Source organism: Hyphomicrobiales bacterium (genome assembly GCA_039973685.1).
Lineage (GTDB): Bacteria > Pseudomonadota > Alphaproteobacteria > Rhizobiales > JACESI01 > JACESI01.
This window is the reverse complement of record JBDWKL010000012.1, coordinates 1-56,976: the sequence shown is the minus strand read 5'-3', so window position 1 is coordinate 56,976 and position 56,976 is coordinate 1. Positions and strand designations below refer to the sequence as shown.

Here is a 56,976-nt window from a genome sequence, read left to right as displayed (position 1 = left end):
GTGTTCGGCAAATCCCAAAACTAACCCGTCGCAATTTCGGTGCCGACGCGGTGAATAATGCTGTGGCGTTTTGCAAGCCGATCAATATCATTGAGATAACCGCCACCTAATACGCAGGCAACAGGAATGTTACGCTTTCGGCAGTGTGACAGGACGAAATGATCCCGTTGCCACAGACCTTCTTCTGACATCGCTAAACGACCAAGCTTGTCTCCTTCATGCGGATCAACCCCTGCGTTATAAAACACAAGGTCTGGCTTCCCGCGATCAAGCAAACGCGGCAAGACCTCATCTAGTTTTTGCAGATATGCTTCATCGCCCATTGCATCTGATAAAGCGATATCAAGGTCTGAAATCGCCTTTTCATGCGGGTAGTTTTTACGACCATGAAAGGACAGGGTGAAGACAGACGGATCACCTGCAAATATTTGTGCCGTGCCGTCACCTTGGTGCACATCAAGATCAACGATCAATATGCGCGAGGCCAGTCCCTCTTGCTGCATAACCTTGACTGCGACGGCTACATCATTGAACACGCAAAATCCTGCGCCTTGCTCAAACCTTGCGTGATGACTGCCGCCTGCTGTGTTGGCCGCCAGCCCATATTCAAGCGCCAAACGTGCCGTGAGCACCGATCCCCCGGTTGCACATTGCCCGCGCAAAGCGACGGATGCGTTCATCGGAAACCCAATTTCGCGCGCAACTTTATCTGAGACCGTTTCACTCAGTACTGCATCAACATAGTCGCTACTGTGGGCAAGTGTTAGCCATTCGCGGGGAGCTGGTTCAGGCTTGAAAGTGTTTTTCTCGGTCGCAATCCCATCTTCTTGCAAGACCTCCTGCAACCGCTGAAACTTATTCATGGGGAAGCGGTGCTTTGTTGGAATTGTCGCGTGATACGCGGGATGATGGATAATGGGCAACATCAGATGATCAATCCGCAGGTGTGCCGTTTCGCTCCAACACTTCGCCGACAAGATAAAGCGAGCCGCCGATTAAAATGCGAGGCGGGCGTTCATATTGCCAGTTTTCAGACAATTGCTCTAAGGCTGCTTCAACACTATCACTTGATTGGGCTGATACACCAGCCTCAATGGCAAAAGCGGCGAGGGCTTCTGGATCAATGGCGTTCTCGGTGTTGGCAAGTGGTACAGTAAAGCAATGGCGAACAAGGTCAGCAAACGGTTTGAAATAACCAACTGGTTCCTTGGTGTTGAGCATACCGGTGATCATGAATAAAGGACGTTCAACCCGCTCTTCTAAGTCAGCAAGCGCAGATGCCACCACTGATCCAGCCGCAGGGTTATGCCCGCCGTCAAGCCAGATTTCACTGCCCTCTAACGCGCGATCCACAACAGCGCCATCGCTCAATTTTTGAAGGCGACCTGCCCATTTAACATTCGCAAGGCCTGCTTCAATTTCTTTATCCGCAAGCGCAAACCCTGCCGCTTTAAGCGCTGTGATTGCCGTGCCCGCATTGATGATTTGGTGCTGTCCCATAAGGCGCGGCAGCGCGAGGTCCATCAGGCCTTCGTCATCTTGTAGAACAAGTCGACCGTTTTCTTCCCATACCATCCAGTCTTGGCCAGCCTGCTTCATGGTTGTGTGGGCGCGAGCTGCATGGAATTCTAAAACATCCGTAACAAGGTCATCAGACTGCGGGCCAACAACGGCGGGCGATCCTTTTTTGATAATGCCTGCTTTCGCCGCAGCGATCTTTTCGATTGTTCCGCCTAAAAAACCTTGATGATCAAGCGCAATCGGCGTGATCACACTCGCAAGGGGTGGATCAATAACATTGGTTGCGTCGAGTTCCCCGCCAAGCCCAACTTCCAGCAAGGTCACATCAGCTGGGTTGCTCGCAAACAGCACGAAAGTAACGGCGGTTAAAAGTTCAAAGACAGTAATATGTTCGCCATCATTAATCCGCTCAACCCGCAAAAGGGCCTGCGCGAAACGGTCATCATCCACAGTGGCGCTTTCACCCGGCGCTGTTGCCAAACGGAAGCGCTCGTTAAAGCGGATGAGATGGGGTGATGTGTGCGTATGAACGCGTTTGCCCGCGGCCTCTAGCATGGCCCGCATGAAGGCAATGGTCGAGCCTTTGCCATTGGTGCCTGCTACGTGGATGACGGGTGGAATATCAAGTTGCGGATTGCCAAGCCTATCAAGCAGCTTGCGCACCCGATCCAAGGCTAAATCATAGCCCGGTGGGAACGACATGGAGAGCCGCGCAATTATGTCTTCAGGAGCTTCATAAGGCATCGGCACACTTCCAAAAAGCGCGGTGAGGCTAACCGCTAGGTTGCGGCCTCTTCCTCACTTGCAATTTCTGGCTCTTCGCTTTCGTCAGCGCTTTCTTCTACTTCCTCAACAGCGACTTCTTCAAGAATTGGCCAAGGAAGGTGTGTAAGTGTTGCGCAAAGCTTTGCAATTGTTTCTGGCAAATCGTGGCGATGAACCACCATGTCCACCATGCCGTGCTCTTTTAGATATTCTGAGCGCTGGAAACCTTCAGGCAGCTTCTCGCGGATTGTTTGTTCAATCACGCGCGGACCTGCAAAACAAATTAATGCGTTTGGCTCTGCAATATGCACATCACCAAGCATAGCATAAGACGCGGTTACACCGCCCGTTGTTGGGTTGGTTAGCACCACAATATAAGGACAACCAGCATCACGAAGCGCTTGGACTGCAACGGTTGTGCGAGGCATTTGCATCAAGGATAAAATGCCCTCTTGCATACGAGCGCCACCAGATGCTGTGAAAATCACAAAAGAGACTTTGCGTTTTACCGCTTCCATCATCGCAATGATAATCGCTTCACCAGCGGCCATGCCAAGCGAGCCAAGCATGAAACCTGAATCTTGAACGGCTGCAACCATCGGCACGCCTTTAACAAGGCCGTGGCCGATCAAAATCGCGTCTTTGAGACCTGTCTTAGATTTTGCTTCTTTCAAACGGTCTGTATAGCGCTTGCTATCACGGAACTTGAGAGGATCAACGGCTACATCCGGCGTATCAATTTGTTCCCATTCGCCGTTATCAAAGAAGAAATCGAGCCGCTTGCGGCCTTCAATTTTCATGTGATAGCCAGAGCTTGGCACGACAAACTGGTTCTGCTCTAAATCGCGATGGAAAACCAATTCCCCGCTCTCAGGGTCTTTGATCCAAAGATTTTCAGGCGTTTCACGCTTGTTGAAAAAGCCCATGCCTGGGCGGACGACGTTTGTGATCCAGTTCAACGGTTTATCCTTTTAGTTACTCTGCTGCCTCAGCGCGGGCTGAGTGACAGCCTTTCGCAAGATCACTCACCAAATCTGTAACAGCCTTTACTGTCATGTCGGTGCCCTTGCCGTTTTCGTCAAGGCTTTCTTTTACAGCATTTACTAGCGCAGATCCAACAACTACGCCATCGGCATCTTGTCCTATGGTTGAGGCTTGCTCTGCCGTCTTAACGCCAAAGCCAACGGCAACTGGCAAATCTGTATGGCTTTTGATCCGGTTCACGGCGTCTGCAACACGACCTGTGTTTTGTAGTTCTGCGCCTGTGATACCTGTCATGGAGACGTAATACACGAAACCAGACGTGTTATTTAAAACGGTCGGCAAGCGCTTATCATCTGTTGTGGGCGTTGCAAGGCGGATGAAACTAACGCCTGCTTCCATAGCGGGAAGACAAAGTTCGTCATCAGCTTCTGGTGGCAAATCAACGATGATCAACCCATCAACACCTGCTTCTTTCGCTTCCTTGGCAAAAGCTGCAGAGCCACGGAAATAGATCGGGTTATAATAGCCCATCAAAACGATTGGCGTTTCGTTGTCGCCTTTACGGAAGGAGCGCACCATGTCCAGCACGTCATTCATGGTCATGCCAGATTTAAGGGCGCGCTGTGTCGCAAGCTGAATTGGAATGCCTTCTGCCATCGGGTCAGAAAACGGCATGCCAAGCTCGATCACATCAGCACCAGCCGCTGGCAGGGCATCAAGAATGGCTTGTCCGGTTGCTTTGTCGGGATCGCCGCCGGTAATAAAAGTCACGAGTGCAGGACGATTTTCCGCCGCACATTTTGCAAATCGTGCATCAATTCGGGTGACTGGGCGCTTGTTACTCATATTCAACCTATAGGGTTCGGCTTAGCCGTCTTTTTTCTGGGATCAACCGATATCTTTATTCGGCAAAATGTCCAGCACTTTCTCTTTTGGGCGGCATAAATCCGCGCCAATTGGTGTGATCACGATAGGTCGGTTCATGAGAATTGGATGTTCAATCATGAAGTCAATCAACTCATCATCGCTCCATTTATCATTGCCAAGATCGAGTTCTTCAAAAGGCGTGCCGTTTTTGCGTAAAACATCACGCACAGGCAAACCCGTCGCTTTGATGATTTCAACAAGCTCTCCGCGCGATGGCGGTGTTTTCAGATATTCAATCACTTCTGGCTCTTCACCCGTTTGGCGAATAATCTCAAGCGTGTTGCGAGATGTGCCACATTTTGGGTTGTGATAGATTTTGATGGTCATCAATAAAACTCCAAACGAACATTTAGCGTCGTGGTGGTGGCTGCATTGCCTCAATTGGGGTGCCACCATCTGATACTTCGCTGACGCTATCCATGAATTTCTTCATCTGTGTCAGCTCTAAGCGCATTTCTCTAATTTGCGGTGCGTGTTCATGAGTCATAAGGCGCAATTCATTCTCAACAGAATCCATGCGCGCTTCCAACTGGCCAATGTCATATTGCAACACGTCGAGGCGCTCTAAGATGGCATCAAGCTTGTCGTCGCTCACAATTAAAGCTCCACGCCGAGTGCTTTGCCAACGGTAAAGACATCTTTGTCACCACGGCCACAAAGGTTCATGACCAAGATTTGGTCTTTGTCCATTTTCGGGGCGCGTTTGATGACCTCAGCCAAAGCGTGGCTTGGTTCGAGTGCTGGGATAATGCCTTCTAAGCGCGTGCAAAGCTGGAATGCTTCCAAGGCTTCTGTATCTGTAATTGGCACATAGTTCACGCGGCCCGTATCACGCAAGAAAGAGTGTTCAGGACCAATACCTGGGTAATCGAGGCCCGCAGAAATCGAATGGCCTTCTTTAATCTGACCATCATCATCTTGCAGCAAATAAGTGCGGTTGCCGTGAAGCACACCCGGTTTGCCACCTGTAAGAGAGGCGCAGTGTTCTTCGGTATCAAGACCGTGGCCACCCGCTTCAACACCAATAATTTCGATGTTTTCATCATCGAGGAATGGATGGAACAAACCAATGGCGTTTGACCCGCCACCAATACATGCAATCAAAGTATCTGGCAGACGGCCTTCCGCTTCCATCATCTGTTCGCGAAGCTCATTGCCAATAACCGATTGGAAATCCCGCACAAGGGTCGGGTAAGGGTGTGGACCAGCGGCCGTGCCGATAATGTAGAAGGTGTCTTCGACGTTGGTCACCCAATCACGAAGCGCTTCATTCATGGCATCTTTCAAGGTGCCAGCACCAGCGGTTACCGGATTAACTTCAGCGCCCAAAAGCTTCATGCGGAATACATTGGGAGCCTGACGCTCAACGTCAGTCGCACCCATATAAACGTGGCAAGGATAGCCGAAGCGCGCGCAAACTGTGGCAGAGGCAACACCATGCTGACCCGCGCCTGTTTCTGCAATAATGCGGCTTTTACCCATGCGTTTTGCAAGCAGGATTTGGCCCAAACAATTGTTGATCTTGTGGCTGCCCGTATGGTTCAGCTCATCGCGCTTAAAGTAGATTTTAGCGCCACCCAAATGCTCCGTCATACGCTCCGCAAAATAAAGTGGGCTTGGACGGCCTGTATAATGCGTATTGAGATTTTTAAGCTCAGCAATAAAGGCTGGATCTTCTTTGGCTTCATCATAAGCTTTTTCAAGATCAAGGATCAGCGGCATCAGCGTTTCGGCGACAAACCGCCCGCCATAAATACCAAAATGGCCGCGCTCATCGGGGCCGGTACGGTATGAATTTGGTTTTTGCACATTCATGGGCGTGTACTCTTAAATAGTAGTGTTTCTTTTCACCTACATTGAATCTGGAGCGGGGTCCAGTTTTGTCACGCGGTGTGATGTCGCAGATAGATAAAAATCGACGTTTAGGCAGCCCGTGCATTCTCAATAAAGCGTTTAATCAACGCCACATCTTTAATGCCTGCGGCACTTTCGACACCTGATGAGACATCCATGCCAAAAGCACGGGTGGAACGCACAGCGTCTGCAACCGTCTCAACGCTTAATCCACCAGATAGCATAAACTCCAAATCGGCAGGCAGATGGTCCAAGATCGTCCAATCAAAAGCTGCTCCATTGCCACCGGGCAAAACCGCACCCTTCGGTGGCTTCGCATCAAGCAGCAAATAGTCAGCCACACCGTGATAAGGCGTGATCTTTTTAAGGTCTTCAATTGTTGAAACGCCGATAGCCTTCATAACTGGCCGCCCGTAACGGGTTTTCACCTCTGCAACACGCTCAGCGGGTTCCTTCCCGTGGAACTGCCAAATATCAGGGTTTACCTGCGCCATAATATCATCAAGCAATTGATCATCCGCATTGACTGACAAGGAGACGATTTTCGTTTTGCCTCGGGCTAAGTCAGCCAATGGCTTAGCATCCATCGGCCCCACATGGCGGGGGCTTGGCGGGAAAGTGACAAGACCAACCCAATCGGCACCTGCATCCATGGCAGCGTTTAGGGTCTCAACCGTTGAGAGACCGCAAATTTTGATGATGGTTTCGCTCATGTCTTCTTTGTGTCATCAATAATATTCATTGAAGCTTGGCCACTATTGCCAAGTTCAACGGAAGCAAACGGCCCGCCGTGGCACATGTGACCGACGTCTTGTGGGTCCATTTGTGGTTCTTCTGCCAGAACTTTTTCTGCAAATTTCTCTGCATTGTCTTTTGGTTGGTACCCAAGGAAATGTGCCTTGTGATTGTCCACTGGCGCGCGGTCATTATTCGACACACCATAGACCACGGAAAAGCCTGTGACCGGCGTATCAATTGAGCGCTGAACCAGTTGGATCAAATCGTCATAAGAAAGCCACGAGCCAAGCGCGCGGGCATTATTGACTTGCGCACAAGACAAAATACGCATGTGAACGCTTTCTAGGCCCCGTTTATCCCAGTACATGCTGCCGAGATCTTCAGCAAAGCATTTCGCTAGCCCGTAAAACGTATCAGGACGGTGCGCAACTTCTGTATCAATGCGCTGGTTTTTAGGGTGCATGCCAACAGCGTGGATGGAGCTTGCATAAACAACACGCCTTAGACCATGCCGGAAGGCTGCTTCCCAAATATTGTAAGCACCAATGAAATTTGGCCCTAGCAATTCTTCAAACGGCGCCTCATCCGCAATGGCGCCAAAATGCACCACCATATCAGCGCCCTCAAGCACTTTCATCATATCATCAAGTGATGAGAGGTCCCCTTGAATATAGGTTTCACCATCATAAAGCTTACCAATGTCATCAACCATATCGGTCGAGATCAGTTCATCTGCCATTTTGCTCAATGGTTCACGAAGATAAGAACCTAAGCGCCCTGCAGCACCGGTAAGAACTAGTTTTTTAAGTGCCATGATATTACTCCAAGTGCGGGCAGATCGCCGATGCATGAGACTGTTTCACTATTTCTCATAAACACCCAAAACAAAGAGCGCAACAAGGCCTTGCCATTAACGCTTACATCGTTTGCTTGCTATCCATATGGTTGATCTCGCGCCTACATTCGAGTATATCGCCGACACCGGTCGCAGCCTACCCGGTTTACAAAACAAGGACACTGGATAATGAAAACGAACGTCGTATGTTCCGGCGGGCTGGATTCCGTCTCGCTTGCCCACATGATTGCTGCACAGGGAAACCTGTCACGCTTGACCTCATTTAATTATGGGCAAAGGCATCAAAAAGAATTGGACTATGCTCAAGCTTGCGCAAAGCGCTTGGGTGTTCCTCATCACGTTATTGATATTGGCCCAGTCGGCGCATCCCTTTCTGGGTCCGCTTTAACAGACGATGTTGATGTGCCTGATGGGCACTATGCAGAAGACAGTATGAAGGTGACAGTGGTTCCAAACCGCAACGCCATTATGCTCACAATCGCGTATGGCATTTCAGCAGCAAATCAAGATGACGCCGTTGCAGCAGCCGTCCATGGTGGTGACCACTTCATCTACCCAGACTGTCGCCCAGCCTTCACAGAAGCTTTCGATGCCATGCAACGCCTTGCCCTAGACGGCTATGCCAACGTCGCGCTTCACACGCCTTTCGTGCACCGCTCTAAGGCAGACATTGTTGTTGAAGGGGCGAAAGTGAACACGCCATTTGAAGAGACGTGGTCTTGCTACAAAGGCGGCGCGCTTCATTGTGGACGTTGTGGCACTTGCGTTGAACGGCGTGAAGCCTTTCACCTTGCCAATGTCGAAGACCCAACGCGCTATGAAGATCCTGATTTTTGGCGTGAAGCCACCGACCGCAAGGAGGCTTGATGATGTTTCGCATCAAGAAAGAATTCCATTTCTCCGCTTCCCATCAGCTTTCTCACTTGGCAGCTGATCACCAGTGCGCGCGTATTCATGGTCATAACTATATTGTCGTCGTGGAGCTTTCAGCGGCTAACCTTGATGATGATGGCTTCGTGCGGGACTATCAAGAACTTAAGCCGCTTAAAAATTATCTCGACGAGGAATTCGACCACCGACATTTGAATGATGTGCTTGATGTTTACACAACAGCTGAAAACATCGCCAAGCACCTTTATGATTGGTGCAAGGCTAGGTGGCCTGAGACATCCTCAGTTGCCGTATCAGAAACGCCCAAGACGTGGGCTGAATACAAGCCGGTGGACTGATTATGGCTTTGCGCATTGCCGAAATATTTGGACCGACCATACAAGGCGAAGGCTCGCTAATTGGTGAGCCAACCGTTTTTGTGCGGGCAGGCGGGTGCGATTATCGGTGTAGCTGGTGCGATAGCTTGCATGCCGTGGATAGTGCGTTCCGTGCTGAGTGGACACCCATGACAAGCGAAGACGTATGGGCAGAGGTGAAACATCTTTCTGGTGACACACCGCTGGTTATTTCACTTTCTGGTGGCAATCCGGCCATTCAAGATTTTTCCGGCCTGATTGCCCTTGGAAAAGCTGAAGGTTATCGTTTCGCCTGCGAAACGCAAGGATCGGTTGCACGCGAATGGTTTGGCGATTTGGATACTTTGGTGCTTAGTCCAAAACCACCTTCTAGCGGCGAAACTGTTGATTGGGCTTTGTTTGAAGATTGCATATCGGCCGCAGCAAACGGTCCGAATATCGTCATGAAAATCGTAATTTTTGATGATGTTGATTATGCATGGGCAAAAGAGGCCGCGGACAAGTTTCCAGATCTGCCGCTCTATCTGCAACCGGGTAATTCACAGGTTGATCCAGAGATTCCAGTCGCATTGGAAGATGTGACAGAGCGTTTATTGTGGCTTGTTGAAAAAGCAACTGCGGATAAATGGTATCGTCCCCGTATGCTACCGCAATTACATGTGCTTTTATGGGGTAACAAACGCGGCGTATAGAGCTTTGCAAATCAGCCCACATGGCTGGCAGGAGAATATCATGGAACTTCAAGAAGAAATCTTTATCAACGCACCCCGCGATGTTGTTTATGCCGCACTCAATGATCCTGATATTTTGAAGCAATGCATCCCTGGTTGTCAGGAGCTCACCAAGCAGAGTGATACCGAGCTTGCGGCAAAAGTGACGTTGAAGGTTGGTCCGGTGAAAGCCAATTTTGCTGGTGATGTTACTCTCGACCCAAGCAATGCACCGGCTCATTTTTCCCTTAGCGGCGAAGGTAATGGCGGCGTGGCAGGCTTTGCAAAAGGCGGCGCGGATGTGGAGCTGATCGAACAAGACGGCGGTACCTTGCTCAAATATACAGCCAAGGCCGATGTCGGCGGCAAGCTTGCGCAATTGGGTAGCCGTTTGATTGTCAGCACATCCAAAAAGCTTGCTAAAAATTTCTTCGAAGAATTTAACGTGGTTTTGGTCGGTGAAGACGAGGAAGGCGACGGTGAAGTATCGGAAGAAAAGAAGGGCTTTTGGACGTCACTCGTTGGTCGCTAAAGCTAACGCGCTTTAGTCATCATTGTTGCGTTAATGAAAATGCCTTGCGCAGCCATTTTCAGCATAATCGTTGTTTTTAATATGAATGAAATTCGTTAATTCATCGCACGCTATCGCGCAGTTCATTCTTGCGCACTTTACCCGTTGTTGTTTTTGGCAACTCACCGAAGACAATTTTCTTAGGACGCTGAAAACTCGCCAAACCGTTGCGTGCATGGGCGAGCAACTCTTCTTCACTTGCCTCAGCCCCACTTGCCAGTTCCACAAAGGCGCACGGCACCTCGCCCCATTTTTCATCGGGCATGGCAACCACAGCAACAAGGCTGACGGCGGGGTGTGAATAGAGCGCTTTTTCAACTTCGATGGAGGATATATTTTCGCCGCCCGAAATGATGATGTCTTTGGCGCGGTCACGAATTTCAACGTAGCCATCTGGGTGCTGCACAGCAATGTCCCCAGACCAAAACCAGCCGTCTTTAAACGCCTTTTCGGTTTCTTCCGGTTGCTTCAAATAGCCCTTCATGACGATGTTTCCACGAAAGACGATTTCACCCAGGGTTTCACCGTCCCAAGGAACAGGCTTTCCCGTTTCGCGGTCTAGCACAAGCACATCTTCTTCAAGTTCATAAGCAACGCCTTGGCGAGCTTTTAATTGAGCCTGCTCTTCAAGCGAAAGGTCTGCCCAAGCTGGCTTTTCAGCGCATACAACAGCGGGACCATAAACTTCTGTTAGGCCATAAACATGGGTGACCGAGATACCCATTGCTTCCATGTCTTTAATGACAGAAGCAGGCGGTGGGGCCGCTGCCGTCATCATTTTGATCTTCTGCGTAAAGGCTCGCTTCTCTTCAGTAGGCGCGCCCGAAATCATCGACATGATGATCGGTGCCCCACATAGATGCGTAACGCCGTGATCTGCAAAGGCATTATAAATTGCATCAGCACGGGGCGCACGAAGAAACACATGCGTTCCTGCAAGCAGAGTTATCGTCCATGGAAAGCACCAGCCATTGCAATGAAACAAAGGCAGCGTCCATAAGTAGACTGGATGATGCGCCAACTCCCATGTCACCACATTGTTGACGGCATTGGTCCATGCGCCGCGATGGGAATAAACAACACCTTTCGGGCGACCTGTCGTGCCTGATGTATAGTTAAGCGCCAACGCGTCCCACTCATCATCTGGCAGTTTATAGCCCCAGTTAGGGTCGCCTTCACTAAGCAGCTCATCATAAGTGAGCGACCCAATGCGCGAGCCACCTGGCCCTTCGCTGTCTTCAATATCGACGATTAGAAGATCGCGGCCAGATTGCTCAACCGCTTCCTTGGCCATGGCTGAAAACTCCGTATCAACCAATACAACCTTTGCTTCACCGTGATCCAAAATATAAGCAATGGTGCTTGCATCAAGGCGGACATTGTTGGCGTTTAGCACGGCCCCAATCATTGGCAGCGCCAACGCACATTCAAGCGCTTCTGGGATATTAGGCGCGACTAAGGCCACTGTGTCGCCCTTGCCCACACCACGCTTGACGAGAGCCGATGCGAGCCTTTTACAGCGCTCAGCAACCTCGCCCCAGTTGCGGCGAATGGTACCATGTATTTGTGCGGGCAGTTCTGGGTGAACCCGTTCTACACGTTTGAGAATAGAGACTGGCGATAAGGCCGCGTGATTGGCTGTATTCTTTTCAAGCTCTGAGCCTTCGTACATGCTTGGCATTTCTAATTCGTCCATTATTCGCCGGTCCATTCTGGCATTGGTTCTTTGCGGGTGAAGGCACCAATTCCGGCCACTGTATCACGCGCCATCATGTTTTCGGCCATCACACGGCCTGCAAAATTATAAGCCTCCTCAAGCGACATTTCTGCCTGCTCATAAAAGGCGCGTTTCCCGATCTTAATGGCTGCGGGAGATTTATCCGCAATGATGCGGGCAATTTCCATAGAGGTGGCCTCCAGTTCATCAAGTGGGACGACACGATTGATCAATCCCATTTCAGCCACGCGGGCGGCGGGCAAGAAATCACCCATTAGTAACATTTCCATGGCCAGTTTTCGCGGAACATTTCGGCTGAGGGCAACCATTGGTGTCGAACAAAAAAGGCCGATGTTGACCCCCGATGTTGCAAATTTTGCCTCCTGTGATGCAACCGCCAAATCGCAGGACCCAACCAGCTGACAACCTGCCGCGGTAGCAATGCCCTTAACCTCCGCAATAACGGGTTGAGGCAAGCGAACAATCCGCAACATCATGGCCGAACAAGTGGCAAAGAGGTCTTGGAAATATTGAAACCCACCATCTTCATCTTCGCGGCGCGCCGACATTTCTTTGAGATTGTGACCGGCGCAGAAATGATTGCCAGTGGTACGCAAGATGACCGCTTTAACCGATCGATCTTCTGCAATTTTATCGAAGCTATCGGACAAGGCATGAAGCATGGCTTCAGACAAAGCGTTGATCGACTTGGGAGCATTCAACGATAAAATCGCAACCCCATCTTGATCATCGCGGATTAAAAGATCTTCGTTTTGCATCTGCCCCTCACAAGCCGTTGATCGGCACTTTTAGCATAGGTACACCATTTTCGTCGCTAGGGATTTCACCAGCGCGCATATTTACCTGAAGTGACGGTATAATCAATTTTGGCATCGCCAGTTGAGCATCGCGTTCCGTGCGAAATTTAATGAACTCATCGCGGGATTTATCACCACCCACATGAATGTTTTTTGCCCGTTGTTCGCGAATGGTTGTCTCCCACGCAATTGCCCTCCCGTTGGGGCCATAATCATGGCAGATAAATAGGCGGACTTCTTCGGGAAGTGATAACACCTTTTGAATTGAATCGTAGAGTTGCCCCGCATCACCACCTGGAAAGTCTGCCCGCGCAGAACCGCCATCCGGCATAAATAGCGTATCGCCCGCAAAAGCGGCATTGCCCAAAACGTGAACCGTGCAAGCAGGGGTGTGGCCCGGTGTTGCAATAACAAACCCCGTTATCTCGCCCACAGTGTAAGTATCACCTTCTTCAAACAGCGCATCAAACTGAGACCCATCACGTTGAAACTCTGTTCCTTCGTTGAAAATTTTGCCAAAGGTATCTTGTACTTCCTTAATGCCCGCCCCAACGCCAATTTTGCCACCTAGTTTTTCTTGAATATAGGGTGCAGCAGACAAATGATCTGCGTGGACATGAGTCTCGATAATCCATTCAAGGGTAAAGCCGCGTTCCTCAATGGCTGCGATTAAACGATCAGCGCTATCATAAGCGATCCGACCCGCTGCATAATCCATATCCAACACGCTATCAATAATCGCGCAGGCCTGTGTCGCAGGGTCTATGAGGATATAGGAAATCGTGTTGCTCGCGGGATCGAAAAAACCTTCAATTTCAGGTTCAACAGAGACATTCAACGTTGGAAATTCCATGCTATCTTCCTCAATAGTTCTTGAGTTTGTTGCCCCCTATTGGTGCAATCAAGTTAGATTGCTAAATCTAATCTAGGTTTCCAGAACGGGCGAAACAATTCAATTTTCGGACATCGGTCCATGACAACTTTTAAACCAGCCGCTTCAGCAAGCTTTGCAGCCTTGTCATCATAGACCCCAATTTGGCCCCAAAGCACCTTGGCGCCAATCTCGATTGCTTGCTCCGCAATCGTATGAAACTCTTCTTTAGGTCTGAAAACGTCGACCATATCTACAGGACGATCAATTTCTTGAAGGGAGTGGTAGACCTTTAGGCCGCGTATCTCAGTCAATTTCGGATTTGGATTGACGGGCAAAATTTCATAACCCGTTTCATGTAAAACGCGCAGGACGCCATAGCTGAATTTGGTCTTGTCACCGCTGGCACCCACCATGGCAATAGTTTTAACCGAACGCAAAATTTCCGCCAAATACTCTGACGAATAATCATAACGATGATCAATATCGGCTTGTGGCATTTAAGCCTCCTTGGGCGTTGCAATATCCGCTTTCAGCTCATGCGCTTCAAGGGGATCAAGAAAGGGGTTGCGGTAAAGTTTGTCATGACTTTCAACGCCAATTTCAAGCGTGCAATCAGACACGGGACGCGCGACGCACAACACCACGTAGCCGTTGTTTATCTGTCGGTTGTTAAGGGCTACTTGTCGGCGTTGATCGACCTCACCAACGGTCAATTTGGCAGCACAGGTAATGCAGCCGCCATATTTGCAGCCGTAGGGGAGATCGACGCCTTCGTCTCGCAGACTATCAAGCAAGGGACGGCGGGCATCGACCCTGTGGGTCGCATTTTCGCGGTTGGCGATTGTGATGGTGTAGGTCTCGCTCATAACCAGATATCACTCGTGCAATCACCACCTGGGTAACGGGTTTCATGGCAGCGGCTTGGGCCGTTTGGTTCTTTGCCAAAGTCCACAATGAAATCTTCGTTGATCTTCATGCCGCCATTTTCAACATCGCAATCAATCATCAACATAACCCCGCCTTGAGTGCGAATTTCGGGATAGAATTGATTGTCCCATGTGGAGAACAAAGAGGTCGTCACATAAAGCCGCTTTCCATCAAGGGAGAGCTGATACATTTGCGGGCCGCCTGCGACCTTTGCCCCGTTCACCTCAGGCGCCTTACCAAGCAAACCGCCCATCCAGACTTGGCCTGTTAAAACAGGATTATGCGGGTCACTAATATCATACTGGCGCATGTCGCCGTGCAGCCAGTTGTTGAGATAGAGGTATTTATCATCCATCGACACCAAAATGGCAGACATCACACCGGGCACTGGAATTGGCCATTCAGGATGCGGTTCGTTTTCAACGTCGATGATTTTTTCCCATTCCCACTTGCCCGCGTCTGATTTCCAAAAATGGATCACATTTGCGCTCAATGCAGCGCCACAAAAACCGTGGGTGCTGTCTGGGTCATGGAGAAATTTCACTTCCAGCGGAATAAGGCCGTCTTCGCCAAGATACAGGGTCTCAACAGGTTTGCGTGCTTCAAAGTCCCAAATGTGGAGACGGCGGCCATATTTAAGGTGCCCCACTTCTTCAAGATCAAAGCCTGGCATGAACGTATTGGGGGCTGCCCATTCAGAACTCACCATCACATTGTGGCGCGGTTGATACCAAAAATCGTAGCTGAACGGGATGTCGCCCATGGTTTCTTCCCAGCGGCCAACAATCTCAAAATCTTTGTTGAGATGCAGATAACCACCGGGCGCTTCGCCCATGGCATCGCCAAGGAAGGAGATGATGATTTCTGACCCCAGACAATGCACCGTGTGCGGCCCAGATAGATTAGCCTTCGCTTTGATCTCAGCACCATCAATCACCTTATGCAATCTCGGCGCGTAAGGATCGGTTGCCGTATCCACCACATGGATATTGTTGGAGCGAACACCGGGGACGAGCAAATATTTGCGTGCCATCGAACTATCATCATGACACGAAGAACAAGCATTCCAGCCCATATGATGCAGTTCATCGCCAATGCCTGGCATTTCTAGCCGATGGATGACTTTTGAATAGGTTGGACTATCAGGATCAGCGTCTACGGTTGCAAGATAATCAGGTTTTTGAATGCCCGTGCCTGTGTATATGGCAATTGTATAAAGGAGCTTCTCACGAGGTGCCGCCATCGCTTCTGCTGGATTGGCATAACCTGGTCCACAACATGCTTCGGCCATTTCAAAGTTCCTCCCTTGAATATCTGCAGTATTCTTATATTATAAAAACTAAAATCTCACAATATGAGAAATCATGCACTTAGAACGCTTAATCTTTATTCTCGAATTTGTTGGCCAGAAGGGTGATGTGACCGTCGCTGATATCTGCGCCAATTCTGATTTGCCCAAACCGTCGGCCTACCGATTGGTGCAAGACCTTGTCGGCACTGGATTGTTAGACCCTGTTGGCAAAGGACGCTTTGCGCTTGGAACTCGTTTGAAATTGATCACGGATGCTGGCCAGTCGGACCAACTTCTCCTCGATGTCATTGCGCCTGTTTTAAAACAAGCTGCCAATGACCATGGCGCGGCGTTTTTCTTGTCACGCCTACGGGGACAGTCCGTGGAAATCATTCATGTGGAGACGCCTGAGACAGGTGCTTCCTATTTGCACCCCGGCTTAGGCAAACGTCCATTGCATGCGTGCTCTTGCTCAAAAGCGGTTGCGGCCTTTTCGCCGACACTGCTTTCAGAAATGAAACTTGATGGACGGTTGAAAGCTTACACGGAATATACGCTCACCGAACCAGAAGCCTTAGATTTGGAATTTGAAACAATTAGAAATCGTGGCTATGCACAATGCGTTGAGGAAATAGAACGGGGCATGTGCTCCGTTGCAGCCCCTCTCAGTAAAACGGGATCTGGTGCCAATATGTCAATCGGTGCAACGGGGTCGGTGCGCGTATTTAAGCCAGAATTTCGCGAGATGATTGGTCGCGAACTTATTCAATTGGCATCGGGCTTATCAAAGCGCCTTACTTGGAATGATCAAGCGGTTGCATGAGCAACATCCCTCGCTTTGGTCCATTTGCTTTGATCTGTTTTTGTAGGATTTGCCCTTAGGACCACTGGCTTTGCTGAGGCTGGTTTTTATTTCGGTGATTATGGGGCCGAGGTGTAAATTTATGTGCTTTTGATGCTGAGAATATTGCAATCAACCAAGCCAGTAAAATACCGAAAGTGAGACCCAAAAATAGCCCGCCTGCTACGAATAGTTTCTTGTTAGGGAAGGCTGCGAAAATTGGTGGTATCGCTTGTGAAATAACACGAGTGCTATCGTTTGAGAGGGTTTCTTGTTCGCCTGATTGCTTTGCTCTTAATTGTAAAGCTTGGAATACTTCGCGCTGTGAAGCTGCTTCACGCTCCAGTTCACGCAATTGCACCAATGCTTTGCTATCGCTCAATGATGACCGTGTAAGTTGCGCGAGCAAGCCTTCGAGGGACTGGAGGTTTTTGCGCGCAACATCGCGGCGTGATTTTGCGGCATTAAAAAAGCGGCCGATTTCATTTTTGATAGAGCGTTGAATGCTTGCAACTTCTGTCCGCAAAGCGCCAAGGCGAGGATGGCGCGACCCGAGGCTTCCTTCTGCATTTGCAAGAGCACTACTTGCAATAGCAAGTTGGCTGCGCAAATTGCCAAGAACTGGTGAGGCGAGCGCTTCCGCAGTTGCGCCAGCCAGACTATTTGTTGCGGATGCACGTCGCAGTGCTTCGTAGTTTGCTTCTGCCTCCAGCATATCGGCTTTAGCATCAACCAGCCGCGTGTTGAGGTTGCGCAATTGTTCATCATTGAGCAGACGGTCAGATGCACCTGCGATGTCTGTTCCAGTGCTCGTGCCCGTACCCGCGATTTCGATAAGGTTGTTTTCAGCGCGATAGGCTTCAACACGCGCTTCTGCTTGTCGTACACCGTTGCGAAGGTTCTCAACGCGGGCTTCTAATGCGGAGGTGGTTTCCCGCGTTACATCTGTACGGTTATCGGATTGTTGAGCAATGTAAGTTGAAACAATACTGTTTGCGATTCGCGCGGCACCAGTAGGACTTGGGTCACGCACAGTGATGCCAACAACATAAGAATTACCAGATCGCCCAACTTTCAAGGATTTGCGCAAACTGTCGACCATGAGAAAATCTGGTTTGCCATCAGCGCCTGCATCCAAGCGACCGGCATCAATTTCTTTTTGCAATGTTTCGCGTAAAACCCGATCAGATTGAATGATCGCAATTTGTGAATCCAACAACAGCAAGTCACCGCCAATACTCGAGCGCCCGAGGCCTGTCGGCACAATTTCTTCTTCGATGAGCGCTTTGCTGCGTGGATCAATGAAGATTTGGTTTGTTGCTTCAAATGATTGGGGCAACAAAAATGCAACCAATGTAGCAAGCACGGTAAAGCATAGGGTGGTTATGATGACATAAGACTTGTTTTGCCAGATCGCCGAGCTTGTACCTGCAATATCACTTGCTAAGGCATTTGCTGGCAAATCGTAGGCAGGCGCTTGATGAGGGGTGTGTTCAGGTTTTGGTTCAAGGCGCTTTTCTCGTGGCGCAGAGTTATTCCGACGAGCATAGGAGTCGGCTGATCTTAGCAATCGCCTCCACTCTTCAATCGGTTCTTTTTCTTTTCTGCGAAACACGGTTTAGCTCACTATCCTAATTGATCTTTATAGTTAATATAAAATTATCAACATTTACTTACCGCGAATTCTCTTTGTGAAGGCCAAGAGACGCGGGTATTTGCGTACAAGCTGTTTCAGCTTCCGTAATTGATAGCTGGCCTGTCCGCGCCAAGTAATTGGGTAGTGGATTTCGCTTAACATGCGCTTCTCCACTTGGAAGTGAAATTTGTAGCTTTCATCACCCAGAGTGAAGTCGAAGTATTCAAAGCCTGCTTCGCGACAATGTTTGATATCTTCGAGCGACAGTAAAATGGCTGGTGAAAATTTATAAAATTGATCGGCGTTAATAGCGCTGGCAAGGCCGTAAAAACTGTTTTCTGCCAAGATGCCAAAAGCAATGCTTGCGATATCGTCACCAACTTTGAAAATGGTAAGTCTCGCGACAGCCTGCGCGGTTTTGCCTAAAGCGACGTCTTCATAAAATTGCAAAATCTTTTCATTGGCAAATGCATCATCCCGACCAAGTTTTGCAAACCGTGCACGCCGCCAATCGAAGAACAAATGCAAATTTTCTGGCGAGATTTCTCCAGCCTCTTGCCTAAGAACACTAACAGGCGCCATCTTGTTGAGTTTTTTTAATTTACGACGGTGATTGCTAAAAAAGTGCGTGCTGGCAATCTCCGTTGGTTCAAGGCTAAGTGGCATTCTATAGGCGTGAACATGATAGGGAAAGCAAAACGGGCTGGCGTTTAGTTGAGTGAATGCTTCTGCTTCTCCACCAATCCATTTGTCGAAGTGAATTAAATCAGCTTGCGGTGCGGCTTGGCGAAGCGCGTCCAATATCAACGAAGCTGGGATGTTTTTTGCGATATTGCTGGCAACAATAGGAACACAGTAATCGCTCAAACGGCGATCGGCAAAGCGAAGGCTTAACGTCGAAAGAAAACCGAAGACCGAACGCTTTTCTAAAGCAAGCGGCCAAAGCATTTCTAAGGCGCCACTTTGTGTGTTTGTAAAACAAACAATGAGCGGTTTTGCTTCTTCGTCTTGATAAAGATTTTTATAAAGCGGAGCGACCCAATCAAAGCGTTGAAAGCCAGAGATAAACCCACCCGCTTCTTCTTCAAGGGCACGCCATTCGGTTTCAAGGGAATGAGCATCTTGGGTTGTGGTTATCGTCCATGGGCCATACTCAAAGCGCGTCATTTTTTTGTTCTTTGTAATTCGACCAAAGCGCGGGCATCCGCTTCATAAAACGCAATATGAAATTGCGGGTCAAACCGTTGGTATATTTCTGCACTTTGGGTTTTCATAGCGTGTCGAAAACTTGCGTGATTATGCCACAATGTGTGCAACGCTTTTGAAATTTCTAAGCGATTATTTGGATCAACGCCCACGCCAGAATTCAGTCCATCGAGATAACCATCAATGCCGCTGTTTTTACTGTAAAGGATGGGCACTCCGGCAAACATAGCTTCCGTATAGACCATGCCAAATGTCTCATTGTGACTTGGTAAAACCATGGCGCGGTAAGTTGGTATACGTTCAATTAGTTCGGTGTGGTTTAGCTTGCCGACTATGGTTACTTTGTCTGAAAGGCCGTGTTCTTCAACTAGTTTTTCTATCTTTTTTACGTCTTGAGGGCTGCCTTGTCCAATAAGATCAAGCGTCATTTCTGGATAACGATTTGCTGCTTTTGCAAAGGCGGGAAGAAGTCTTAAAAGGCCCTTCTTCCGGTAGATCGAAAAATTGAAGATGGAAACGAAACCGCGTGTTGCTCTTTGGGGTTCAATTTCAGGTTTGGCATTCGTTACGATGTTTGGAAAAGGGCGCCCTTTTGCCTTATCAACATCAGTAAAACGTTCAATGGCTGAGCGATAGAAAGCTGAGACATAATAAATGGCGCCTGAATTCTGCGCAATCCTTCGCATCAACCAACGGTAATGTGGTTTGAAACGGAAAACTTTGCTCTCAACTTCTGCGCGCACAGAAAGTACATAGGGAACACCCCACCACTTTGAGAGAAAATAAGCGGCAATGCCATCGAAGGTCATGCGATGGGCATGGATCAAATCGGGTTTGTACCCTTGCTCATTCATTTTTCGATAAATGTAAGTAGCCGTGAGGAAGAAAGATAAAAACAGGCCTAAGCCAAATTTCAGCCCCCATTGGCCGTAGGCAAAAACACGTGCATTTTCAATTTTACCGCAATCAACCCAATAGCATTTCAAAGGGTTGGATCTTCGGTCCATGGAAATAACCGTATGGTCGAATTGCTTTAAATGCGCGATCGTTTGCTTTATCGCCTGGGTTGTTGGTTTCCGCATGGGGTCGGGGTAGTCACCCGATAAATGAAGAATTTTAAGTGGTGCAGCCATGATCAAACTATTTGCGGGTTAACGACTGTTTTTCGAAGGAAGCCATTTCACCATCAAATCGTTGGCGAAAAGCTTCAATAAGGTTGGGCCGGCGGATGCGTAACGATGCCACAATCGACCCGGTTCGCTCATAAGACGATAGGTCCATTCAATGCCAAAGGTTTGGAATATGCGTGGTGCACGCCTTTTTAGTCCAACCAAGAATTCAAGTGCTGCACCTGAGCAGATCGCCGTGCCGGTTGTGCCTTTGATCTGATATGCTGCATGGCAAATTTCTTCAGATTTCGGTGCGCCAATACAAACGAAGGAAAAGCGGGCGGGTGTTTCAATCAGAAATTTCACGCACGCGTCAAACGCTGGTGTGCCAACTTCAGTATTGGCGGGCGGTATATGAATATGCCAATGAAGGTTTGGGTATTTTTTGCGCAATAAGGTTGCGAGTTCTTCGGAGGCACAGATTGTACTGATTATATCGCCGTCTTGAATGACATTATCAAAAAGAGAAACGGTTAGATCAGCACCGGTTACGAGTGGTGGCACATCATTTAATAAATAGGCCAGAGCACGCACAGGCTGGCTATCGCAAAGACACAAAAGAGCATCCTCGTAAATGGCGATAGGTGTCACCTCACGGTGCATATCAACTACATGCTGTACGTTGGGCGTGACTATGTAACCGAATTGGGTGCTGGAAGACCGCGCGTTTAAAAATGCCAAAGTTTCATATTTATCGATTGCGTCAAAACGCATACCAAAAATAATCTGGCTTTCTGATTGGATTGCTGATTGCAAAACCGTATTTACATGCCCGTTCATTTGAAGGGTTCAAACCTTGTATGCGCGCGAATTTTGTTATTGTTTTTAGTAGGCTCAAGCATAACGCAGAAAACATAATGTATTCTTAAGAAGGGTGCACTATTGATAAGATGAAGGTGAGTTGTTCGTGATTCCTTATCTTATGTTCCTTTGATTATTCATTTTAGTTGAACCCCTACAAGATGAAGAGGTTTTGGATAGTAACTGATATGGCCGTTGCTGAACACGACGAAAGGCAAATTGATATCCAATCGCTTGCGGGGCATTTGCTCGCGGCTATTCCCTTTTTGGTGCTTGCCTATACGTTTTTGATCTGGCCACTTTTGTATGGGCGCAGTGTTGAAGGCAATTTAATTGAGAACATTATAGCCTCCTCTCCCGATGCATCCAGCAATGCGCTTTTGAACCGTGTCTATTTGCCTCTCGTTTTTATTTTAAGTCTTGGCCTCACTTTTCTGCAAGGAAAGCGCATATCTATTCCTTTTCGAGATCCCGCAATATTGGGCCTATTAGCGGTCCTCATTGTATTTGCAATTTCGCTTTTATGGTCTGACTACGCAGGCGTGGGTTTGCGCCGTTTGGTTGTTCAATGCTTTATTGTCGGGTCAATAATGTTGGCTTGTTTTGGTGCGCCGAAACCGATGCGAATATTCGATATTTTGTTTTTATTTGCAGGGTTTTTGGTTGTGCTCAATCTCGCCGCCGTCGTGATTAAACCAGCTGGCCCGCTTGGGCATGAAGGTATTTATCCGCAAAAAAACTATCTCGGTCTTGTTGCGGTTACATCCTCCTTGTTGGCGCTTTATAAGATCACCTTTGGGCGTGGTTTGTGGCGTTTTGCCGGGGGCTTTGTTTGGTTGGCTACGTTGGTCTTGCTCGTTGCAAGTCAATCCAAAACATCACTTGGCCTTGCATTTTTAGCCCCTGCGGCGGCTTTGGGTGTTGCTATTTTTGCCCATCAAATGCGGCTCTGGTCGGGTCTGATCGTTTTTGTAACGATTGGATTTTTATTGTTTGCGTTCTTTTTTGGTGAAGCCGCTTTTATCTGGACTTTTAGTTCGCTTGCGCAAGCGATATTTGGCGACCCGACGCTTACCAGCCGCACAGAAATTTGGGCATTTTCCAGTGATATGATCAATCAACGGCCATTGTTGGGCTTTGGTTTTGGATCGTTCTGGTCAACAGGAGATACGGGTCCTGTGGCACGCCTTGCCCCTGGGTTCGTTGCCCGTCTCAATCATTCTCACAACGGATACTACGACATGATCATTCAGGTAGGCTTGGTTGGTTTTGTGTTGTTTCTCGTGTTCTTATTCTGTCTGTTGAATACGGCAGGTGCTGCCGTGCGTCGACGTTTCAAACTGTCTTGGCTGTTTCTAACCTTGGTGATTTATGTGATGTCATCAAACCTTATGGAAACCAGCTATTTTTATGGTTTTGGCAGTTCAATGACTTTGTTACTGGTCGCCTTGTCGCTGGCCGCGCGTGAAAAATGGGAGGCGGCAGAGTAGTAGTTTGATTATCATCGCAATCTCAAGCATTGGTCGTCCTGATCTGTTAAAAACATTAGCCTCTCTTGATGTTCAAGATTTGGATAAAGCACGTAAGCTGCACGTCATCATCGGGGATGATAGCCGTGATGGAGCTGTGCCCAGATTATTGGAAAATTATGCGCTAAAACGGATTACAGTCGAGACGATTGATGTGAACCGTCAAAATATCTCCCACTGCCGCAATGCTACGCTTAATGCAGCTTTGGCGCATGATGAATGCACCCATGTTGGGTATATTGATGACGATGAGGTTGCGGAACCAAACTGGCTTTCTACGTTGCTCCGCACACTTGAAGCCAATCAAGCAGACGCGGCATTTGGTTTGGTTCTTTCCCGTTTTGATGACGATGTTCCCATGTGGTTGCAGCAGCTTGATCCATTGACGCGGTCTCGTCGGGAAAAAGATGGCGAGACGTCTGTGGGACGTACTGGGAATGCCTTGTTGCGCGCTGACAAATTACGGATCGCTAATTTATCGTTTGATCCTGACCTAGGACGAACAGGCGGCGAAGACACCGCTTTTTTTACAGCCTTTAAAGCGCTTGGAAATAGACTGTGGTTTAACGCCAATGCGCGCGCCCATGAATTCGTACCTGCATCGCGGATGGTCCCAAGCTTTTTGCTCAAACGCTCCATGAGAAGCGGGCAGGTTTATGGTTCTCTTATGGTGAGCAATAAAGAGGGCGTGTTTGGCCGCGGGTTGTTTTATGTCGACGCCTTTATCAAAATGTTTGTTGGATATGGAGCAGCAATTCTTCTGCGCCCATTCAGCCGTGGGCAGTCATTCTTGTTCAAGCTACGCGCCGCCGCAAATCTTGGGAAGTTGCGTTCGGCCTTTGGTATGGGATTGCCAGAGCTTTATTAAACCGCTTGCTCTCCGCCAGCATGTTTTCTACGCAACAATACCCAAATAGCGATTGCCATTAATATGAGGGCAGCGCCAAGGCTGATTAGGCTGGCTGCAAGAACACCTATGAGGCCGAAATGCATTGTAAGTGTAACCAGCAGCACGATGCTCAGCAGGTTAATGCCTAAAGATATCCAGTTGACGGTCCAAGCTAAATCCGCGCCGCGCAGTGCATCAATCAACAAAAATTGGAGGCCCCAGAATATCAATAATGGGGAAAGTATGCGCACAACATCAGAGGCTTGACGGTATTCCTCACCAAGGATCACGGGAATGAAATCGGCGCCAAAATAAGTGCATGCGGCGCAGAAAACAGCAATTGCCATCATGATGCCGCCAACTTGTTTGCCATAGCGAACGCTTGCTGAAAGCCCATTTTTACCAGCGTCGTAAAATCCGCTATAGGTTGTGCGGGCGTAAGCTTGTACGGGGATCAACGCCATTTGAACGAAGCGAAATCCAGCCGCATAAACGCCACCAACCTCTGGCCCTGCAAACAGGGTGACGATGTATTTGTCTGCATGGTTTTGAATGCCACGTTGCAGGTTGGACAATGCTGTTGGCGCGCCGAACCGGAACCAATCCAAAGTGCCAAGCTCAGTATCAGGTGCTTCGACTTGGCGATAGATGATGCGTCTCAACACCACATACATTACCACTGCAGCACAAAGGGTCGCGGAAATTTGAGCGACGACCATGGCAGGGATTTGGTCGTGTCCAAGAGCAAAAATAACAAAGAGAAAGGCCATGCAGCGGAAAAGGGGCACAATCGCACGCGCGAAGGCCGCGAGACGGAAATCGTTTAATGCAAGCGACACATGTTCAAAATAGAGCGTGCATCTAATGATAACAGCTTCGTTCGCGATTAAGGCGGCTATGAACCAGAAAGCGTCAGATGGCGCAATGAAATAGGCTGCAAGCGGTGCAAGGGGCAGGGCAAGTAATAGACCTGTGCCAGCAATCATCCGCAGCCCATTGCCAAACAGCGGCCGCATCCGGTTTTTGTCGCGAGCAACGAGGCGAATAAAGTTTTCACCACAGCCAATGCCAACAAGTTCAGACAGGGCTAACCCAATTGCAACAGAGGAGACAAAAACACCAAAGGACGTTACGCCCAATGTTCTTGTAAGTAAGATGAAGCTGACGACCTGAAAGAAAACAGCAACCAGCATCCCGCCCATTGATTCAGCGAGTGACGAAAGTCTTTTGAGGTCGAATGCGCCCATTTTCTTCATGATGCACGACTGACGTTATATTTTATGTTCTGGGCAAAATTCGCTAGCGATGTATTCACTCTGTTGTTGCCTGTCATATGGGAGGCGATGAAGTCTTTTGGCGTCATATTAGATTGCACGGAATAGCGTGGCACGAGATTTGTTGTTGTGAAGCTAGAGCGGGGTGAGCTGGTATAGAGTTTTGTGTAGCCAGCTCTTCGAGCCGCACGGTAAACATGCGGGCTTATCGCGCCAAAAGGGGCTGCGGCACAGTTGATTGGCGTTTTTAGTTGCTGCTGCAATGTTTCGCGCGACTGCTGCAATTCATTCAACAATTGGTCGGGCTCACATTCTGTCCAAGCAACATGATCAAGACCATGACTGCCAATTTGCATACCTGCATTCATGAGGGAGCGAATGTCATCCCATGACATGTAGTCTTGCTTGCCTATCTGATTAATGATGGGAAAGAATTTAGCTGCGATATTATGCTTTTTTAAAATCGGTAAAGCGATTTCGATGTCTGATTTATTGCCATCATCGAATGCAATAATGCATTGAGGTAGATAGCGAGAAACCACAGCCATCCATTCTGCAAACAGATCAGCGCTTACATTATAGCGCATTTCATCGTCTTCGGTTTGCCGCTCAAGCGGACCGATTGAATGAAACGTCAATATCGTCTGGATCAAGGCCACGGGAGGTTTCGATTTTCCAATGTTTATTAATGCCGCTCAATTGCGACAAGAATATACACTTCCAAGCGTTGGTCTATAAAATCCTCGATTCAATACTAACAGGAGGCTTCATGCTTTGTGATGCCGCTCGTTATTTCGTCAAAATCAACTTGCCATTAGATGTGATCCGCAAGCGGTATTCTTCACTTTTGTGTTCAATGGTAATTTCTGTTTCACCGCCAAACAGGTCGTTTGTGTTTAACTTTCGGTTTGAGTGTTTTGTTGCGGCCATTTTTTCATTTTCTACAGACATTCTAACTTGCCCTCATTGCCGAAGCATCAAACGATGCCATGTGATTGTCAAAAATTAAGCGGTGTTCTGCTTGGTGTTTGCCAAGGTGTAAGCTGCCGATATAACCTTGGTCAGTACTTGCAACGAAGCCTTGATGAGCGGCTGTAAGGCCGCAAACGCCGGTCAGTTGATCGTCCCTCAATATGGCTCCGTCTTTAAGGGAGACAATCGCAAAGGCATTGCTGCGCGGTGCCGATATGGCGGCTGCAACGCCGTCTGAACTGATGGCTACCGAACCAATGTAGTTTTCTGCTTGGCAGGCGCTTTGTTGAAGGCTTTCCCAGCACCCAATACCCTCGCCACGTTCAGACCAACCAATAAGTGGCGGCGCGTCCGATTTTGCGCCCTCATACTGGCCACCAAACACAACCCGCCCCTGAGGGCTTACCGCGATGTGGCGAATGGACAGTTGATGCAGTGAACTTGGTAAAGTGTGCTTTTCAAGCAAGTCGCCCGTTGCAAGGTCAATATAGGCAAGGTTGGGTTCCATAGTTGCAAGGTTCAACTTGGCGTGGCCATAGTCTGGATGTGTCTCAATCCCTCCATTGGCAACAATCAAACTCTTGCCGTCTGGTGATAATAATAGGTCATGGGGGCCGATGCCAAAACTCGAAAATTCGCCAAGCCGTTTGAAGCCGTCAGTCGCGTCATAAATGCCTATTTTACCATCAACGTTTTCAAAGGCATTTTCTGTGGCAAAGAGCAATTTTCCATCAGGTGAAAAGACCCCATGGCCATAAAAATGACGGCCTTCGGGGGCGAGGATCGTTGTTGGCTCTACCCATCCAGCACGCTCAAATGCGACGGCAAAATTTCCGGGGCGGCGGGCAAAGACGACGCTTGCCCCCGTAGTCGGATTAAAGGTCACATCATGCCCACGCTCTGGCAGATCGATTTGGCGAATGACGTTCATATGCTCGTCGAGGAGAACCGCTGCGAAGTTACCACTCGGTGTTTTGCAGGTCGCAGCAAAGAGCATGTCTGTGCTGTAAAATGCGTCGGCTGCGCGCGGCGTGAGTGACGCCATAAACAAAGCGCCACTGCCTGCAATAAATCGTCTGCGATCAAAAGAGATAGGTGCCATTAGTCGCCATCCAATGCATTAAAGCCAGTTTGCAAGCCGAGGCTTGGTGCAACGTCTTCGCTGTAGAGAGCCGTCAGGCCGCTCAAGACATTGAGGGTGTAAATTAGTTTTCCTCGCGCGTTACCAGAAGCCACGGCTTCGAGGATTGGCAGGTTGATTTCTTGAAGTCTTTTACCCACGGTTTCATATTCAAATTTCGTGGAACCGATGACCCAAGTTTTTTCTTTGGGTAGGCGGTTTAGCAGCCCGCTTGCTGTTTGGAAGGCGAAAACAGAGGCGATATTAGCGTTCAGCATCGCGATGGATAAACCACTCCGCCATAACGGCGCTCGTTTTGGTTTTGCCTTTTCGACTGTTTTGCGGAGTACAGCGCCAAGCTTTAAGTGAGCAATAGCCTCATTGCTATTCTTTAAAACATTGAGCACTTCCGCCCCAACTTCGCGTGCAGAACGATAAGCTGGGTTTGTTTCGCTTGGGTTTAAAAACTGCTGACTAAAGCCGTTCTCATCAAACCACGCATCCGCCACTTCTTTAGACGTATCTGCAAGGCTTCCAGCGATTGCGACAGCAAATTGACAGCGGAAGGGATCCTGAGAAACTGTCGTTGATCCGGTCCCATAAAGGAGAAATTCCAACCCACCTAAACCTTGAAGCGCGATACTCTTAGATTTTAAGTTTTCAGTTTTTATAACGCTCTCGTCTTGCTCAGCTAACGCACGTTGAATGCGCTTTAGACCAAGGCCGCGGCGATCTGGCCAGAAATAGAGGCGCTCTAAGCGGTTCTTTTCAACGAGGGGGCCAAAACGCATAATCTCAACGCGGGCGAAAGTTAAGGCGAAATTTTTGAAAGCATCTTTTGTATCATTAAACTGCTCTTCGTTTGGTGCCTTGCAAAAGGCCTCAAGCTCATCGCGCAGTTCTTGGCCGTGCGTTTTGAGAGCTTTGAAAGAAGGGCGAATATAGCCCACCAAAACCCGCTCGGCGCTATTTACAAAATGCGCATTCAAGTCGGTTGATTGGGCAGAAACTGGGCTTATGCAGAATGCGGCGAGTGAGAGGGAGAGGAGTAATCGGGTCATAGGCTCTCCAAGAATTTGATCAACGCGTCGCGATCGGTCTTTTGCATTTTGACGAATTTATTGCGGGCGGTTTTCGCTTCGCCGCCATGCCATAAAATGGCTTCTTTGTAATTGCGCGCACGGCCATCATGCAGGAAGAAGGTGTGGCCATTGACGGTCTTTGTAAGGCCAAGCCCCCACAAGGGTGCTGTGCGCCATTCTCGGCCTGTTGCAACGCCAACTTGTTGGTTGTCAGCAAGTCCTTCGCCCATGTCGTGCAACAAAAAATCAGAGTAAGGCCAGATCAGTTGAAAGCGGTGTTCTTTGCGCTCGGCTTTGCGGCTCGTCACATATTTTGGCGTGTGGCAGGCAACGCAGCCCGCACCATAAAACATCTCTTTACCACGCAGCACTTGAGCATTGGTCACATCGCGTCTGGCAGGAACGGCAAGGTTCGCCGTGTAAAAATCAACGAGGCCCATAACAGGGTCCGGTGCTTCGCTATCCCCAAGGCGCGGTTGAACGCCTGTTGCCCGTTTGACGCAATCAACTTGTGCCGTGGTGCAATCGCCGTGCGGTGATGGGTTTAATTCTGAAGAGATACCAATATCGCCATTAAAGGCTGCCGCATTTTGTTGGCCTAAAGTAGCTTGGCTGGCCTTCCAGCCAAAACGACCAAGCATCGGCTTGCCATCTAAATCAAGCGCTAGCCCGAGCTTGCCTGAAATGCCGTCTGCGTTTTGATCTTTAGGGTCAGCCTTTTTCGCAAGGTCAAACGGATGAATTGCTTCAATCAAACCCAGACCAATCATCGGCTGTGCGATACGGGGTGAAAGAGTTGTCTTCGGGTGAAGGTCACCATAAGCGAGCTTCGTCATCTGATATGTTGGCTTGCGAAGTGAAACCACTTCACCGCCTTCAAGCGTGATCTGATTTTCTTCATAGGTGACGGATGGCTTTGCTTCAGCCTTTAGGCCGACAATGGCGAAATCTTGTATTTGTCCACCATAGACGGGATCAGGAATATTAAGGGCTGCATAGGTGCGTAGAGCTTCTAATTCTTTATCTGTCTCAGCGGGGCGTGCGAGCCGGAAGAGCATGGAAGTGAAATCTGTCTCACCACTTGCAGGCGGATGACCGCGACCATCTTTCAGGTGGCAACTTTGGCATGCCCGCGCATTATAAAGCGGACCCAAGCCATCTGATGCATGATTGGAAGATGGCGAGGATACCCAGAATTTTCGAAAGAGCGCGTTGCCTAATTTGAAGGTTAGTTCGTCTTCAAAGGTGAGGTTCGCGCTGGTATGGGAGAAGGCATTACGATTGGCAGTCTTGCGTGATGTGCCAGCCCCTCCTTGAGAGGCTTCAAACTTTTCTGCCTTTGAAAAGTCGACCGTTTGACGTGTGATTTGCTCAACACGTTTGATGTCTTTGGGCGCAAGGTCATCGCGGCTTTGAGCAATCGACAGCACAGCGTTACCATCGGCGAGCGCCGTTGACGTTGAGATGAAGAGTAGTGCAAAGGATGCAACGCGGAACATTGTTTTTCTTTCAAAGTGGGGTGGGGAATAAACCTCCACCCCAAAATTAAAGCCCTATTGGAAGACTGAGTTTGGATTGTCCAAGCTGTCTGATCCTTCAAACTCAATTGTATTAAGTTCGAGAGCAGATACGGCGCGCTCAATAGATTTTGTCTGGTCAACAAGCGCATCAATCGCAGCTTGAACAACAGCATTACCTTCTGCGTTGCCTTCACCAATCATCTGGTCATAAGCTTCAACAGTTTCGGCACGTTTCGCCATGGTGTTCATTGCTGTAATTGTTGACGCCAATTTGCCAGTAAGCTCTGCATTAACGCCGCTATCTTTGTGGCTAACCAGCTCAGAGATTGACGGGCCTTTAAGCACTGATCCATCAACGCGCGTATAAGAACCAAGGTAGACGTTTTGGATGCCAACAGCATCGTTCAAGTGGCTGTTGTGCGTGTTGTCAGCGAAACAATCATGCTCTTCTTCTGGGTCGTTCAACAACAGACCAAGCTTCATGCGCTCGCCTGCAACTTCACCGTAAGAAAGCGAACCCATGCCGGTTAGAATTGTTGAAAGACCAGCATTCGTGTCTTTCATCAACTCACCACGTGCAGCACCGGAAGTTGTCCAGTTGCCAACCATCTCTTTAAGGTCAGCGATGAGAAGCTTGGACGCTGCTTTCAAGTAGGCGCGGCGGCGATCGCAATTGCTGTTTGAACAATCGCTCAAGCTGAAATCAGTGGCAGCACGGTTGCCAGCACCTTTTGATGTGCCGTTCAAGTCTTGACCCCAAAGCAAAAATTCAATTGCGTGGTAGCCGCTGGTGACATTCGCTTCGATTTCGCCAGCTTCATTCAAGCCTTGGATCAAGTCTGGTGTGATGTTTGTCGCATCAACCTTTTCGCCATTCACAGTGAAAGAAGCGTTGGCGATCATGTTGGCTGTGTAAAGCGCGTTTTCATCGCTTTCAGTGCCGTAGCTTGCATCAACATAATCGATCAAACCTTCATCCAATGGCCATGCATTCACGCGGCCTTCCCAGTCATCAACAATGGCGTTGCCGAAGCGGTAGACTTCTGATTGCTGATAAGGAACACGAGCAGCAACCCATGTTGTGCGTGCCGCTGCCAATGTTTCTGCAGATGGATTTTTCAAGAGAGCGTCAATTGCTGCATCCAGTGCTTCAGCCGTTGTGAGGCTGTCTTGGTATGTTGCAAGCGCGATGTCTGAATAGTGAGTAAGTACTGCTTCTGGTGATGGTGCTTTTGCAAGAGCAAAGTGGCTCGTCGTCGCAACAAGTGCTGCGCCCAAGCCTGCTAAAGCTGCAAGGGTGAGTTTATGGGTCATGATGAATGTCCTTTATTTTGATAAAAAAACTCAAGTTTAAAGTCAAAAAAATGCGCCGATAGGACTGGCCTACCGACGCGAGGGGGGGGGCGTTAAGGTCTTAGGATTTTGAAGTCTGTTTCATAAACAAAGATCGCACCAATTGTGTGGCTGTCATTGTCTTCTTCACGAAGGTAGCGGTAGCCAACTTCAAGCGTTGCGTTTTTGAATACTTCACGGCCAATACCTGCTTGGAATTGGAGGTCAGTAAAGTCATCTGCACCAACATTGCTGGATACATCGCGCACGGAGAAGGCTGCATCGCCAAACCATTTTTCATAGGTGATACCTGCGCCAATGGTTGCGTATAGATTATCAGCATCGCCGCCATCAAAGTTATCGAAGTAACCAATCTCACCGTTAAGGGTTAGTGTAACATCGTTGCTGAGTTCAAGTTCTTGAACAGCACCAACAACAAAACCTACCTCATCGTCAAAATCGCCAATACCAGCTGTCTGAAAACGGAAGCCTGCATTGTATGTGAAGCCAGGTAGGGCTTCAATTTCGCCGCCATCGATTGAGACAGAAAAGCTTTCAAAACTCTCAGTGTTGCTCGCACCACCGTCGATCTCAGCTGTACGGCCACGGTTTGTGCCGAAAGAACGCGATAGGCCTGATGTGTCGGCAAAAAACGTAGCTGCATTGATGGTATGCTCACCGGCACTTTCTGTTTTGAAGGTGTAAGATCCACCAACACCGATGCGCTCAGTGATTTCATAATCTTCAGCAAAGTCTACACCGTAAAGGCCAGGTGTTACATCCCAAGCAGAACCGAAGGATGGGTTGATTTTACCGCCATATAAGGAAAAGTGCTCGAAGTCGGCTTGCAGATGCAATGTTTCAAAAAAGAAACCATGATCTTCAAAGAAGATGTCATCACCCAAAGCGCGCGGGCCAGCGTTTGGAGCCTCGACTGGTTCAAGCGTTATATCCGTGTGGAGAGAGAAGATGCTATTGAAACGAACATCAAGCGCGACTTCTGTTGTGTTAAATGTATCGACGAACTCATCGTCGCCATCATCACTGAAAATGCCATCGCTTTCGAGTTCGAAAACAAAGCTGCCTTCGATCAAAGGATAGCTTGGGGATGGTTCTGGTGTCTGTTCAACAGCATCAAGATCGGCTGCATAGGCTGCATTACCAAGTAGCGCTAACGCACAAGAGCCAGCTAAAAGAGTAGCGGTAAAATGACGGCTAAGCCGTCTAGAGGTGTTACCCAACATGAGTGAATCCATTCAAATGTTTTCGCGCCTAAATGCCGAAGGCATTAGGGGTTCAATCGCTCGTGCTGGCTTGCTATTGGCTGGCTTGCTGCGACATAAGGAGGTGTGCTGATTTTTCCAAATCAAAACTAAAATTTTGATTTGGGGGAGGTGTCATCCAAGTGATGAGGCTTAGACCTAACGCTGTTTAAAAAGAGAGTCAATTGTTTCTTGACTAAAATAGTCAAGTTTAGAATTGCTCTAAACAATACGGATCAAAATAACCGTATACGCCCAGACTATTTTAATGAGGATTGGGATGGTTGCGACGAGTAGCGTTACAATGAATATACAGGTCAGTTAGCAATACGATCGAAAGTTCGTGTTTTGCAGATAAACTTTCGCTTGGTAAGGCAGCCCTTAATCTTCAAAACATCACCCTCAAGGCGCGCAGTACTTGGGAAGGTTTCGCCTCTTTTATCACTGTAGACCTCGCCCACCCATCGGTTTTCACCTTTTGGTTTCATGTTTTTACCAACTTCAAGACCAACAACATCCCTGTTACGCAGAGCAGGGTTTTTATTGTTGATGTCTTTACGTGGTCTTTTGAGCCAAGTGATGGCGCTGCACACTTCCGCAGCATTATCAGCGCAAGCATAGGTAATGATTCTTGTTTTGCCGTTGTCAGCCATCCATTCGCCGAAAATACCCTCATTTGCCACGGCTGACACAGGCGTGAGTAATGAGGTGATTAAAGCGAAATTGATAAAAAACTGTGGTCTCATAATTTTCATATTCATCATTGTGTTTGATTGTTGTCTGGCCATTTTAAGGGCAGACAACAAATGGTGGCAAGTGTCAGTGGTACGCTTTATTGGCTTAAACCGTCATCCAAGAGATGAGGGGTGGTTTTGCAGGCCTTAATCCTGCTTGTATCAAACGGACTAGATGGAAAGCGTTTGAAAGCACTGTCCAAATGGTAACCGCTGCAAAACCTGCAATTGGCGCACCTATGATGCAAAATATCATAAAGATAAATGTGTTTGGATTTCGGCGGGCAGTAATAAATCGCATGAAGCTATCGATACGACACCACACATGGATGTGAAAACCGTGGTAGTGGATGAATACTCCCTCGACAATACGGCCAAATACATAGCCGCCAAGCGTGATCCAAAGAGCTGCTTCAATCCAATCAGGCAGAACTAGACCATTTGCCTTGATCCCTTCAACCCACGCGAAATACCAAAACGGAGGATGGATTAAATCAATGCCGTGATCGTAAATATTTCCCCACTTTGATGACGTTAAAGTTGTGCGGGCCAGTTTGCCATCAACGGTATCGAGAAAGGTCATAAACCAGCCAGTAATAAACCCAAGTGCCCATTGACCGTTCCAGAAGAACCACAGGGCAAGGAGTACGAAAACAAGACTAAGGGTTGTGACCGTGTTTGGAGAAATATGCCATTTTGCACAAAAGCGGGTTACCCAAAAGGCAGGAATTGGCCACGCAAATTTGGTGACGAAATCAGTGACGCCTTTATAAGAACTGTCGAAAAGCGCCTGCTCGGCCGCCCGCAGGCCCTGAGTTTCGATATCAATCGCAAAGGGCGCTTCACGTTTGCGTAGCTCTTTGTTGTAGAAGCCTGCTAATTCTTCTGCCGTTTGCGGTTTTAAATTAAGTGCGGAGATTGCCTCATCGCTCACTTGTGGCGCGGCGATCAGCGCTTTGAGTGCTGACGTGTCGACGTCACCACTAACATGAGCGGCAATCAAACGTTTTGGGCCGGACCCATTGCTCACGAGCGCTGCACCTGGAGTGCTTACGAGTGCAGCAGCAAGACCTGAAGATAGCACCCAAGGCGTTGCTACATAAATGGTGCCAGCTGCTTTTTCGATCCCAGCTTTCGCCCAGTTCCGGCTTTGCCATTCATTAATTGATAAGCCATAGATTTCAAAAGGCTGATCACCGACAAGGCAAAGACGAGCTTCCTCTTTCGTATTCATGGTTTTCTTTTCTCCTCAGAGGAATGAAGGACTTGTTGCATCTGATGTCCCTCCATTGTGGTCTGTTCTTTGGTCTGAGACCAGTCATGTTGTTTTGCGATATATGCGACGACTATCAATGAAATAAGCGCGCCTAAAAGAACGGCAAACCCGGTGCCTATTTCTCCAATCAGGTGGTAGAGCAGAAAGAAGCTGCTGACCATGACTGCAAGCCCTAAAGCACGTGCAAAAATGACTTTTTTAGGTTTTCCCGCTGCATAAAAGGCTGGAAAGAGTGGCCCTGCTGCCGCTGTGACCGCTGCACCCATGATGAGGAGAACGGCAAGGCCCGTTGCATCGGCGTAGGCAGCCCCAAATGCTAGCGATAACAGATAAGGACCAGCAAGCCAGACTATTAACCCAATCACTGAACCCAGTATCAGCATCACTCCCCCCGTTTGTAGAACAAGAATGGGGACGCGATTGCCTTCACCCTTTGCGATCAGGCTGGTGAACTCTGGATAGACGATCCGCTCCACCATCTTCGTGCCTTTTGCAAGTACGGTTGCAACTTCTTGGGCCACACGGAAGGTTGCTGCAAAAACTGGTCCGCCCACAACACCGGCAAGGATCACCGGAAGGAGTGTCGCGCCAGCGGCAAGTCCTGTGTCTATGTTCGTATATAAAACAAAACGCCAAAGTTTCGTCTCAGGTGCTTTTAGGCTGATGCGACCATCAAGCGCTTTTGACCAAAGGTTGTGTTTGCGCATCTCAATTACAGCCAGAACCGGCAGGGTGAGATAGCTGATCGCAGATCCTGCAAACCACACCATTACGTAGACCAAAAACGGTGCATCGCTGAGCCAAGCAATGCCGCAACCTACCATTCTGACGAAGGGGATCGTTATCGAATTCAGGGCGATCAAATCGTAGCGATCAAAGAGCCGCAGGACGCCGACACTTGCCGATTTTTGATTGAGAAAAATCAGAAACGTATAAAAGAAAATATAAGGCGATGCGCCTTCGAGAATTTCGAGCGAACGGCCAAACAAAAATACAATGGCAATGGCAACAATAAAGCCAGCGCTCGCAGATAAAAGGTCAAGGGAAACGCAAAACCTGAAAATTCGCCCGAAGTGATTAGGATCACCTCGCAAGGCGTCTTCGCCAGTCAATCCACCTGCGGCACGTCGTACAACGATTAACCAGCTGTCAAAGGTGGCAACGCCGGTAAAAAACAAAATGTAGGCGTGAAGGAAAATAAGAATGCCGAATTGCTCAGTTGTCAGCCCTCGAGCGGCAAACACGAGCCCAAACAGAGCAAACACGGCTCCGATAATTTTGGCCCCCAGCATCAGGCCTGTGTTCTTGCGAACTCGTTTGCCAACTTCGTCTGACATCAAAAGCCTTTGAACTTTCTCTCATGCATCGTGAAATTGGTTGGATACGTCATTTTTAACCGATTCCAGTTTTTCGTCTTTCGGCACATAGATGTCATAATCCGATATAAAACACCACAAGCAGACCCCATAAGCAGCACCACGTCACTTTGCAACAAAACATCTAACTGATAGAAAGTTTTTTTCACTATCGGAATTTGAAGATGCCTATCCTGTTTCTTGTTCGACATGGCGCGACCCAATCAGCAAAAGAAAATCGTTTTGCAGGTTGGGCAGATACGCCTTTGACCAAGAGTGGGCAACATGAAGCCTTGCTTGCCGCACAAAGTTTAAAGAGGGCGGGGCACGTCTTTGATGTTTGCTACACATCGCAATTGATGCGCGCAAAACAGACGACGTTGATCATGGCAAACGAGTTGGGGTTGTCAGAAGATGCAATTACCTATGACTGGCGATTAAATGAACGTCATTACGGTGCTTTGCAAGGTGAATTGCGCGGGGAAATGATTGAGCAACACGGTAATGCAAAGGTAGTTGAATGGCGACGAGACTATCACGCGGTCCCACCAAAATTGGAAAAAAGCGACCCGCGATGGATAGAGCAACTTGACCGGCTTCCCGACATTCCAGTGGACCTTCAACCGCAGAGTGAAAGCATGGCGCAAGCCGCAAAGCGTGTTGAGCCTTTATGGAATAATGAGATAGGCTCAGCGCTTAAGGCAAACAAACGTGTGTTGATTGTCGCTCATACAAGTTCAATTCGAGGGTTAGCGCGATGCATTGAGGGATTAGATGATGCTCAATGTGGCGCTTATCGAATCTCAACAGCCATCCCTCAATATTACAAACTTGATGACGATCTAGCTGTGGTTGAAAACAAGCATTTAACCAGCGGGCTAAGCTCGAAAATTCGTTATTGGGCCAATCGCAAAAAACCGCGATGGCTTGGAAGAATTTGAGCAATAGGGCTACCTATTGAGCGATGCGCTTAGTTTGATCGCGTTGAAGGCAGCGTTCTGCAAAAGCCAAATCTTCTGGCTTGTCGACATCATGGGCCGCATAGGGATCATCAAGAAATATCAATGATGCTTTGCAATCCATTTTTTCTTCCAATCCTCTAATGGCCTGTTTGCTATCAAGGCTGCCAATGAGATATTTAAAGAGCGCTAAATAGCTGATTTCAGAAGCCATCTTCCAAGGCTTTTTACGGTTTTGTTCTAACCGCCTCCAAAATGCGATCGCATTTCGTCCTCTTTGTGTTTTGACCGCAAAAAGATTGCACCCGCTTACATGGTGATCGGAAAATTTAATATAGGTGCGCTTTCCCGGTTTGTCGGCTTTTTCAACCACGTCCCGTGGGCTGACAGCGGCTAGAATATCGGCATCAGAGTTTGCGGATTCTTCTAGAAAATGAGCAAGAGTGTCGCCGCGCAAAAGCGGATTGTCTGCGGTCGTGATGAGAAGCGGCGTATCAAGATGGTCAAGAGCGCTAAGGACGCTTGACGCTGGTGAACTGGCCGCATCTAATCTTGTCGTGCTTGGAGGTAGCGCGAGAGCATCCGTTTCAATCGACACGGCAATATCGCGAATGTTTGCCGCACCTTCTAAGGTCTGCACCACATGCTCGATCATTGGTTTTCCAGCGATGGGAACAAAAGCTTTGTGCGCTATGCCCGCATGTGCTGCCACTGGGTCGGAAGAACCGCGCGATCCGGCCAGAACGAGAGCTTGCCACTCCATTATGATGACGACCCTAGATCTTTTTCGTAAACGCGGTAGGTTTTAGACAATTGGCCACCAATTGCTTCTACCACACTGCGCACAGACTTGTTGTCTTCCAAAAGCCAGCTTAATTCCAGTTCTTGAATGTTTCGCGCTTTGGCTCTTTCTTCAAGAGCATAAATCAGTTGCAGCGGTAGTGCTTTTCCAATCAGCGTGTCGGAAATTTCCTGCCGTACACCCATCAGTGGCACACGGGCAGTGCGCACACCGGAGACTTTGAGTTTCCACAAAAGCTTGAGCCAGCCAAAGGGCAAGAGTTTTCCGCCAAGATCAGTGATCGCCTCGTTGATATTGGGCAGAAGGACGATGAAGGCGACAGGCTTCCCATCAAGTTCCGCAATTTTTACCAGCTCAGGATCGAGGATCGGTTTTAGTTCACTTGCCATCGCATCAATTTCGGCTTCAGTGAGCGGAATGAAGCCCCAATTGCCAGCCCATGCGTCGTTAAAAATTGAAGTGACGGTCACAATTTCTTCTGCGTAGTGCTTCATGTTGATCGAGCGGATTGTAAGTCCGTCGTAAGGACGCTGGGCAATGGAGCGAAAACGATCTTCCAAGCCATTTGTTGTCTCAAGTCGATAGGTGACGAGATCTTTTACCTTGCTATATCCATGCTTTTCAACGGCAGGCCCAAGCCAAGGGTCATGATGGTCCATCATCACATAGGGCGGGCTATCAAAGCCATCGACAAGCAGACCAGCGGTCTCGTTGATGGATAGGCTGAACGGCCCACGCACACTTTCAACGCCTCTTTGGGAAAGCCATTTTTCTGCTTCCTTCAAAAGGCCGTCCAAAACAGCATCATCGCGGGCATCAATCAGGCCAAAAAATCCGATGCGTCGATCTTCATCGGTTGCGGATAAATGATCAATTTGAGCACTGATACGCCCTGCTGGTTTGCCATTGTTATAGGCAATCCAGAATGCTGTATCAGCATGTTGAAAAAACGGATTGTGCTTGGGGGAAAGAAACTGTTTTCGCTCGAACCATAGGGGTTCGATCCAATTAGGATCATTGGCCGCAAGCATGCCCGGTATCTTGATAAAAACATCAAGGTCGCGCTTTGTCGAAACACTCACAATTTCAAGCATTGTGGGGAACCTTTCCGTCACTCATCAAGGACAACCAAACCCCATACTCCGACAATGATGAAGATAAGCGTTGGGGTAACAGCGGCAATAGAGGGGGGCATTATTCCGGTTTCGCCTAACGAGCCAAACATGCCATCAACGACGATGTAACAGAAACCAAGAATAAGGGAATAGGATGCAAGCCGTAATCCACTGTCATTACGTGTGCCGCCTAAACCTGCTAACGCGGCAAACATAAGGATGGCAAAGGGTAAAGCAATCGCAGAATAACTGCGCGCAATGCGGGTTGCATAATAGGCGGTTGAGCGGGTGGTCACGGCATTGCCCAACAAAGCCTCACGAGCATCAGCTGCGCTCACATCGACCGATTTACTGGCAATCTCTCGAACGCTGTCAGGTGAAAGAAGCGTTGACCATATTTGGGGTTCTTCCGCCTCTTTTGCATCTGGTTGAATTTTTTTCCCCTTAGAAAGGGTCCATTGATCATCGTCATAAGTTGCCTGCTCAGCGGTCAAGCGTGCACTGATATGTCCTTTTGAATTGGTTTCATAAACAGTCAGCTCATGAAGGAGCGTGCCGTCCTCGTTTCCAACACGTGCGCGAATGATGTTGCTGCCATCGCGTGCCCACATCCATGAGCCAACGGGCGCTTGATTTCTAATTTCGGGAAAAGAGAGAGCAAGTTTCTCCGCCGTCCAACTGTTCACACGATCACCAGCCTGACTATATAAAAGGCCAAGCAAGATACCGAGCGGAATGAGCCGAAGCAGAATAACGAATATGCCGCATCCAGCCGCGCGTAATATGATCACTTCCAGATTGTTTCCAAGGCTTAAAAAAGCAACCGTCGCTCCGATCAACGTTGCGACTGGAAACAGCGTTATTAAGATTTGAGGCGTTCTAAAGATGACGTATTCCAAAAGTCGGGGCGCACCGCCAAGCGGAATAATGTCGTTTGCAGCTTGGAACAGGTCAAGGCTAATGCCAAGAATGGCGAGAGCAAACCAAGCCATCAAGATACGGATGCCAATAAAGCGTGATAGATAAAAACTGAGTGTCACGGTAATTGTCGCGCTTTAGATGATTTGTAAGGTAACTTCCGCCCTATATAGAACATCCAGTCATTGATAGTGGCGATAAATTGACTGAAGGGCGAATTCGAGCCTTGGCTGGGTGTCGTGAAATATAGCCAAAAGCCACCCGCAATGAAAAAACTACATAATCCCCAAAGACTGAAAGCAGGGTCTATACGTCCAAGTGCTGCGAGCCCTGCAACGAATTTTATAATGTTATCGTAGGCGGCAAGTATCGCGATTGCGATAACGGCGCGCCGCCATGTCGGCACTCTTTTCCGGTTTATGCCCAAGGGTACAGCCATGAAGGCAACCGCGATTAAGGAAATTGCGCGGATTAAACGATTGTGAAATTCTGTTGCAAAACGCGGCTCAGCTTCGCCGCCTTCGGCTGAATGCATTCGATCCCATAATTCAAAGAAAGTAAGTTCGCGATGGCTATCGCCTCGTTCTCGAAACGGAATGTCTTCAAGGTTGAAGCGGCGTGATATGGGGAGCGTTTCAAATTTGATTGTTTGGCCGTCTGATAGAAATACTTGGCCATCTTCAAGCACTAAATAAAAGCCTTCGTCATTTTTCGTTTGAGCCAATGTTCCGCGGCGTGCCGTTGTTACGGTTTCGCCTTGTTCATCATTGCGCAAAAGAAACACATGATAAAAAAGCCGATTATTGGGGTCAGCTTCTCCCACTGAAAGGGTCATTCCTTTGCCAATATCAAAGAAGGAGGTCTGCTCGACCTTACCTTGCCATCCAGCCGTCTTGATTTGATAGCGGACTTCATGAAAAGCGTAACGACTGTAGGGCTGTATTGTCCCAAACAGGACAAGGCTAATGAAGACCATCACGATGGAGCAAGCAATGAAAGGAATGCCGATCCGCCTTAAGGACCAGCCGGAACCTTCCAAAACATCAATCTCATTCGACTTAGAAAGCGCGCCTAAGCTGGCTAGAATTGAAAAGCAAAGAGCCGCAGGCAGAGCAAGGCCGATATAGTGCGGCACAAGATTGAGCGCGAGTGACAGAACAAGACCAACGTCTGCTCCCAAACCGCTTACCAGATCAAAAAGGCGTAAAATGCGCTCGATCAGAAGTGCACCAAGGGCAACGAGAAGTGCGCCTCCCATACGAGGAAGCATTTGACGGAGCAAATAGACATCAAGCTGGCTGATCTTAAATTTTGCGATGTATCCCATCATGTTCCTTCATTCGCCTTGATCAACTTGCAACCGTTTAGGTTGAACTGTGACTTCGGAGAAAAGCTACCATATCTGTTTGTTGATCTGATGTCAGTTTTACCGCCTTGCCAAGGTCTGGCTGGCCGGGCCACCCATCATCATCCATTTGGATCCCTTGCCATGCTCGTGTTCCCGAATATCGAGGTAAAACGTGAAAATGCACATGAGGATCAACCATCATGAGCATCAGGTAATTGATTTTCTCATAATCAACTGCGGCTTTGAGCATTGTTTCAATGGTCTTTGTGGCTATTTGAAGTTCACGAAACCCATCTTCGTCAATGTCGCTAAATGCGGTGACGGGTTGCTTGCATGCAAGGACTAAGGCACCAAGAACCGGTTGCGCCGGTCGCACCATGATGCACCAATGATCAAGTTCGATGACTTTGGTATGCGGCCAGCCAAATTTTTCAAATGTCTCGTTCAGTTTCGTGTTCCCGTTATTTCTTTATAGGTTGCGAAAACCTGAGTGGCGTCAACGATTGAGGGTTATCTTCTTCATCAAGTGTACGCTCGGTTACAGAGATAATCCAATCGCTTTTTTCTTTGTGCACTTCAATCATTCTCCATGCGCCCGAATAACGGCCATCATGACGCGATAGGCTGAAAGATGGAATACCGAGAACGGGTATTGCATTGAGCGGGGTATTAATCCACGACAATTCTGCGTGATGCGTGTGACCATGGAGAACTAAGGCTGCCCCTTGCTGGCTAAGTTCCTGACAGACGGCCTTATGATCAGATAGTCCCTTACGCCTTGATGTGATGTCCGTTGGTGGGTGGTGCATCAAGACGACAGGACAAAGGTTTTGTGAATGGGCCTCTGTGATAAGATCGCCCATCGCCTTTATGTGCTGCGCGCCGACCTTGCCGCTTGCCATAAAGGGCGGGGTTGCAACCGCTGTTGAAACGGCGATGAGGCCGATGACCCCTTCTTTGCGCAAAACTGGCATTTGCTCTTCACGAAGGGACGCATAATCGCCCCATAAAGAGATACGTTTTTTCCAGCCTCTTGTGAGCGCTTCGTGATTACCTGGAACGGTTACAACTTTGTCAGTAGTACCCAGTTTTTGCAGCCAAGGTTGGGAGGCCTGAAATTCTTGGCTCGTGCCAAAGTTCACAACGTCTCCACCCACCGCAATAAGATCAGGCGCGCTGTCGATCAGATCCTGCTGCAAGATATCTGCAATTGATGAAAGATGTTTTTTACGTTTGCCCGCAAGCCAACTCAATGCGCTTAGCCCACATTTTGATAGCCACTGAGAACCTTGCGGCAAGCTTGATGGCAAATGGATATCTGATAGGTGGGCAAGTCTGGTGCGATGAGACATATTGATTATTAAGCTTGGTTGGCTTGTCGCATCAAAGAAGGTAGAAGCGATGAGATAACAAAAGTGATATAACAAGAAATGACAACAATGCATAACAGCAAAATATCGCATTCGTGGTTGGTGAAAAGCTGATGCAGTTTGTTGTCCTTCGTAATCCGTCAAGTTCCAAAAATCGTGCTGGGAAAACCAAGCCTTACCCATCCAATATAAAACCTATCGATTTAACGGGTATTGCTGCTTTGCCGGCTCTTTTAACAGGCTTACACAGGGATGGTGTTAAGTGCATTATCGTTGATGGTGGTGATGGAACTGTGCGAGAAATTCTTAGCTATCTTCCAGATATTTATGGCTCTGATTTGCCGTTTATCGGAATTCTGCCCAACGGCAACACCAATTTGATTGCACGAAACACAGGCGCGCTTCATAGCCCTGCATCACTGTTGAAAATCGAAGATTTACCCGCACATGAAGATGCGTCATTCATGCAAAAGGTGCCAATGCTTCGACTTGATTTTGAAGGATCAGAACGCGCTTCTTTGCGTGGGTTCATGATGGGGTGGGGTGCTTTTGCGCGCGCTACTCAATTTGCCATCGAGGAAAATACGTCGACTGGACCTTTGCAAGTGTTGGACGTATTTTTCAAAACGTTGAAGTCGGCTTTTTTACAAGGACGTAAGGGAGTAATGCGTCAGGGAATTCCGCTTGACCTCACCCTTGACGGAGAACCCATGGAACAAGGCAATCGCTTCATTGGGCTTGTTACGACCTTAAAGGGACCGTTGGTTGCTGGCCTTAATCCTTTCTGGGGGAAGGGGGAAGGGTCGATCCGGTGGACAGATGTCTTAGCGCCCGCCCCTTATCTTGTCCCCGCCTCCCTTATTGCAGCCACGGGCAGGTGCATGAATTGGATGTTGAAGAGGGGGTATCATTCGGGAAGCGCAGAAAAACTTGATCTCATCATCGATACACCTTTAGTACTTGATGGAGAGCTTATATCCATTGATCAAAAGCAGAAAATAACAATCAGTGCGCAGGAAAACGTCTATTTCATCTCCATTTGATGATGAACATATCGACAAGTGTTGTGCAGGCTATTACATAGTGACCTATGACAAAATTGAACACATCAGAAAAAGCTGTAGCCGCTAAGCCGGCATCGCTCAATAACCCAATTCGTCGCCGAGTAAAACGCGCTGGCAAGAAGATCACGCGTTGGATGGCAGGACACCAATCCAGAGTAAGTTTGGTGCCAGATGAACCGTTTCTCGATCCAGCTCACTTTCCTTTTATGGATGAAATAGTAGAGCGTTGGCAGGACATTGCTGAAGAGACTCAAGAAGTGCTGAAGCATCGTGAGGCGATCCCGGGGTTTCAAGAAATCTCACCCGATCAGTACCGCATTGCTACCGCGAAAAATTGGCGGACGTTTATCCTTTTTGGGTTTGGCAAAAAGTTTGAGAAAAACTGCAAAAAAATGCCTAAGACCGCAGAAATGCTGGCCCGCATTCCAAACATACAAATTGCTTGGTTATCCATCCTTGCACCTGGTTATCATATTCCCGCTCATACGGGCGTGACGAAGGGACTTATTCGTTCTCATCTTGGATTGATAATCCCAAAAGACGCAGAAAAATGCCGCATACGGGTTGATCAAGAAATTCGATGTTGGAGACCGGGCGAATTGATTGTTCTTGATGATACCTATGAACATGAAGTTTGGAACGATACGGATGAAGAACGGGTGATCCTTCTTCTGGACTTTGACCGCCCTATGCGCTGGTCCGGTCGATTGTTGAACTGGGTTTTTCTCCGCTTAATTCGGTTTTCGGCTTTTTATAAAGATCCATTACGCAATACGCTCAAATATGAAGATCGGTTCGAATCTGCAACGCGCCGCTCGGATGAAATTATTGAACAAATGAGTGATTCTTCTTGATAGAAAACCACCAACAAAATGAAGCAGCCATCGTTGCATTGCTTGATCAGCCTACTGATAAAACAATTGATGCAATGGTCGAGAAATTGTCGAAACGACGTGGTGTCGCTGCTGTTTTGTTTTACGGTAATCGATTGAGAGAAGTTGAAGCTGATGGGCTTCTTGATTTCTATGTGCTCACAGAGAGCAATAGCTCTTATCATGGCGCAGGATTGTCCGCATTCTTCAACAAGATCCTACCACCGAATGTTTATTTCGAAGAGGTTGAGAATGAGACGGGCGCGGTAAGCGCCAAGGTTGCTGTGATGACGCTTTCTGCGTTTCGTCGAAAAATGTCGCCTAAAAGTTGGGACACAACCTTATGGGCGCGGTTTTCTCAACCAGCACGTCTTGTCTATTGCCGCGATGAAGAAGGTCGTGAGACCGTGATTGATGCAATTTCTTCTGCGTATCAAACGGCTATGTGGTGGGCTTTTCGGTTGTCATCAAACACGCATTGCGCAACAGCATTGTGGACCGATCTTTTCAGCAGAACATATGGCGCAGAACTGCGCGTTGAAAGTGGTAGTCGAGCTGAGATGATCGTTGCAAAAGCGCCAGCGCTTTACCAATCGCTTTTTACAGCTTTTGTTGACGACACGTCGAAGCACCCAATCCCAACAAGCGACTATGCTAAGGCGCACAAACAGTGGGCGCGTCGCCGCAAGATTGGGAAAATTCAAAACCTTTTGCGGCTCATTAAAGCCGCAGTCACATTTCGTGGCGGAATTGCTTACGCTCTATCCAAAGTAGAGCGACATTCAGGTCGTGAGGTTGTGCTTAAGCCTTGGGAGCAGCGTTTCCCTTGGATCGCGGCTCCGCTGGTTTTTTGTCGGCTTCTTATTGAGCGTCGTCTCCGTTAACAACTCTTAATTCTCGAGAGTTTGGATGCGGCACCACTTTCGTTTTCTTCTCTATTATACCAAGCTCGACGCCAACACTTTCCATGACATTAAGAGCATGAACAATTTGCTCTTCGGTATGCGCTGAAGAAATCGAAACTCGTAAAAGTGAGAGATTGCCAGGTGTGACTGGTGGGACGGCAATATTGGTATAAATTCCTTCGTCAATCAGACGATTCCAGAATATCACTGCAGTGGCTGGATCAGGCAAGATAACCGCAACAATTGGGCTTACTTCTGGACCGACACGGAAACCAAGAGCTGCAGCACCGTGATAGAGATGATTGCTGTTTTTCCATAATCTTTGTTTCAGGTGCGGGCGCGAAGCCATGATTTCAAAGGCGATGTGAGCCGTTGCAATGGCGCTCGGCGTCATCGACGCTGTGAACATGTAAGGCCTTGATAAAAAGCGTAGGGTGTTAAAGTTCTCAAGGTTAGAGACACAGAAGCCACCCGTCGTGCCAGCACTTTTAGAAAAAGTACCAACAATAAAATCAACGTCCTGATCGACACTATCCGCTTGCGCTTTACCACGGCCTGTCGCGCCATAAACGCCTAGGGAGTGAGCTTCATCAACAAGCAAGTAAACATTATCATCCGCAGCTTCTTTTTTGACGGCAACAAACTCATCAATAGGCGCGGTGTCACCGAGCATGGAGTACAGGCCCTCGATGATAACAATTTTATCGCCAGCTGTGCCTTCAAGACGGTTAAGGCGTTTGGCGAGGCTTTCGGGGGAGTTGTGACGGAAACGAACAACTTCCGCGCTACTCATTTGACAACCATCATAGATTGAAGCGTGGCTATCAGTATCGATGACCAGATAATCATCTTTGTCGCCCAGAACCGATATCATTCCCAAGTTAGCTGTGTAGCCAGTGGAAAACAGCATGGAATAACGCTTGTCATAAAACGAAGCGATTTCTCGTTCTAGAGCCGAATGGCTGGTGTAGCTTCCGTTTGCAATGCGTGACCCAGTCGTGCCAGTTCCCTGCGCGCGTACGGCTTCAGCAGCGGCATTCAAGCACCCTTCATCGAAAGTGAGGCCAAGATAATTATTGGTGCCGAATAGAGTGACAGGACGTCCCTCAAGAGTGACTTCCGTCGGTGACTTCATGTTGTCAAATTGAAGCGCACTTGGATCTCTCCCCAGCGACTTCAATTGTAAAAAAACACTCTCGGCAGTGGCTAATCGGTCTTTAATTCCCATATTTCTCTACTTCGGCCTAGTTTCAATGCTATCGTTTTTGCAACTCAATGCGAATGCGTTCTCGTTCGTTAAAGTTTCTCAATTTCCTCAATAAGATCACCGACAGTCTCCGCTTCGGCTAAATTATTAAGGGGAATTGTAATGTCAAATTCTTCTTCAAGCTCAAGCAGCAAATTCATTACTTTTACAGAGTCCATGGTGGTGTCTGCCAGTAACTTTGTATCCAGAGTTGCTCTGGACCCAGCTTCCATATGAGCATTCAAAAGCTCTAGGACGCGTTTTGATGTTGCGCTTTCACTCATTTTTTCTGACTACCAGTTGTGGTAGTTGAAATTTTAATCTCCGGATCGTTGTTGTTGCGGTCCCAATCGAATTCGGTCAAACGATCAGCAGCCGCCGTTAGATCATGAGGGTAGTCAACCTCTTGCCAGGGCAGATTATCAATCGACATGACCCCGATGTCAATTTTCGATGCTAAGCGATCAATAACACTAAGATACCATAGGCGCAATGATGCAGGGTCTCGAAGCAGGCCGTCCATCTCATCAACGAAAGCCGTGCCGCCCTCTTTTTGAAAGCGCAGCATGCCAATGGATTCACCATCGATTTTACCGGTAAGCGTTTTGCCGATCCGGTTTAGCCGTTGACCATCCAAAACAACCTTCATGTCATCGCTGTCATATTGCTCTTTGTGGTCAACCGTCACAGTAATAGAACGATCGCGCTCACCTAAAAGTTTTGCCAATATACGACGGTCAAACAATGTGTCGCCATTTATCAAAATACAATCTGATTTCAATAAATGCTGTGCAGACCAGCAAGAGCTAATATTGTCGGCTACAGTGTAAAAAGGGTTGTAAATACAATTCACTGGCAGCGAGATTGGCTTAACATTGACAATCGCTTCGACAGATTTTGCTTCGAAACCGACAACAATCGTAACCCCGTCGATATTCCCTGTTTCCAGATGGCAAGCTTCTATCGCTTGAAGTTGCCATTCAAGCAGCGTTTTTCCTGCAACGGAAACCAGGCATTTAGGTTTTTTGTCTGTAAGAGGCGACAAGCGTTTACCTTGGCCGGCGCTTAATAATACTACATGAGGCAAAGCGCTATCTTTCCACCAAAGTTACTTGAACATAACCACGCTAACGTGGCGCGACTTTCTAGTCTAGGACTGACAAAAAATCAAGCATTAGGATACCCTATTGCCGTAATCGTGAATGTTCCCTTACGGTCACAAAGTTAATAATTTAACTTGGATCATATTCGAAAAACATTTTCGGGCATGAGAAGACTAGGCAAACATGCGAAAATTTCATGGATTTTGATCTCAGCCTTTGGCTGGTTTGTTATTGAATTATATGGATAAAATGGTTTTGGAGAGCCAGTAAAGTGAGATGGTAGTGCCTTTTTCGAGGGTAACGAATTCTCACTCCAGAATGCTTCTTTTGTGTGAGAAGCAAGCGGTTAGGCGCGGCTGAAAAGCGTCGATTTTATATCATAAAATGGTGAAAAACATCAGCTCTGCGGCAAGTGCTACAAAAAAAATCAAGATTTTTGCCGCCTGTATGACAGGCCGTTTCGCTTAAACCTCGCTCCAAATAGCGCTGGTTACGTTATCAATCGAAAGCTTTGTCGAAGAACATTGCTCGAGCCTTATTCCGGCTTAGTTTTCCAGATGATGTGCGAGGCAAAAGACCAGAGGCTGAAAGAGCCACAATTGGTGTGACGGAAAAAGATGATTTGATAAAGGCTTCTACTTCTCGCCTAAAACTGTCGCGCTCTGCCTCATCTTTGGAGCGGAATTCCACGACAACGCAAATGATCTCTTCTTCATTACTTGCGTCTGGAAGGCCGTTAAAGGCGACCACACGGCCCTCTTTTGCGCCGTTTACAGATCGCTCTATGGACCATTCAATATCTTGAGGCCAGATATTGCGACCATTGATAATAATGAGGTCTTTGGCGCGGCCAGTTAGTGTTAAATTGCCGCTATCAAGATAACCAAGGTCACCGGTATTGAGCCAGCCGTCTTGATCAAGTGTGCGTGTCGTTTCTTCTTCGTTGCCGTAATAGCCCTGCATAACGCTTGGGCCTTTTAAGAAAACTGTGCCGACGGCACGCTCCTCGGCGATCGCTCCGCTCGAGGTTCTCACTTCGAGCTGATGATTTGGAAGTATCGTGCCGCACGAGACGAATTCGCGAGAATTAGGGGTGCTCTCATCTGTTTTCGATGCCAACCCTTCTTCAAGAGCTGTGAGGTCCAATCGTTCAGCATGAATCCCTTGATCAAGTTTTTCAAAGGTTGCGCCCAGTGCCATTTCCGCCATGCCATAGCTTGGAAGAAAATTGGTCTTACGAAAGCCATGTGGTTCATAACTGTCGATGAAAGCCTTTATGCTATCAGACTTAATCATATCGCCACCAAGCCCAGCAATCCGCCAATTTGATAGATCAAGATCATCAATCTTGGGCTTGCGCTTGGCTGCCAGATCATAACCAAAGGTCGGCGCATAAGTGAGCGTGGCTTTGTTCCGGCTCATGAGGGTAACCCAAAGGGCAGGCCGCCGAATGAAGTCGCGTGTTGGAAGATAATCGATCGACATATGACTGGCGATCGGCAGCAGCATGCAACCGACCAATCCCATATCATGGTAGAAGGGAAGCCAATTCACGCCCCGATCCATAGAGCCAAGCTTAAGAGCATCGCTGACCATGCCATCGATATTGGCCATCATGGCCTGATGAGAAACAGCTATCCCTTTTGGCGTGCTTGTTGTTCCAGATGAGAATTGGATATAGGCAAGATCGTTATCTTTCGGGCTTTCAGAAGGCAGGTCTGCCATCTCGTCCCCTAATTCTCCAACGGACTGGAAGAATTTAAAATCATAGCCCTGGAGGTGATCTGCAAGGAGTTTTTGGTATTGTGGCGCAACAACAATGGCAGAGGCGTCTGCAACATCAAGGACGCGCTTTAAGGTCTCGGCATAAGCACCTGACGCACTAAACGCGATTGGAAGGGGCAGGGGGCAAGGAACCAAATGGGCATAAAGGCACCCCATAAAAGCACGTGCAAAATCTGCTTCGGTCTCGGCAACAAGCCCAACCCGGTCTCCGGGTTTTAGCCCCTTAGCTAGGAGTTTCCGTCCGACCTCGGATGCTTCTTTTGCAAGATCGCGATAAAGGATGGTTTCAACGAGTTCGCCGCGTCCAGCATAAAAATTCATCCCTGTTTCTGCCTGCTCAGAGAAATCAAGGGCATCGGTTAGGGTTCTGAAATTTTTAGGATAAACGGCTTGATGCTCTGTTTTTGTAGGTTCTGTCACGTGAATAACTTCTAAAAGAGGCTCTAACCTTAGTCGTTGTGGTTAAAGATTTGCACACTGCTTGTCCATCCCTTTATTTCATATATCCTTGAACAACACGACTTGAAATACGACTTAAATTGATGGTGAAATTGAATGAGCTACCTTGGTATCGATCTTGGAACATCTGGTCTGCGTGCATTGCTTCAGGACGAAGAGGGCCAAACGATCGCCTCTGCCGAAATGCATTACGATGTTAGCCATCCGCATGATGGCTGGTCAGAGCAGGATCCACAAAATTGGATAGATGCTCTCGAGGCGACCATCGCGGAGTTGAGAGAAAATCACTCAGAGTTTCAAGCCGTAAAAGGCATTGGGGTTGCGGGCCACATGCATGGCGCAACGCTTATTGATAAAAACAACGAGCCATTGCGCCCCTGTATCTTATGGAATGACACACGATCTATGAAAGAGGCCGCGCGGTTAGATGGCATTGTTTCTATGCGTGAATTGAGTGGCAATATCGTTTTCCCAGGTTTCACAGCGCCAAAGCTTGAGTGGGTGAAAACGAATGAACCTGAGGTCTACGCTAAAATATACAAAGTTCTGCTGCCTGCCGCATTTTTGAACTTGTATCTAACAGGTGATTGCGTTGCAGATATGTCTGATAGCGCTGGAACGTCATGGCTGGATATTCGTAACCGCGAATGGTCGAAGGAGCTTCTTTCATTAAGTGGGATGCAACATGAGCAAATGCCCCGTCTTGTTGAAGGCAGTGAAACTGCGGGCATTCTTCGATCAGACCTTAAATCCAAATGGGGCCTGATTGAGGATGTCATTGTTGCTGGTGGTGCTGGCGATAATGCTGCTGCTGCATGTGGTATCGGTGCTTTGAAGGAGAACGAGGGTTTTGTCTCTCTCGGCACGTCTGGGGTTCTTCTGGTTGCAAGAGATGCGTGTTCACCGGCGCCAGAAACCGCCGTTCACACCTTTTGCCATGCTGTCCCAGAGCGTTGGTATCAAATGGGTGTCATGCTATCGGCCACCGATTGCTTGAACTGGTTTTCAAAAAGCGTCGGGCGCAAACCTTCTGAACTTACAGCCGATCTTGGCGCTAGCCTAAAGCCGCCAAGCTCGGTGCAGTTTTGGCCATACCTATCGGGTGAGCGAACGCCGCATAACGATTCTGAAATTAGAGCTTCCTTTGTGGGTCTAAACTTGACGACATCGCATCAAGAAATGACATGTGCAGTGCTCGAAGGTGTTGCATTTGGTTTGCGTGATAGCCTAGAGGCTCTGCGTGCAACAGGGGCCCATCCAGAGTCTCTGTTTGCCATTGGTGGTGGCAGTGCATCCAACTATTGGCTCAAATTGATTGCAACAGTTCTCAATATACCATTGAAACTGCCAGCTGGTGGCGAATTTGGCGCAGCCCTTGGCGCAGCGCGTTTGGGGCAATTAGCTGCAACCAATGCTGATCCAGCAACAGTGCTAATTAAGCCTGAAGTTGAAACAGTTATTGAACCAGATAATGCGCTGGTAGCAGCCTATGATGCAGCCTACCAACACTACAAAGCCGCCTATCCTCTGCTTAAGAAACTGCAGAGATAAGAGTGCTGCAAACAAAAGTTTCACTGCGAACGGTCAATCTAACAACAAAGAGCAAGGGTAACATCAACAAACAGATGGAATAAAACTGCGCAGCCTTTCAAGGCCAGCCTCACGGGAGGGTTGCCATTCCATCGTTTCATTCTCGGTTTCTCCAAAGAGGGTAAGTTGGCTCATTTATCAGCCCTCTTTTTCTTATTTCGACGACAACGCGCAGAACAATAGTTTACCTCGTCCCAAACCTTCGCCCATTTCTTTCGCCAAGTGAACGGGCGTTCACAGGTCAAACATAGCTTAGATGGAAGGTCAGATTTTTTTGGCGTTTTCATTGTTGTTCTCAGTATCAAAAAGTAGGTCTAATTGCTCAGGTGAATTTTCTTTCTTTTTTCTCTTCCCTCGCATGGCAACCCCACTTTTACGGCTTCCATGTTTGTTTTGAATAGCTTTTGCTGTTGTATTGAAATTTGCACCCTTTCGCACGGCCCATATCTTTTGGCGCGCACTCTTTGCTGCTTCTAGGTAATCAATAATTGGAAAAGGATAATCTTTGCCAAGCACTTTGCTTGCATTGCTGGCGGACCAAGGCTCCTGCAAATAGCAGCTATCAATATCTCGAAGTTCGGGCACCCAGCGCCGAACAAAAGCGCCATCGGGGTCTTGGTCGTATCCCTGTTTTACTGGATTATAAATCCTTATTGCATTGATCCCTGTGGTGCCCGATTGCATCTGAATCTGTGGCCAGTGAATGCCGGGTTCATAATCAGTGAACTGACGGGCAAGGTGTTCACCAGGTTTGCGCCAATCAAGCCACAGATGATAGCTTGCAATAGCCGTTACCATGGCCCGCATTCTAAAATTAAGCCAACCGGTTTCGTTGAGCGAGCGCATACAAGCATCAACAAATGGCAAGCCTGTCTCACCCTTCTGCCAAGCGTTAAGACGTGCAACGTCAGTTTCTAAAGGGCGCATCCCGTTATATGTGGGATGTAGGTTTTCAAACTCTAGTCTTGGTTCATCTTCGAGCTTCTGTATGAAGTGGCAATGCCAATGCAACCTACCTGAAAAAGACGTGAGGGCATTTCTCCAGTTCTTTGTCGTTAGGCCTTGCGCCGCTTTCAACTCTCGTTGGCGGCCCCACGTAATTTGAGCGACTTCACGCATGGAAACAGTGCCCCATGCCAGATGAGGGGAGAGCCTGGAGCAAGCGGTTTCACCACCAAGCGGATTTGACATTTGCGTGCGGTAATATTCACCACGCTCATTCAAAAATGTATGGAGCCGTTCAAGGGCATTCTCACGACCACCTGACTGGCGCTGCAAGCACGCATCATCCCGCAAACCAAGGTCGCGGCTTGTCGGGATTTCTCCTAGTTCGAGATCCGATAGAGGGGTGAGAGTGGGAACAGGCATGACTGGCTCAGCCATGTAATGATCCCAAGCCTTTGCCCAACCATTGCGTGACTTTAACCGACGCTGTGTCCCATGTTGTTGAATTTCATTCCAAGGTAGGCTCCGTAAGCGGCACCAAGCGGCAACCTTTTTGTCTCTTTCAAAAGTCCATTGATTACCAGTTTCTTCATGAGACCAAATAGCTTCAATGTCGAATTGCTGGCTAATAGCCTCAAAAACCTGCGTTACCTCTCCACGCCTGACAATGAGCGGTTGTCCGGCCTTATGTAGTTGATCTCGAAGATCATGAAGACATTCTGCCACAAAAGCCCAATGGCGGGCTGACATATCAGCCTGCTGCCATAGTTCATCCTCTATGATGTAAAGGGGAAGTGTTAATCCTGACTGTGATGCCGCAACCAAAGCGCGATTATCGTCAACCCTTAAGTCGCGTTTGAGCCAAGCGATATTTATAGCGACCTTGTAGGGGGTGGGATGCTGTCTCATCTGGTCAATTTAAAGCTCGGCAATCTGTTTGTTTTTCTTGGAAAATGGTTGTGAATTGAAATTATGATCGTTCACCCGCATGAGACAAAATATCGTTGGCCAAATTCTGACCACTGATAAAGGCAGCTTCAACGCGCCCTTGAATGCACCAGTCCCCACAAACGCCAATGCGTTCCGTTTTATCTATAAAGTGGCTTCCATCTTTTTGTTTCTTTGCATTCGCATAACGCCATTGGTGCAACGCTATGTGATCAGGCGATTTAATATCATGGCCGATAATAGAGGCGGTCTTTTCATAGAGAAAATGCATCACCTCTTCACGGTTGTCTTCGCTATGCGCATCTGCCCAATCATTAGTGGAGTGAACCAGCAGGCTCGTTCCGCCGGGTTTTCCTGGTTTGGAGCTATTTACCGATATCCAGCTAATAACATCATCGCGAACCAATGCTGCGTCGTATTTGAAATCGAAGGCTTTTTTAAAGCCTAGCATCAATGAATAACATCCCTGCAATTTGATCTTATTGATGTCGCTATAAAAAGAAGCTGATGACGGGAGTAGGGCGGTTGCTTGTTGTGCAGGGATTGCAGAAATTACCCAATCATAGCGGCCCAAACAAATATCGTCTTGATCGCTAATTTCCCATTGGTCGTCGATTTTGCACATTGAACTTACATGTGTGGAAAGCCGAACATCCAAGCCATTGCTAAGATGTTTTCCAACAGCATTCATTCCCGGAACGCCGACGTAATGGAAGGGTGGCTCATTCCATTCTTGCTGTTTGGAAATTTCATCACCAGCGATCTGCACAAAACGAGCGTTCCAAGGCGCAACAACACCCGCCTCTATCAAAGGGGCAATATATGATTTGAAAGCAGCCGTTTTTGCCGTAAAGAATTGCGCCCCATGATCAAAAATGAAGGGCTCGGCTCGTCGTGTTGATAGACGGCCACTCGTACCACGCGATTTTTCAAAGACGGTAACATTTGCATGTTGTTTCAATTGGTTTGCAACTGTTAGCCCTGATAGGCCTGCACCAATAATTGCAATTTTCATTATTAAATAACCACTTTATCTCGTGCTAAACATTGTCTGAAGTTCGCATGGAACTAACCACTAAGCGGGCAATATTTTATCGACCGTTTATTTGTAAAATTGACGGCGGTCACTAAAGTCGCGCACACGTTTGCGCCATGTTTGATAGCTGCCCCGCTTTAGGGTGCGCCGCATAAGTTCTTTAACGTCTTTTTCAGCGATGCCATATTGTGACTGAATGTCAGCAAAGCTGACATGATCGGAAAGGGCCATTTGAACAATTTCGCTTATGTGTTCAGGCGCGTATTTGGGTTGTTTACTCATATTCATAAACTAATATATCAGTTCACGAAAACAAGTGACTAATTCCTTCAATTGGGTGCATTATCTCACCTTAAAACCTATGCATGATTCCCTTGCTTTCATCCTGTTATGCTTCAACGTGGGTATATGACAAAAACACTTATTCTCATTCTTGGTGACCAGCTATCAAAACAAATTTCTTCGCTGCAATTGGCAGACAGAAAACGTGACCGCGTTTTGATGGTGGAAGTTGCCGAAGAGGCAAGCTACGTCCAGCATCACAAGAAGAAGATAGCCTTTATTTTTTCAGCCATGCGGCACTTCGCTGAAGCGTTGCGACTGGATGGTTGGGTTGTTGATTATGTTCCCTTGGATAGTGCTGACAATACTGGCTCGTTTAAGGGTGAGTTGAAGCGAGCTATTACGCGTCACACCCCCAGCCAGATTATTGTCACAGAACCTGGAGAATGGCGCGTCTTGGAAGATATGCGCGCGTGGCAGGAAGAGCTTGGTGTTACCGTTGATATTCTCGCTGATGACCGCTTCATCGCGACACATGAAGAATTTGCCAGCTGGGCATCTGGTCGCAAGCAATTGCGGATGGAGTATTTCTACCGTGACATGAGGCGCAAGACAGGCCTTTTGATGGAAGGAGATCAGCCTGAGGGTGGCAAATGGAACTTTGATTCAGAAAACCGCAAGCCTGCGAAAGCCGATCTCTTCATGCCAAGGCCAAAACGGGTAGAGCCAGACGATATTACTCGAGAGGTTCTAGCGCTTGTCGAAAACCAATTCCCTCATCACTTTGGTGACCTTGAACCCTTTTGGTTTGCGGTAACATCAAGCCAAGCCGAAGAGGCGCTTGATTACTTTATCGTTGAATGCCTGCCCTCCTTTGGGGATTACCAAGACGCGATGTTAACGGGCGAACCGTTCCTCTATCATTCACTCTTATCGTTTTACATCAACGCAGGATTGCTTGATCCACTGCAGGTCTGCAAGCGGGTAGAAATTGCTTATTATGCGGGGGATGCCCCCTTGAATGCTGTTGAAGGATTTATTCGGCAAATCATTGGTTGGCGTGAATATGTTCGCGGTATTTATTGGTTGAAGATGCCCGACTATGTGGCTCTAAACTTCTTCGACAACAAACGGTCGTTGCCTGATTTTTATTGGACGGGTAAAACGGATATGGCGTGCATGGCAGCTGCAATCGCTCAGACCAAAGAAGAAGCCTATGCCCATCATATCCAGCGGCTCATGATAACTGGCAACTTTGCTTTGATGGCAGGCATTGATCCCCATGAAGTGCATGAATGGTACCTTGCTGTTTATGCAGACGCCTATGAATGGGTCGAACTACCCAACACACTTGGTATGAGCCAGTTTGCAGATGGGGGGTTGTTGGGATCAAAGCCATATGCAGCAAGTGGTAACTACATCAACAAAATGTCGGATTATTGCAAATCATGCCGCTATGATGTGAAGCAGAAAGTCGGCGAAGGCGCGTGCCCGTTTAACGCGCTCTATTGGGATTTTCTCGTACGCAATGAAGAGAAGCTCAAAGGCAATCATCGCCTCGGGCAAATCTATCGCACTTGGTACAAGATGGATGAAGAAAAGCGAAACGCCTACCGTTCAAGCGCAGCCAAGTTTCTTGAAACACTCAATTGAGCTTTTGTTCAAAGCGCACACCAGTCTTCTTGGAATGATGAAGAACGGATCTTCACTGCGGATTTAACCCTACAGTTACCGACCGCTCAATCTTGAGTGCTATTGCACTCATCGCCTTGCACCGGATACCTTTTTTGAGCGGATGATTTCACAGCCTTCATCTTCAAACTTGGTTATTTGGCCGTCATAGACTTGGTCAACAGTGCTGACCCGCGCATAGCCTATTTTAGTCATATGTCACCTCAGGGTTTAAACCCAAGGTTACGGTGTCTCAAATAGACGAAGTCAACCCAGATGTTACAGCAATCCGACAATCGATGTTACGTCACATTGACGTATGCTTTGATGTTGCCACAGCAGCGATACGGATTGCCACCGAAGGTCAGGTAACAGCCATCAATTGCGCTTTGTAGGGAGGTTTTCTTTTTGGATTAAAGCGACCATGTTGAGATTTGTGACAATGTCTCTTGAGGGATAAGACAGGAATTTCCCTGCGAATAACGGTTTATCTACATTTAATCACAAAAATTTATTAGCTTTTTTTTAGTTCATTAAAACGGGAATACATTCGATATAATAGTGTATTTTTATCTTCTAAAACACGTTAGTTACACCAAAATCACGACATAACATTTCATCATTTTCAAGTCGCTCATATTAAATCAAAATAGGCCTAAAAGGTTGAATTCCGTAGGGTATTTTATCATTAATTTTTCGGTAATTTGTTTGTGTGCAAAACGATAAACAGACAATCTGTTAATGGTGGAAATTATCTTGC

58 protein-coding genes (1 of these 58 only partly in view) are annotated in these 56,976 nt (G+C 48.0%); 14 read left to right on the top strand and 44 right to left on the bottom strand.

The window, feature by feature from the left end:
• Positions 1–24, top strand: the final stretch of a protein-coding gene (locus tag ABJO30_02790) for a DUF6460 domain-containing protein (GenBank protein MEP3231739.1). The gene continues 252 nt to the left of window position 1, outside the view; 24 of the gene's 276 nt are visible here — the last part of the coding sequence; its start codon lies beyond the left edge, outside the window; it ends in the stop codon at positions 22–24.
• Here ABJO30_02790 and ABJO30_02785 read toward each other — a convergent pair.
• The 9 genes from ABJO30_02785 to ABJO30_02745 all read right to left on the bottom strand — a co-directional run bounded on the left by ABJO30_02785 (position 21) and on the right by ABJO30_02745 (position 7,603).
• Positions 21–863: a histone deacetylase gene (locus ABJO30_02785; GenBank protein MEP3231738.1), complete on the bottom strand. Its 843-nt coding sequence runs from the start codon at positions 861–863 to the stop codon at positions 21–23. The two genes, ABJO30_02790 and ABJO30_02785, sit on opposite strands and share 4 nt — an antisense overlap.
• A 70-nt stretch (positions 864–933) precedes the next feature.
• On the bottom strand, positions 934–2,265 hold the full coding sequence (locus ABJO30_02780; protein MEP3231737.1) for a folylpolyglutamate synthase/dihydrofolate synthase family protein: 1,332 nt from the start codon (positions 2,263–2,265) through the stop codon (positions 934–936).
• Between the two features lie 35 nt (positions 2,266–2,300).
• Complete coding sequence (accD, locus tag ABJO30_02775) at positions 2,301–3,245, bottom strand: acetyl-CoA carboxylase, carboxyltransferase subunit beta (protein ID MEP3231736.1); 945 nt, start codon at positions 3,243–3,245, stop codon at positions 2,301–2,303.
• A 16-nt stretch (positions 3,246–3,261) separates the two neighbouring features.
• Complete coding sequence (gene trpA / locus ABJO30_02770; protein ID MEP3231735.1) at positions 3,262–4,116, bottom strand: tryptophan synthase subunit alpha; 855 nt, start codon at positions 4,114–4,116, stop codon at positions 3,262–3,264.
• Positions 4,117–4,158: 42 nt separating this feature from the next.
• Complete coding sequence (arsC, locus tag ABJO30_02765; protein MEP3231734.1) at positions 4,159–4,524, bottom strand: arsenate reductase (glutaredoxin); 366 nt, start codon at positions 4,522–4,524, stop codon at positions 4,159–4,161.
• Positions 4,525–4,546: 22 nt separating this feature from the next.
• Positions 4,547–4,792: a hypothetical protein gene (locus ABJO30_02760; GenBank protein ID MEP3231733.1), complete on the bottom strand. Its 246-nt coding sequence runs from the start codon at positions 4,790–4,792 to the stop codon at positions 4,547–4,549.
• Positions 4,793–4,794: 2 nt separating this feature from the next.
• Complete coding sequence (gene trpB, locus ABJO30_02755) at positions 4,795–6,012, bottom strand: tryptophan synthase subunit beta (GenBank protein ID MEP3231732.1); 1,218 nt, start codon at positions 6,010–6,012, stop codon at positions 4,795–4,797.
• 107 nt (positions 6,013–6,119) lie between these two features.
• On the bottom strand, positions 6,120–6,764 hold the full coding sequence (locus tag ABJO30_02750) for a phosphoribosylanthranilate isomerase (GenBank protein ID MEP3231731.1): 645 nt from the start codon (positions 6,762–6,764) through the stop codon (positions 6,120–6,122).
• The gene (locus ABJO30_02745) at positions 6,761–7,603 is read right to left on the bottom strand and encodes an NAD(P)-dependent oxidoreductase (protein ID MEP3231730.1); all 843 of its coding nucleotides are present in this window, start codon (positions 7,601–7,603) and stop codon (positions 6,761–6,763) included. Before ABJO30_02745 ends, ABJO30_02750 begins: the two co-directional genes overlap by 4 nt.
• Positions 7,604–7,813: 210 nt before the next feature.
• On the opposite strand from ABJO30_02745, the gene queC reads away from it, so the two are divergent.
• From queC to ABJO30_02725, 4 genes are read left to right on the top strand one after another with little or no spacing between them, the layout of a single operon-like run.
• Complete coding sequence (queC, locus tag ABJO30_02740; protein ID MEP3231729.1) at positions 7,814–8,512, top strand: 7-cyano-7-deazaguanine synthase QueC; 699 nt, start codon at positions 7,814–7,816, stop codon at positions 8,510–8,512.
• A 2-nt stretch (positions 8,513–8,514) separates the two neighbouring features.
• Positions 8,515–8,874 (top strand): 6-carboxytetrahydropterin synthase QueD, encoded by a 360-nt coding sequence (gene queD, locus ABJO30_02735; GenBank protein ID MEP3231728.1) that lies wholly within the window; start codon positions 8,515–8,517, stop codon positions 8,872–8,874.
• Positions 8,875–8,876: 2 nt separating this feature from the next.
• Positions 8,877–9,584 carry a 7-carboxy-7-deazaguanine synthase QueE gene (gene queE / locus ABJO30_02730; protein MEP3231727.1) on the top strand — a complete coding sequence of 236 codons (708 nt, stop codon included), beginning with the start codon at positions 8,877–8,879 and terminating at the stop codon, positions 9,582–9,584.
• A gap of 40 nt (positions 9,585–9,624) precedes the next feature.
• Complete coding sequence (locus ABJO30_02725) at positions 9,625–10,134, top strand: carbon monoxide dehydrogenase subunit G (GenBank protein ID MEP3231726.1); 510 nt, start codon at positions 9,625–9,627, stop codon at positions 10,132–10,134.
• A gap of 100 nt (positions 10,135–10,234) precedes the next feature.
• On the opposite strand, the gene ABJO30_02720 is transcribed toward ABJO30_02725, so the two are convergent.
• From ABJO30_02720 to ABJO30_02695, 6 genes are read right to left on the bottom strand one after another with little or no spacing between them, the layout of a single operon-like run.
• Positions 10,235–11,869 (bottom strand): acyl-CoA synthetase, encoded by a 1,635-nt coding sequence (locus ABJO30_02720; GenBank protein ID MEP3231725.1) that lies wholly within the window; start codon positions 11,867–11,869, stop codon positions 10,235–10,237.
• Complete coding sequence (locus ABJO30_02715) at positions 11,869–12,669, bottom strand: enoyl-CoA hydratase (protein MEP3231724.1); 801 nt, start codon at positions 12,667–12,669, stop codon at positions 11,869–11,871. The genes ABJO30_02720 and ABJO30_02715 overlap by 1 nt, the downstream gene beginning before the upstream one ends.
• A 7-nt stretch (positions 12,670–12,676) precedes the next feature.
• A complete protein-coding gene (locus ABJO30_02710) occupies positions 12,677–13,561 on the bottom strand; it encodes an MBL fold metallo-hydrolase (GenBank protein MEP3231723.1) in 885 nt (294 codons plus the stop codon).
• A gap of 53 nt (positions 13,562–13,614) precedes the next feature.
• Positions 13,615–14,079, bottom strand: coding sequence for a CoA-binding protein (locus ABJO30_02705; protein ID MEP3231722.1), 465 nt, complete (start codon positions 14,077–14,079; stop codon positions 13,615–13,617).
• On the bottom strand, positions 14,080–14,448 hold the full coding sequence (locus ABJO30_02700) for a 2Fe-2S iron-sulfur cluster-binding protein (protein MEP3231721.1): 369 nt from the start codon (positions 14,446–14,448) through the stop codon (positions 14,080–14,082).
• Positions 14,445–15,800: a selenium-binding family protein gene (locus ABJO30_02695; GenBank protein MEP3231720.1), complete on the bottom strand. Its 1,356-nt coding sequence runs from the start codon at positions 15,798–15,800 to the stop codon at positions 14,445–14,447. Before ABJO30_02695 ends, ABJO30_02700 begins: the two co-directional genes overlap by 4 nt.
• A gap of 73 nt (positions 15,801–15,873) precedes the next feature.
• On the opposite strand from ABJO30_02695, the gene ABJO30_02690 reads away from it, so the two are divergent.
• On the top strand, positions 15,874–16,623 hold the full coding sequence (locus ABJO30_02690) for an IclR family transcriptional regulator (protein MEP3231719.1): 750 nt from the start codon (positions 15,874–15,876) through the stop codon (positions 16,621–16,623).
• Between the two features lie 55 nt (positions 16,624–16,678).
• On the opposite strand, the gene ABJO30_02685 is transcribed toward ABJO30_02690, so the two are convergent.
• From ABJO30_02685 to ABJO30_02670, 4 genes are all read right to left on the bottom strand, one after another.
• A complete protein-coding gene (locus ABJO30_02685; GenBank protein ID MEP3231718.1) occupies positions 16,679–18,256 on the bottom strand; it encodes a GumC family protein in 1,578 nt (525 codons plus the stop codon).
• 54 nt (positions 18,257–18,310) lie between these two features.
• Positions 18,311–19,444 (bottom strand): GNAT family N-acetyltransferase, encoded by a 1,134-nt coding sequence (locus ABJO30_02680; GenBank protein MEP3231717.1) that lies wholly within the window; start codon positions 19,442–19,444, stop codon positions 18,311–18,313.
• Complete coding sequence (locus ABJO30_02675; protein MEP3231716.1) at positions 19,441–20,490, bottom strand: glycosyltransferase; 1,050 nt, start codon at positions 20,488–20,490, stop codon at positions 19,441–19,443. Before ABJO30_02675 ends, ABJO30_02680 begins: the two co-directional genes overlap by 4 nt.
• A gap of 144 nt (positions 20,491–20,634) precedes the next feature.
• Entirely contained in the window at positions 20,635–21,432 is a 798-nt protein-coding gene (locus ABJO30_02670) for a WecB/TagA/CpsF family glycosyltransferase (GenBank protein MEP3231715.1), read from the bottom strand.
• A 209-nt stretch (positions 21,433–21,641) separates the two neighbouring features.
• Here ABJO30_02670 and ABJO30_02665 point away from each other — a divergent pair, with 209 nt between their 5' ends.
• Both ABJO30_02665 and ABJO30_02660 read left to right on the top strand, forming a co-directional pair.
• The gene (locus tag ABJO30_02665; GenBank protein ID MEP3231714.1) at positions 21,642–22,943 is read left to right on the top strand and encodes an O-antigen ligase family protein; all 1,302 of its coding nucleotides are present in this window, start codon (positions 21,642–21,644) and stop codon (positions 22,941–22,943) included.
• 4 nt (positions 22,944–22,947) lie between these two features.
• Positions 22,948–23,850: a glycosyltransferase gene (locus tag ABJO30_02660; protein ID MEP3231713.1), complete on the top strand. Its 903-nt coding sequence runs from the start codon at positions 22,948–22,950 to the stop codon at positions 23,848–23,850.
• Here ABJO30_02660 and ABJO30_02655 read toward each other — a convergent pair.
• The 11 genes from ABJO30_02655 to ABJO30_02605 form a co-directional block, all read right to left on the bottom strand.
• Positions 23,847–25,118 carry a lipopolysaccharide biosynthesis protein gene (locus ABJO30_02655; protein MEP3231712.1) on the bottom strand — a complete coding sequence of 424 codons (1,272 nt, stop codon included), beginning with the start codon at positions 25,116–25,118 and terminating at the stop codon, positions 23,847–23,849. The genes ABJO30_02660 and ABJO30_02655 overlap by 4 nt on opposite strands.
• A 5-nt stretch (positions 25,119–25,123) precedes the next feature.
• On the bottom strand, positions 25,124–25,804 hold the full coding sequence (locus ABJO30_02650) for a polysaccharide deacetylase family protein (protein ID MEP3231711.1): 681 nt from the start codon (positions 25,802–25,804) through the stop codon (positions 25,124–25,126).
• 130 nt (positions 25,805–25,934) lie between these two features.
• Complete coding sequence (locus ABJO30_02645) at positions 25,935–26,075, bottom strand: hemin uptake protein HemP (GenBank protein ID MEP3231710.1); 141 nt, start codon at positions 26,073–26,075, stop codon at positions 25,935–25,937.
• 22 nt (positions 26,076–26,097) lie between these two features.
• Positions 26,098–27,219: a DUF1513 domain-containing protein gene (locus ABJO30_02640; GenBank protein ID MEP3231709.1), complete on the bottom strand. Its 1,122-nt coding sequence runs from the start codon at positions 27,217–27,219 to the stop codon at positions 26,098–26,100.
• On the bottom strand, positions 27,219–28,298 hold the full coding sequence (locus ABJO30_02635; protein ID MEP3231708.1) for an imelysin family protein: 1,080 nt from the start codon (positions 28,296–28,298) through the stop codon (positions 27,219–27,221). The genes ABJO30_02640 and ABJO30_02635 overlap by 1 nt, the downstream gene beginning before the upstream one ends.
• Positions 28,295–29,818, bottom strand: a complete 1,524-nt coding sequence (locus tag ABJO30_02630) for a di-heme oxidoredictase family protein (protein ID MEP3231707.1) — start codon at positions 29,816–29,818, stop codon at positions 28,295–28,297. Before ABJO30_02630 ends, ABJO30_02635 begins: the two co-directional genes overlap by 4 nt.
• 54 nt (positions 29,819–29,872) lie before the next feature.
• A complete protein-coding gene (locus tag ABJO30_02625; GenBank protein ID MEP3231706.1) occupies positions 29,873–31,153 on the bottom strand; it encodes an imelysin family protein in 1,281 nt (426 codons plus the stop codon).
• 92 nt (positions 31,154–31,245) lie between these two features.
• The gene (locus tag ABJO30_02620; GenBank protein MEP3231705.1) at positions 31,246–32,415 is read right to left on the bottom strand and encodes a hypothetical protein; all 1,170 of its coding nucleotides are present in this window, start codon (positions 32,413–32,415) and stop codon (positions 31,246–31,248) included.
• A gap of 335 nt (positions 32,416–32,750) precedes the next feature.
• Positions 32,751–33,179, bottom strand: coding sequence for a DUF2147 domain-containing protein (locus tag ABJO30_02615; protein MEP3231704.1), 429 nt, complete (start codon positions 33,177–33,179; stop codon positions 32,751–32,753).
• A gap of 94 nt (positions 33,180–33,273) precedes the next feature.
• Entirely contained in the window at positions 33,274–34,401 is a 1,128-nt protein-coding gene (locus ABJO30_02610) for a CDP-alcohol phosphatidyltransferase family protein (protein MEP3231703.1), read from the bottom strand.
• Positions 34,398–35,780 (bottom strand): lipopolysaccharide biosynthesis protein, encoded by a 1,383-nt coding sequence (locus ABJO30_02605; protein ID MEP3231702.1) that lies wholly within the window; start codon positions 35,778–35,780, stop codon positions 34,398–34,400. Before ABJO30_02605 ends, ABJO30_02610 begins: the two co-directional genes overlap by 4 nt.
• Before the next feature lie 203 nt (positions 35,781–35,983).
• Between ABJO30_02605 and ABJO30_02600 the strand changes: the two genes are divergently transcribed.
• Positions 35,984–36,739, top strand: coding sequence for a 2,3-bisphosphoglycerate-dependent phosphoglycerate mutase (locus ABJO30_02600; protein ID MEP3231701.1), 756 nt, complete (start codon positions 35,984–35,986; stop codon positions 36,737–36,739).
• 13 nt (positions 36,740–36,752) lie between these two features.
• Here ABJO30_02600 and ABJO30_02595 read toward each other — a convergent pair whose 3' ends face one another.
• The 6 genes from ABJO30_02595 to ABJO30_02570 are packed head-to-tail and all read right to left on the bottom strand — an operon-like array spanning position 36,753 to position 42,292.
• Positions 36,753–37,520 (bottom strand): nucleotidyltransferase family protein, encoded by a 768-nt coding sequence (locus ABJO30_02595; GenBank protein ID MEP3231700.1) that lies wholly within the window; start codon positions 37,518–37,520, stop codon positions 36,753–36,755.
• Positions 37,520–38,653, bottom strand: coding sequence for a dATP pyrophosphohydrolase (locus ABJO30_02590; protein MEP3231699.1), 1,134 nt, complete (start codon positions 38,651–38,653; stop codon positions 37,520–37,522). Before ABJO30_02590 ends, ABJO30_02595 begins: the two co-directional genes overlap by 1 nt.
• Positions 38,654–38,670: 17 nt before the next feature.
• Complete coding sequence (locus ABJO30_02585) at positions 38,671–39,714, bottom strand: LptF/LptG family permease (GenBank protein ID MEP3231698.1); 1,044 nt, start codon at positions 39,712–39,714, stop codon at positions 38,671–38,673.
• Positions 39,711–40,922, bottom strand: coding sequence for an LptF/LptG family permease (locus ABJO30_02580; protein MEP3231697.1), 1,212 nt, complete (start codon positions 40,920–40,922; stop codon positions 39,711–39,713). The genes ABJO30_02585 and ABJO30_02580 overlap by 4 nt, the downstream gene beginning before the upstream one ends.
• 34 nt (positions 40,923–40,956) lie before the next feature.
• Positions 40,957–41,343, bottom strand: coding sequence for an HIT family protein (locus ABJO30_02575; protein MEP3231696.1), 387 nt, complete (start codon positions 41,341–41,343; stop codon positions 40,957–40,959).
• Positions 41,344–41,401: 58 nt separating this feature from the next.
• The gene (locus tag ABJO30_02570) at positions 41,402–42,292 is read right to left on the bottom strand and encodes a metallophosphoesterase (protein ID MEP3231695.1); all 891 of its coding nucleotides are present in this window, start codon (positions 42,290–42,292) and stop codon (positions 41,402–41,404) included.
• A 131-nt stretch (positions 42,293–42,423) separates the two neighbouring features.
• Here ABJO30_02570 and ABJO30_02565 point away from each other — a divergent pair, with 131 nt between their 5' ends.
• From ABJO30_02565 to ABJO30_02555, 3 genes are read left to right on the top strand one after another with little or no spacing between them, the layout of a single operon-like run.
• Positions 42,424–43,353: a diacylglycerol kinase family protein gene (locus ABJO30_02565; protein ID MEP3231694.1), complete on the top strand. Its 930-nt coding sequence runs from the start codon at positions 42,424–42,426 to the stop codon at positions 43,351–43,353.
• A 47-nt stretch (positions 43,354–43,400) separates the two neighbouring features.
• Entirely contained in the window at positions 43,401–44,228 is an 828-nt protein-coding gene (locus ABJO30_02560; protein MEP3231693.1) for an aspartyl/asparaginyl beta-hydroxylase domain-containing protein, read from the top strand.
• The gene (locus tag ABJO30_02555; GenBank protein MEP3231692.1) at positions 44,225–45,130 is read left to right on the top strand and encodes a hypothetical protein; all 906 of its coding nucleotides are present in this window, start codon (positions 44,225–44,227) and stop codon (positions 45,128–45,130) included. The genes ABJO30_02560 and ABJO30_02555 overlap by 4 nt, the downstream gene beginning before the upstream one ends.
• On the opposite strand, the gene ABJO30_02550 is transcribed toward ABJO30_02555, so the two are convergent.
• The 4 genes from ABJO30_02550 to ABJO30_02535 form a co-directional block, all read right to left on the bottom strand.
• Complete coding sequence (locus ABJO30_02550; protein ID MEP3231691.1) at positions 45,108–46,286, bottom strand: aminotransferase class I/II-fold pyridoxal phosphate-dependent enzyme; 1,179 nt, start codon at positions 46,284–46,286, stop codon at positions 45,108–45,110. The genes ABJO30_02555 and ABJO30_02550 overlap by 23 nt on opposite strands.
• Positions 46,287–46,447: 161 nt before the next feature.
• On the bottom strand, positions 46,448–46,681 hold the full coding sequence (locus tag ABJO30_02545) for a phosphopantetheine-binding protein (protein MEP3231690.1): 234 nt from the start codon (positions 46,679–46,681) through the stop codon (positions 46,448–46,450).
• Positions 46,678–47,484, bottom strand: a complete 807-nt coding sequence (locus ABJO30_02540) for a phosphocholine cytidylyltransferase family protein (GenBank protein MEP3231689.1) — start codon at positions 47,482–47,484, stop codon at positions 46,678–46,680. Before ABJO30_02540 ends, ABJO30_02545 begins: the two co-directional genes overlap by 4 nt.
• A gap of 514 nt (positions 47,485–47,998) precedes the next feature.
• Positions 47,999–49,705 carry a fatty acyl-AMP ligase gene (locus tag ABJO30_02535; protein ID MEP3231688.1) on the bottom strand — a complete coding sequence of 569 codons (1,707 nt, stop codon included), beginning with the start codon at positions 49,703–49,705 and terminating at the stop codon, positions 47,999–48,001.
• A 135-nt stretch (positions 49,706–49,840) separates the two neighbouring features.
• Between ABJO30_02535 and xylB the strand changes: the two genes are divergently transcribed.
• Positions 49,841–51,295, top strand: coding sequence for a xylulokinase (gene xylB / locus ABJO30_02530; protein MEP3231687.1), 1,455 nt, complete (start codon positions 49,841–49,843; stop codon positions 51,293–51,295).
• Between the two features lie 170 nt (positions 51,296–51,465).
• Here the strand turns inward: xylB and ABJO30_02525 are convergent, their stop codons facing one another.
• The 4 genes from ABJO30_02525 to ABJO30_02510 form a co-directional block, all read right to left on the bottom strand.
• Positions 51,466–51,621, bottom strand: coding sequence for a DUF2256 domain-containing protein (locus tag ABJO30_02525; protein ID MEP3231686.1), 156 nt, complete (start codon positions 51,619–51,621; stop codon positions 51,466–51,468).
• Positions 51,599–53,188: a deoxyribodipyrimidine photo-lyase gene (locus ABJO30_02520; protein ID MEP3231685.1), complete on the bottom strand. Its 1,590-nt coding sequence runs from the start codon at positions 53,186–53,188 to the stop codon at positions 51,599–51,601. The genes ABJO30_02525 and ABJO30_02520 overlap by 23 nt, the downstream gene beginning before the upstream one ends.
• A 61-nt stretch (positions 53,189–53,249) precedes the next feature.
• Positions 53,250–54,242: an FAD-dependent oxidoreductase gene (locus ABJO30_02515; GenBank protein MEP3231684.1), complete on the bottom strand. Its 993-nt coding sequence runs from the start codon at positions 54,240–54,242 to the stop codon at positions 53,250–53,252.
• Between the two features lie 87 nt (positions 54,243–54,329).
• Positions 54,330–54,545 (bottom strand): DUF2805 domain-containing protein, encoded by a 216-nt coding sequence (locus ABJO30_02510; protein ID MEP3231683.1) that lies wholly within the window; start codon positions 54,543–54,545, stop codon positions 54,330–54,332.
• Positions 54,546–54,671: 126 nt separating this feature from the next.
• On the opposite strand from ABJO30_02510, the gene ABJO30_02505 reads away from it, so the two are divergent.
• Positions 54,672–56,198, top strand: a complete 1,527-nt coding sequence (locus ABJO30_02505) for a cryptochrome/photolyase family protein (GenBank protein ID MEP3231682.1) — start codon at positions 54,672–54,674, stop codon at positions 56,196–56,198.
• The last annotated feature ends 778 nt before the right edge of the window (positions 56,199–56,976 follow it).

Bases quoted from the DNA above. Each gene is read 5' to 3' on its own strand.
- ABJO30_02515 (MEP3231684.1), bottom strand. From the start codon at position 54,242: ATGAAAATTGCAATTATTGGTGCAGGCCTATCAGGGCTAACAGTTGCA.
- ABJO30_02580 (MEP3231697.1), bottom strand. From the start codon at position 40,922: ATGATGGGATACATCGCAAAATTTAAGATCAGCCAGCTTGATGTCTAT.
- ABJO30_02655 (MEP3231712.1), bottom strand. From the start codon at position 25,118: ATGGGCGCATTCGACCTCAAAAGACTTTCGTCACTCGCTGAATCAATG.
- ABJO30_02705 (MEP3231722.1), bottom strand. From the start codon at position 14,079: ATGCCACAAGCCGATATTGATCATCGTTATGATTATTCGTCAGAGTAT.
- ABJO30_02780 (MEP3231737.1), bottom strand. From the start codon at position 2,265: ATGCCTTATGAAGCTCCTGAAGACATAATTGCGCGGCTCTCCATGTCG.
- ABJO30_02645 (MEP3231710.1), bottom strand. From the start codon at position 26,075: ATGGCCGCAACAAAACACTCAAACCGAAAGTTAAACACAAACGACCTG.
- ABJO30_02520 (MEP3231685.1), bottom strand. From the start codon at position 53,188: ATGAGACAGCATCCCACCCCCTACAAGGTCGCTATAAATATCGCTTGG.
- ABJO30_02625 (MEP3231706.1), bottom strand. From the start codon at position 31,153: ATGACCCATAAACTCACCCTTGCAGCTTTAGCAGGCTTGGGCGCAGCA.
- ABJO30_02545 (MEP3231690.1), bottom strand. From the start codon at position 46,681: ATGAGTGAAAGCGCAACATCAAAACGCGTCCTAGAGCTTTTGAATGCT.
- ABJO30_02690 (MEP3231719.1), top strand. From the start codon at position 15,874: ATGCACTTAGAACGCTTAATCTTTATTCTCGAATTTGTTGGCCAGAAG.
- ABJO30_02510 (MEP3231683.1), bottom strand. From the start codon at position 54,545: ATGAGTAAACAACCCAAATACGCGCCTGAACACATAAGCGAAATTGTT.
- xylB (MEP3231687.1), top strand. From the start codon at position 49,841: ATGAGCTACCTTGGTATCGATCTTGGAACATCTGGTCTGCGTGCATTG.
- ABJO30_02560 (MEP3231693.1), top strand. From the start codon at position 43,401: ATGACAAAATTGAACACATCAGAAAAAGCTGTAGCCGCTAAGCCGGCA.
- ABJO30_02675 (MEP3231716.1), bottom strand. From the start codon at position 20,490: ATGGACCGAAGATCCAACCCTTTGAAATGCTATTGGGTTGATTGCGGT.
- queD (MEP3231728.1), top strand. From the start codon at position 8,515: ATGTTTCGCATCAAGAAAGAATTCCATTTCTCCGCTTCCCATCAGCTT.
- queE (MEP3231727.1), top strand. From the start codon at position 8,877: ATGGCTTTGCGCATTGCCGAAATATTTGGACCGACCATACAAGGCGAA.
- ABJO30_02640 (MEP3231709.1), bottom strand. From the start codon at position 27,219: ATGGCACCTATCTCTTTTGATCGCAGACGATTTATTGCAGGCAGTGGC.
- ABJO30_02635 (MEP3231708.1), bottom strand. From the start codon at position 28,298: ATGACCCGATTACTCCTCTCCCTCTCACTCGCCGCATTCTGCATAAGC.
- trpA (MEP3231735.1), bottom strand. From the start codon at position 4,116: ATGAGTAACAAGCGCCCAGTCACCCGAATTGATGCACGATTTGCAAAA.
- ABJO30_02750 (MEP3231731.1), bottom strand. From the start codon at position 6,764: ATGAGCGAAACCATCATCAAAATTTGCGGTCTCTCAACGGTTGAGACC.
- ABJO30_02620 (MEP3231705.1), bottom strand. From the start codon at position 32,415: ATGTTGGGTAACACCTCTAGACGGCTTAGCCGTCATTTTACCGCTACT.
- ABJO30_02610 (MEP3231703.1), bottom strand. From the start codon at position 34,401: ATGAATACGAAAGAGGAAGCTCGTCTTTGCCTTGTCGGTGATCAGCCT.
- queC (MEP3231729.1), top strand. From the start codon at position 7,814: ATGAAAACGAACGTCGTATGTTCCGGCGGGCTGGATTCCGTCTCGCTT.
- ABJO30_02550 (MEP3231691.1), bottom strand. From the start codon at position 46,286: ATGAAGTCACCGACGGAAGTCACTCTTGAGGGACGTCCTGTCACTCTA.
- ABJO30_02600 (MEP3231701.1), top strand. From the start codon at position 35,984: ATGCCTATCCTGTTTCTTGTTCGACATGGCGCGACCCAATCAGCAAAA.
- ABJO30_02630 (MEP3231707.1), bottom strand. From the start codon at position 29,818: ATGTTCCGCGTTGCATCCTTTGCACTACTCTTCATCTCAACGTCAACG.
- ABJO30_02715 (MEP3231724.1), bottom strand. From the start codon at position 12,669: ATGCAAAACGAAGATCTTTTAATCCGCGATGATCAAGATGGGGTTGCG.
- ABJO30_02745 (MEP3231730.1), bottom strand. From the start codon at position 7,603: ATGGCACTTAAAAAACTAGTTCTTACCGGTGCTGCAGGGCGCTTAGGT.
- ABJO30_02605 (MEP3231702.1), bottom strand. From the start codon at position 35,780: ATGTCAGACGAAGTTGGCAAACGAGTTCGCAAGAACACAGGCCTGATG.
- ABJO30_02700 (MEP3231721.1), bottom strand. From the start codon at position 14,448: ATGAGCGAGACCTACACCATCACAATCGCCAACCGCGAAAATGCGACC.
- ABJO30_02785 (MEP3231738.1), bottom strand. From the start codon at position 863: ATGAATAAGTTTCAGCGGTTGCAGGAGGTCTTGCAAGAAGATGGGATT.
- ABJO30_02570 (MEP3231695.1), bottom strand. From the start codon at position 42,292: ATGTCTCATCGCACCAGACTTGCCCACCTATCAGATATCCATTTGCCA.
- ABJO30_02680 (MEP3231717.1), bottom strand. From the start codon at position 19,444: ATGACGCGCTTTGAGTATGGCCCATGGACGATAACCACAACCCAAGAT.
- ABJO30_02595 (MEP3231700.1), bottom strand. From the start codon at position 37,520: ATGGAGTGGCAAGCTCTCGTTCTGGCCGGATCGCGCGGTTCTTCCGAC.
- ABJO30_02615 (MEP3231704.1), bottom strand. From the start codon at position 33,179: ATGAGACCACAGTTTTTTATCAATTTCGCTTTAATCACCTCATTACTC.
- ABJO30_02565 (MEP3231694.1), top strand. From the start codon at position 42,424: ATGCAGTTTGTTGTCCTTCGTAATCCGTCAAGTTCCAAAAATCGTGCT.
- ABJO30_02670 (MEP3231715.1), bottom strand. From the start codon at position 21,432: ATGAACGGGCATGTAAATACGGTTTTGCAATCAGCAATCCAATCAGAA.
- trpB (MEP3231732.1), bottom strand. From the start codon at position 6,012: ATGAATGTGCAAAAACCAAATTCATACCGTACCGGCCCCGATGAGCGC.
- ABJO30_02525 (MEP3231686.1), bottom strand. From the start codon at position 51,621: ATGAAAACGCCAAAAAAATCTGACCTTCCATCTAAGCTATGTTTGACC.
- ABJO30_02720 (MEP3231725.1), bottom strand. From the start codon at position 11,869: ATGGACGAATTAGAAATGCCAAGCATGTACGAAGGCTCAGAGCTTGAA.
- ABJO30_02505 (MEP3231682.1), top strand. From the start codon at position 54,672: ATGACAAAAACACTTATTCTCATTCTTGGTGACCAGCTATCAAAACAA.
- ABJO30_02710 (MEP3231723.1), bottom strand. From the start codon at position 13,561: ATGGAATTTCCAACGTTGAATGTCTCTGTTGAACCTGAAATTGAAGGT.
- ABJO30_02695 (MEP3231720.1), bottom strand. From the start codon at position 15,800: ATGGCCGAAGCATGTTGTGGACCAGGTTATGCCAATCCAGCAGAAGCG.
- arsC (MEP3231734.1), bottom strand. From the start codon at position 4,524: ATGACCATCAAAATCTATCACAACCCAAAATGTGGCACATCTCGCAAC.
- ABJO30_02665 (MEP3231714.1), top strand. From the start codon at position 21,642: ATGGCCGTTGCTGAACACGACGAAAGGCAAATTGATATCCAATCGCTT.
- ABJO30_02725 (MEP3231726.1), top strand. From the start codon at position 9,625: ATGGAACTTCAAGAAGAAATCTTTATCAACGCACCCCGCGATGTTGTT.
- ABJO30_02590 (MEP3231699.1), bottom strand. From the start codon at position 38,653: ATGCTTGAAATTGTGAGTGTTTCGACAAAGCGCGACCTTGATGTTTTT.